Origin of the sequence: Pseudomonas sp. NFIX49, assembly GCF_900115915.1 — a bacterium.
GTDB classification, from domain to species: domain Bacteria; phylum Pseudomonadota; class Gammaproteobacteria; order Pseudomonadales; family Pseudomonadaceae; genus Aquipseudomonas; species Aquipseudomonas pharyngis.
The window spans coordinates 114441-169646 of the sequence record NZ_FOYE01000008.1 but is presented as its reverse complement, the minus strand read 5'-3'; the positions used below and the strand labels follow the sequence as shown (position 1 = coordinate 169646).

Annotated in this window: 55 protein-coding genes and 4 tRNA genes (2 of these 59 running past the window's edge); 32 read left to right on the top strand and 27 right to left on the bottom strand. The window is 60.4% G+C overall.

Annotation, left to right across the window (positions count from 1 at the left end; translation table 11 throughout):
* From BMZ46_RS22925 to BMZ46_RS22910, 4 genes are all read right to left on the bottom strand, one after another.
* Positions 1-45 carry the beginning of a TonB-dependent receptor gene (locus tag BMZ46_RS22925; RefSeq protein ID WP_074689097.1) on the bottom strand. The gene continues 2661 nt to the left of window position 1, outside the view, so only the first 45 of its 2706 coding nucleotides appear in the window; the start codon lies at positions 43-45; the stop codon falls past the left edge of the window.
* Positions 46-253: 208 nt separating this feature from the next.
* A complete protein-coding gene (locus BMZ46_RS22920; protein WP_074689095.1) occupies positions 254-655 on the bottom strand; it encodes an ExbD/TolR family protein in 402 nt (133 codons plus the stop codon).
* Complete coding sequence (locus tag BMZ46_RS22915; RefSeq protein ID WP_074689093.1) at positions 655-1359, bottom strand: MotA/TolQ/ExbB proton channel family protein; 705 nt, start codon at positions 1357-1359, stop codon at positions 655-657. Before BMZ46_RS22915 ends, BMZ46_RS22920 begins: the two co-directional genes overlap by 1 nt.
* 49 nt (positions 1360-1408) lie before the next feature.
* Positions 1409-2245, bottom strand: coding sequence for a TonB family protein (locus BMZ46_RS22910; protein WP_074689091.1), 837 nt, complete (start codon positions 2243-2245; stop codon positions 1409-1411).
* Between the two features lie 1090 nt (positions 2246-3335).
* Between BMZ46_RS22910 and BMZ46_RS22905 the strand changes: the two genes are divergently transcribed.
* Positions 3336-3959 (top strand): glutathione S-transferase N-terminal domain-containing protein, encoded by a 624-nt coding sequence (locus BMZ46_RS22905; RefSeq protein ID WP_074689089.1) that lies wholly within the window; start codon positions 3336-3338, stop codon positions 3957-3959.
* Positions 3960-4107: 148 nt separating this feature from the next.
* On the opposite strand, the gene BMZ46_RS22900 is transcribed toward BMZ46_RS22905, so the two are convergent.
* Positions 4108-4548: a CBS domain-containing protein gene (locus BMZ46_RS22900; RefSeq protein ID WP_011335068.1), complete on the bottom strand. Its 441-nt coding sequence runs from the start codon at positions 4546-4548 to the stop codon at positions 4108-4110.
* Positions 4549-4737: 189 nt separating this feature from the next.
* On the opposite strand from BMZ46_RS22900, the gene BMZ46_RS22895 reads away from it, so the two are divergent.
* A complete protein-coding gene (locus tag BMZ46_RS22895) occupies positions 4738-7098 on the top strand; it encodes a DNA polymerase II (RefSeq protein WP_170844905.1) in 2361 nt (786 codons plus the stop codon).
* Here the strand turns inward: BMZ46_RS22895 and BMZ46_RS22890 are convergent.
* The 3 genes from BMZ46_RS22890 to BMZ46_RS22880 form a co-directional block, all read right to left on the bottom strand.
* Entirely contained in the window at positions 7063-7533 is a 471-nt protein-coding gene (locus BMZ46_RS22890) for a DUF1810 domain-containing protein (protein WP_039767655.1), read from the bottom strand. The two genes, BMZ46_RS22895 and BMZ46_RS22890, sit on opposite strands and share 36 nt — an antisense overlap.
* A 29-nt stretch (positions 7534-7562) precedes the next feature.
* Positions 7563-8384: an aldo/keto reductase gene (locus BMZ46_RS22885; RefSeq protein ID WP_074689084.1), complete on the bottom strand. Its 822-nt coding sequence runs from the start codon at positions 8382-8384 to the stop codon at positions 7563-7565.
* 90 nt (positions 8385-8474) lie between these two features.
* Entirely contained in the window at positions 8475-9623 is a 1149-nt protein-coding gene (locus tag BMZ46_RS22880; protein WP_074689082.1) for an aldose epimerase family protein, read from the bottom strand.
* Between the two features lie 248 nt (positions 9624-9871).
* Here BMZ46_RS22880 and BMZ46_RS22875 point away from each other — a divergent pair, with 248 nt between their 5' ends.
* The 3 genes from BMZ46_RS22875 (at position 9872) to BMZ46_RS22865 (ending at position 12280) form a co-directional block, all read left to right on the top strand.
* A complete protein-coding gene (locus tag BMZ46_RS22875; RefSeq protein WP_074689316.1) occupies positions 9872-10621 on the top strand; it encodes a hypothetical protein in 750 nt (249 codons plus the stop codon).
* Between the two features lie 96 nt (positions 10622-10717).
* Positions 10718-11503, top strand: a complete 786-nt coding sequence (locus tag BMZ46_RS22870; RefSeq protein ID WP_074689080.1) for a sulfite exporter TauE/SafE family protein — start codon at positions 10718-10720, stop codon at positions 11501-11503.
* Positions 11504-11713: 210 nt separating this feature from the next.
* Positions 11714-12280, top strand: coding sequence for a DUF4174 domain-containing protein (locus BMZ46_RS22865; RefSeq protein ID WP_074689078.1), 567 nt, complete (start codon positions 11714-11716; stop codon positions 12278-12280).
* Positions 12281-12353: 73 nt separating this feature from the next.
* On the opposite strand, the gene ampC is transcribed toward BMZ46_RS22865, so the two are convergent.
* Complete coding sequence (gene ampC, locus BMZ46_RS22860; protein ID WP_074689076.1) at positions 12354-13520, bottom strand: class C beta-lactamase; 1167 nt, start codon at positions 13518-13520, stop codon at positions 12354-12356.
* Positions 13521-13680: 160 nt separating this feature from the next.
* Here ampC and BMZ46_RS22855 point away from each other — a divergent pair, with 160 nt between their 5' ends.
* Positions 13681-14556 carry a LysR family transcriptional regulator gene (locus BMZ46_RS22855; protein WP_074689074.1) on the top strand — a complete coding sequence of 292 codons (876 nt, stop codon included), beginning with the start codon at positions 13681-13683 and terminating at the stop codon, positions 14554-14556.
* On the opposite strand, the gene gudD is transcribed toward BMZ46_RS22855, so the two are convergent.
* Positions 14553-15896 carry a glucarate dehydratase gene (gudD, locus tag BMZ46_RS22850; protein ID WP_074689072.1) on the bottom strand — a complete coding sequence of 448 codons (1344 nt, stop codon included), beginning with the start codon at positions 15894-15896 and terminating at the stop codon, positions 14553-14555. The genes BMZ46_RS22855 and gudD overlap by 4 nt on opposite strands.
* Positions 15897-15920: 24 nt before the next feature.
* On the bottom strand, positions 15921-17267 hold the full coding sequence (locus BMZ46_RS22845; RefSeq protein ID WP_011335053.1) for an MFS transporter: 1347 nt from the start codon (positions 17265-17267) through the stop codon (positions 15921-15923).
* A 365-nt stretch (positions 17268-17632) separates the two neighbouring features.
* Between BMZ46_RS22845 and BMZ46_RS22835 the strand changes: the two genes are divergently transcribed.
* Positions 17633-18346 (top strand): FadR/GntR family transcriptional regulator, encoded by a 714-nt coding sequence (locus BMZ46_RS22835; protein ID WP_074689068.1) that lies wholly within the window; start codon positions 17633-17635, stop codon positions 18344-18346.
* Between the two features lie 94 nt (positions 18347-18440).
* Positions 18441-18671 (top strand): hypothetical protein, encoded by a 231-nt coding sequence (locus BMZ46_RS22830; protein ID WP_039767638.1) that lies wholly within the window; start codon positions 18441-18443, stop codon positions 18669-18671.
* A gap of 38 nt (positions 18672-18709) precedes the next feature.
* On the opposite strand, the gene yegQ is transcribed toward BMZ46_RS22830, so the two are convergent.
* On the bottom strand, positions 18710-20038 hold the full coding sequence (gene yegQ, locus BMZ46_RS22825) for a prephenate-dependent tRNA uridine(34) hydroxylase TrhP (RefSeq protein WP_074689066.1): 1329 nt from the start codon (positions 20036-20038) through the stop codon (positions 18710-18712).
* Between the two features lie 156 nt (positions 20039-20194).
* Here yegQ and BMZ46_RS22820 point away from each other — a divergent pair, with 156 nt between their 5' ends.
* Positions 20195-21256: an AI-2E family transporter gene (locus tag BMZ46_RS22820; RefSeq protein ID WP_074689064.1), complete on the top strand. Its 1062-nt coding sequence runs from the start codon at positions 20195-20197 to the stop codon at positions 21254-21256.
* Here BMZ46_RS22820 and BMZ46_RS22815 read toward each other — a convergent pair.
* The 3 genes from BMZ46_RS22815 to BMZ46_RS22805 all read right to left on the bottom strand — a co-directional run bounded on the left by BMZ46_RS22815 (position 21253) and on the right by BMZ46_RS22805 (position 22327).
* Positions 21253-21435: a hypothetical protein gene (locus tag BMZ46_RS22815; protein WP_007951581.1), complete on the bottom strand. Its 183-nt coding sequence runs from the start codon at positions 21433-21435 to the stop codon at positions 21253-21255. The two genes, BMZ46_RS22820 and BMZ46_RS22815, sit on opposite strands and share 4 nt — an antisense overlap.
* A gap of 102 nt (positions 21436-21537) precedes the next feature.
* Complete coding sequence (locus BMZ46_RS22810) at positions 21538-21732, bottom strand: hypothetical protein (RefSeq protein ID WP_007951579.1); 195 nt, start codon at positions 21730-21732, stop codon at positions 21538-21540.
* A gap of 244 nt (positions 21733-21976) precedes the next feature.
* Positions 21977-22327 (bottom strand): hypothetical protein, encoded by a 351-nt coding sequence (locus BMZ46_RS22805; protein ID WP_007951578.1) that lies wholly within the window; start codon positions 22325-22327, stop codon positions 21977-21979.
* A 254-nt stretch (positions 22328-22581) separates the two neighbouring features.
* Here BMZ46_RS22805 and BMZ46_RS22800 point away from each other — a divergent pair, with 254 nt between their 5' ends.
* Positions 22582-23400, top strand: a complete 819-nt coding sequence (locus tag BMZ46_RS22800) for a shikimate 5-dehydrogenase (protein ID WP_074689062.1) — start codon at positions 22582-22584, stop codon at positions 23398-23400.
* A 96-nt stretch (positions 23401-23496) separates the two neighbouring features.
* Positions 23497-24015, top strand: coding sequence for a cupin domain-containing protein (locus BMZ46_RS22795; RefSeq protein WP_074689060.1), 519 nt, complete (start codon positions 23497-23499; stop codon positions 24013-24015).
* 17 nt (positions 24016-24032) lie between these two features.
* Here the strand turns inward: BMZ46_RS22795 and BMZ46_RS22790 are convergent, their stop codons facing one another.
* A complete protein-coding gene (locus tag BMZ46_RS22790) occupies positions 24033-24683 on the bottom strand; it encodes a YceH family protein (RefSeq protein ID WP_074689058.1) in 651 nt (216 codons plus the stop codon).
* 126 nt (positions 24684-24809) lie between these two features.
* Between BMZ46_RS22790 and BMZ46_RS22785 the strand changes: the two genes are divergently transcribed.
* Positions 24810-25319, top strand: a complete 510-nt coding sequence (locus BMZ46_RS22785) for a DUF1993 domain-containing protein (RefSeq protein WP_007951572.1) — start codon at positions 24810-24812, stop codon at positions 25317-25319.
* 65 nt (positions 25320-25384) lie between these two features.
* Here BMZ46_RS22785 and sstT read toward each other — a convergent pair whose 3' ends face one another.
* Positions 25385-26617 carry a serine/threonine transporter SstT gene (sstT, locus tag BMZ46_RS22780; RefSeq protein ID WP_064600897.1) on the bottom strand — a complete coding sequence of 411 codons (1233 nt, stop codon included), beginning with the start codon at positions 26615-26617 and terminating at the stop codon, positions 25385-25387.
* Between the two features lie 336 nt (positions 26618-26953).
* On the opposite strand from sstT, the gene BMZ46_RS22775 reads away from it, so the two are divergent.
* The gene (locus BMZ46_RS22775) at positions 26954-28114 is read left to right on the top strand and encodes an MFS transporter (protein ID WP_007951570.1); all 1161 of its coding nucleotides are present in this window, start codon (positions 26954-26956) and stop codon (positions 28112-28114) included.
* Here the strand turns inward: BMZ46_RS22775 and nhaR are convergent.
* Complete coding sequence (nhaR, locus tag BMZ46_RS22770; RefSeq protein ID WP_007951569.1) at positions 28111-29010, bottom strand: transcriptional activator NhaR; 900 nt, start codon at positions 29008-29010, stop codon at positions 28111-28113. The two genes, BMZ46_RS22775 and nhaR, sit on opposite strands and share 4 nt — an antisense overlap.
* A gap of 146 nt (positions 29011-29156) precedes the next feature.
* Here nhaR and BMZ46_RS22765 point away from each other — a divergent pair, with 146 nt between their 5' ends.
* Both BMZ46_RS22765 and BMZ46_RS22760 read left to right on the top strand, forming a co-directional pair.
* Positions 29157-29396 carry a hypothetical protein gene (locus BMZ46_RS22765; RefSeq protein ID WP_039767627.1) on the top strand — a complete coding sequence of 80 codons (240 nt, stop codon included), beginning with the start codon at positions 29157-29159 and terminating at the stop codon, positions 29394-29396.
* Between the two features lie 29 nt (positions 29397-29425).
* Positions 29426-30175, top strand: coding sequence for a TerC family protein (locus BMZ46_RS22760; protein ID WP_039767626.1), 750 nt, complete (start codon positions 29426-29428; stop codon positions 30173-30175).
* A 74-nt stretch (positions 30176-30249) separates the two neighbouring features.
* Here the strand turns inward: BMZ46_RS22760 and BMZ46_RS29410 are convergent, their stop codons facing one another.
* Positions 30250-30417 carry a hypothetical protein gene (locus BMZ46_RS29410; RefSeq protein ID WP_007951566.1) on the bottom strand — a complete coding sequence of 56 codons (168 nt, stop codon included), beginning with the start codon at positions 30415-30417 and terminating at the stop codon, positions 30250-30252.
* Positions 30418-30648: 231 nt separating this feature from the next.
* On the opposite strand from BMZ46_RS29410, the gene BMZ46_RS22755 reads away from it, so the two are divergent.
* The 3 genes from BMZ46_RS22755 to BMZ46_RS22745 all read left to right on the top strand — a co-directional run bounded on the left by BMZ46_RS22755 (position 30649) and on the right by BMZ46_RS22745 (position 31839).
* Positions 30649-31320: a peptidase C39 family protein gene (locus tag BMZ46_RS22755; RefSeq protein WP_039767624.1), complete on the top strand. Its 672-nt coding sequence runs from the start codon at positions 30649-30651 to the stop codon at positions 31318-31320.
* 93 nt (positions 31321-31413) lie between these two features.
* The gene (locus BMZ46_RS22750) at positions 31414-31620 is read left to right on the top strand and encodes a DUF6021 family protein (RefSeq protein ID WP_039767621.1); all 207 of its coding nucleotides are present in this window, start codon (positions 31414-31416) and stop codon (positions 31618-31620) included.
* A 12-nt stretch (positions 31621-31632) separates the two neighbouring features.
* Positions 31633-31839 (top strand): hypothetical protein, encoded by a 207-nt coding sequence (locus BMZ46_RS22745; protein WP_039767620.1) that lies wholly within the window; start codon positions 31633-31635, stop codon positions 31837-31839.
* 52 nt (positions 31840-31891) lie between these two features.
* Here the strand turns inward: BMZ46_RS22745 and pbpG are convergent, their stop codons facing one another.
* Both pbpG and folD read right to left on the bottom strand, forming a co-directional pair.
* The gene (gene pbpG, locus BMZ46_RS22740) at positions 31892-32830 is read right to left on the bottom strand and encodes a D-alanyl-D-alanine endopeptidase (RefSeq protein WP_011335039.1); all 939 of its coding nucleotides are present in this window, start codon (positions 32828-32830) and stop codon (positions 31892-31894) included.
* Positions 32831-33059: 229 nt separating this feature from the next.
* Complete coding sequence (gene folD, locus BMZ46_RS22735; protein WP_011335038.1) at positions 33060-33914, bottom strand: bifunctional methylenetetrahydrofolate dehydrogenase/methenyltetrahydrofolate cyclohydrolase FolD; 855 nt, start codon at positions 33912-33914, stop codon at positions 33060-33062.
* 274 nt (positions 33915-34188) lie between these two features.
* On the opposite strand from folD, the gene BMZ46_RS22730 reads away from it, so the two are divergent.
* The 10 genes from BMZ46_RS22730 to BMZ46_RS22685 all read left to right on the top strand — a co-directional run bounded on the left by BMZ46_RS22730 (position 34189) and on the right by BMZ46_RS22685 (position 43585).
* Positions 34189-34265 (top strand) — tRNA-Arg (locus tag BMZ46_RS22730).
* 32 nt (positions 34266-34297) lie between these two features.
* A tRNA-His gene (locus tag BMZ46_RS22725) sits at positions 34298-34373 on the top strand.
* Between the two features lie 57 nt (positions 34374-34430).
* Positions 34431-34515, top strand: a tRNA-Leu gene (locus BMZ46_RS22720).
* Between the two features lie 76 nt (positions 34516-34591).
* Positions 34592-34667 (top strand) — tRNA-His (locus BMZ46_RS22715).
* Between the two features lie 399 nt (positions 34668-35066).
* The gene (tig, locus tag BMZ46_RS22710) at positions 35067-36377 is read left to right on the top strand and encodes a trigger factor (protein WP_074689056.1); all 1311 of its coding nucleotides are present in this window, start codon (positions 35067-35069) and stop codon (positions 36375-36377) included.
* A gap of 92 nt (positions 36378-36469) precedes the next feature.
* On the top strand, positions 36470-37105 hold the full coding sequence (gene clpP, locus BMZ46_RS22705; RefSeq protein ID WP_007951559.1) for an ATP-dependent Clp endopeptidase proteolytic subunit ClpP: 636 nt from the start codon (positions 36470-36472) through the stop codon (positions 37103-37105).
* Between the two features lie 113 nt (positions 37106-37218).
* Positions 37219-38502, top strand: a complete 1284-nt coding sequence (gene clpX / locus BMZ46_RS22700; RefSeq protein ID WP_007951558.1) for an ATP-dependent Clp protease ATP-binding subunit ClpX — start codon at positions 37219-37221, stop codon at positions 38500-38502.
* A gap of 162 nt (positions 38503-38664) precedes the next feature.
* The gene (gene lon, locus BMZ46_RS22695) at positions 38665-41061 is read left to right on the top strand and encodes an endopeptidase La (protein ID WP_039767614.1); all 2397 of its coding nucleotides are present in this window, start codon (positions 38665-38667) and stop codon (positions 41059-41061) included.
* A 148-nt stretch (positions 41062-41209) separates the two neighbouring features.
* On the top strand, positions 41210-41482 hold the full coding sequence (locus BMZ46_RS22690; RefSeq protein WP_002552737.1) for an HU family DNA-binding protein: 273 nt from the start codon (positions 41210-41212) through the stop codon (positions 41480-41482).
* A gap of 231 nt (positions 41483-41713) precedes the next feature.
* On the top strand, positions 41714-43585 hold the full coding sequence (locus BMZ46_RS22685; protein WP_074689054.1) for a SurA N-terminal domain-containing protein: 1872 nt from the start codon (positions 41714-41716) through the stop codon (positions 43583-43585).
* 60 nt (positions 43586-43645) lie between these two features.
* Here BMZ46_RS22685 and BMZ46_RS22680 read toward each other — a convergent pair whose 3' ends face one another.
* Positions 43646-44851 (bottom strand): MFS transporter, encoded by a 1206-nt coding sequence (locus tag BMZ46_RS22680; protein WP_074689052.1) that lies wholly within the window; start codon positions 44849-44851, stop codon positions 43646-43648.
* A 122-nt stretch (positions 44852-44973) separates the two neighbouring features.
* Between BMZ46_RS22680 and BMZ46_RS22675 the strand changes: the two genes are divergently transcribed.
* Both BMZ46_RS22675 and BMZ46_RS22670 read left to right on the top strand, forming a co-directional pair.
* Complete coding sequence (locus BMZ46_RS22675) at positions 44974-45873, top strand: LysR family transcriptional regulator (RefSeq protein ID WP_074689049.1); 900 nt, start codon at positions 44974-44976, stop codon at positions 45871-45873.
* 92 nt (positions 45874-45965) lie between these two features.
* A complete protein-coding gene (locus BMZ46_RS22670; RefSeq protein WP_039767568.1) occupies positions 45966-46823 on the top strand; it encodes a DUF2242 domain-containing protein in 858 nt (285 codons plus the stop codon).
* A gap of 320 nt (positions 46824-47143) precedes the next feature.
* Here BMZ46_RS22670 and BMZ46_RS22665 read toward each other — a convergent pair whose 3' ends face one another.
* Both BMZ46_RS22665 and BMZ46_RS22660 read right to left on the bottom strand, forming a co-directional pair.
* A complete protein-coding gene (locus tag BMZ46_RS22665) occupies positions 47144-48184 on the bottom strand; it encodes an AraC family transcriptional regulator (RefSeq protein WP_074689047.1) in 1041 nt (346 codons plus the stop codon).
* Between the two features lie 3 nt (positions 48185-48187).
* Complete coding sequence (locus BMZ46_RS22660; RefSeq protein WP_074689314.1) at positions 48188-49318, bottom strand: nitrilase-related carbon-nitrogen hydrolase; 1131 nt, start codon at positions 49316-49318, stop codon at positions 48188-48190.
* Between the two features lie 205 nt (positions 49319-49523).
* Between BMZ46_RS22660 and BMZ46_RS22655 the strand changes: the two genes are divergently transcribed.
* Entirely contained in the window at positions 49524-51563 is a 2040-nt protein-coding gene (locus tag BMZ46_RS22655) for an oxidoreductase (protein ID WP_074689045.1), read from the top strand.
* 41 nt (positions 51564-51604) lie between these two features.
* A complete protein-coding gene (locus BMZ46_RS22650) occupies positions 51605-52513 on the top strand; it encodes a 1-aminocyclopropane-1-carboxylate deaminase/D-cysteine desulfhydrase (protein ID WP_074689043.1) in 909 nt (302 codons plus the stop codon).
* Here the strand turns inward: BMZ46_RS22650 and BMZ46_RS22645 are convergent.
* From BMZ46_RS22645 to BMZ46_RS22635, 3 genes are all read right to left on the bottom strand, one after another.
* The gene (locus BMZ46_RS22645) at positions 52510-53064 is read right to left on the bottom strand and encodes a cytochrome b (RefSeq protein ID WP_039767559.1); all 555 of its coding nucleotides are present in this window, start codon (positions 53062-53064) and stop codon (positions 52510-52512) included. The genes BMZ46_RS22650 and BMZ46_RS22645 overlap by 4 nt on opposite strands.
* A 195-nt stretch (positions 53065-53259) precedes the next feature.
* Positions 53260-54087 (bottom strand): phosphonoacetaldehyde hydrolase, encoded by an 828-nt coding sequence (phnX, locus tag BMZ46_RS22640; RefSeq protein ID WP_074689041.1) that lies wholly within the window; start codon positions 54085-54087, stop codon positions 53260-53262.
* A gap of 57 nt (positions 54088-54144) precedes the next feature.
* On the bottom strand, positions 54145-55206 hold the 3' portion of the coding sequence (locus tag BMZ46_RS22635) for a 2-aminoethylphosphonate--pyruvate transaminase (RefSeq protein WP_074689039.1). The gene runs 48 nt beyond the window's last position; only the last 1062 of its 1110 coding nucleotides appear in the window; its start codon lies beyond the right edge, outside the window; its stop codon occupies positions 54145-54147.

Below are 55206 nucleotides of genomic sequence, written 5' to 3'. Positions count from 1 at the left end.
CGCCACCAAGGGTTTGAGCGTGAAGCGTGGAGTGTTCATCAGCATGGTTGTTTCCGACTTTGTTAGACGTTTATCGAAATGGCCTTGTGAGCCCTCTTTGCACGGAGCACGGTGGTGCCGCGCCGCGAAAACCACTTTCTTCAAGCAAGCCGATCCCCTCCGAAGACGCGCTGCGTTTTTTCGGTCGGCCGATTGCGACGGGATTCAACGAACGGTGTCGGGCGCGTCCCTCACAGCGCGCCCGGCACCGCCGTCAGCGGGTGGTCATCACCGATATCTTGGTGATGCCCGAGCGCTCGATGGACGCCATGGCTTTGGCGACCTGGCCGTAATTCACGGTGGAGTCGGCCTGCAGCTGCACGCGTACGTCGGCATCTTTGGCCTTGACCTCCTTGAGGCTGGCCTCCAGTGATTCCGGCGCCAGCTCGGTCTTGGCCAGGAAGAACTTGCCGTCCTGATCGACGCTGACCACCACCGGATCCTTCTTTTCGGCGGGAGCGACGGCGTCGGTTTTTGGCAGGTTGACCTTGATCGCGTTGGTCATCAGCGGCGCGGTGACGATGAACACCACCAGCAGCACGAGCATCACGTCCACCAGCGGCGTGACGTTCATTTCACTGAGCACTTCATCGCTGTCTTGAGTGGAAAAGGACATCAGCTGGCCTCCCGCACGGCGGCCGTGGATTGGGCGATGGCCTGGCGGCTGATGGAAAACGCACTGCGCGAGGCGAGGGCGTCGAAGTCGTGGGCGAAGTCATCCATGTCTGCCGATGCCAGTTTCAGGCGCCGCAGGAAGAAGTTGTAAATCAGTACCGCCGGTACCGCGACGGCAATCCCCACACCGGTGGCGATCAGCGCGTGGCCGATCGGCCCGGCCACGGTTTCCAGGCTGGCCGAACCGCTGGCGCCGATGCTTTGCAGGGCTTCCATGATTCCCCACACGGTGCCGAACAGACCAATGAACGGCGCGGTGCTGCCGATACTGGCGAGGATCGCCTGGCCGTTTTCCAGCGAGCGACGTTCCTTCTGGATCTGCTGGCGCAGGTTGCGTTCCAGGCGGTCGGCACGGTTGATGGTGTGCGCCAGTTGCTGGGTGGTGCGCGGGGATTCTTCCACCAGCAAGGCTTCAAAACCGCTGCTGGCGATCCGCGCCAGCGAGCCCGGATACTGGCTGGCGTGTTCGGCGGCGGTGAGCAGATCCGGCGCGCCCCAGAAGGCTTTGCTGAACTGCTTGTTCTGGGTTTTCTGGCGCAAGTATTGCGCCGACTTGACCAGCAGGATCGCCCAGCTGACCACGGAAAACAGCACCAGTCCCCAGAGCACGCCGGGGACAATCATCGAAGACAGAGAATCGTTCATGGCTACACCTCGCTTGCGTTAATCGGTTGTGAGTTCGGTTGTCGTGCCGTCATTGCGGCAATTTGAAATCGATGGTCTGGGTGGCGAAGCCGTCGATCGGTGTGTCGCCGCGCTTGGCCGGGATGAACTTCCAGGCCTTTACCGCCGCGACCGCCGCGTCATCCAGTTGCGGCTTGCCGCTGGATTTGGTCACCGTCACCGAGCCGGCGCGACCGTTGGCCAGCACCTGAATCCGCAGCACCACGCTGCCTTCCCAGTTGCGCCGCAGGGCCAGCGACGGGTATTCCGGCGGCGGGTTGCCGAGGCTGGCGAGGCCGGAAATCGCCGCCGACTCTTTCACCGGTCCCGGCGCCGCCGCAGGTGCCGGTGGCGCGCTCGGGGTGGCCGGGGCGGCAGGCGCTGCCGGTTGTGCAGGGGCGGGCGGTGCTTTCGGTGGCTCGGCCTTTTTCACCGGTTTGGGTTTCTCGACCGGCTTCGGTTTTTCGATCGGCTTGGGTTTCTCCACCGGTTTGGGCGGCGGCTTGACCGCGTCTTCGTCTTCCACCGGCTGTTCCGGTTCGGGAGGAGGCGGTGGTGGGGGCGGCGGCTCCGGTGTCGGCGGGGCCGGCGGGGCCGGCGGGGCCGGCGGTGTCGGGCTGGTCAGCTCGACGGTCATTTCCGGAATTTCCGGCGGCGTGGGCAGCGGCTCGGCCCGCGCCTGCTGGAAAAACCACCAGGCGCCGCCGTGTATCAACGCCGACACTGCCACCAGCAACAGCATCTGCTGTTTGTTCAGGCCGCCGGGCTGCGAAGTGTTGGCCTTAAACACGGGCCGGCCCGCAACCGACGGGAGCGGCGCTTCCCGCAAGGGCCCCGGCGGACTTCTGTGCTTTACCGCATCGTTCATTAAAGCTCCCTCGGGTGGATGAAGGGCAATAAGGTGCCGTTCGAACAACAGGGCGTTGTTCGAGTGAGTGGTCGCAACTTTCATACAGGTGTGCAGAAGCCGATAGTTGAACTATCTATTGAACAGGGCTTGTGCAGCTTATTGCTTCAGTAATGTCGACTTCGATGGTTCATTGATCCGGTCCGTGGCTGTTCTTTTATAAGTGAGTGTGCAATTGAGTGGCGAACATCATTCGTGCCCTCATGGTTGATGCAATAGCAACCGCTGTGCCAAAGAGTGACCAAATGTGTATCGGTTATTTCATGGGTGATACGTATGTCGCATTTATATAAGTTTCATTAACCAGGCCGGTTTTCCTGGGCGCATAACCTCCCGATGGCCCTGTTTACAGGGCTTTTTTCAGGGCGAGACAGCTCTGGCGCGGTATCGCGCTGTTCAGCGAGATAGAGCGGCTGTTCTCGTGTCGGCCAGGGCGCGTGATGGTGCGTGGCGGACTGATTTGGTGCGGGTCAGGGTTTTAGCGGGTCACAGGCGATGTTCCTTGTTCTTGTTTAAGTAAAGTCGGTCGTTCCGCATGAACGATGTAATGACTGGAAGTGCAGTTTTGGTGCGCTTCGAGCATCAACTCCGAACAGCAAAAGTTGTACGGGTGTGCTGTCTGAAAGTTATTGTCGAACAATCTGTTCTGGCATTCATTAATGCAGCGCGCACGCAATGACTGCTTGCGTGCTATTTAAAAAATAAATAGTGCGGGTGTTCAGGTAATAAAAGGAATGCACGGACTGTTCGGCGGGCGAACGCGGCGCAGGTAAACGGGCACGGAGAGAAGAGGGTGGCGCAGCAGATGAAGATTCACGCGGTGAACTCCTTGTTGCCAGCTCGGATACGCGAACTTTTGGTTCGGTATCGCACCTTACAAGAACGCGGATAGCGTTCGCTGATTGCTCTTGGTGCGGGATGGGCACCGCCAGCGCTGTTTTGCGAAATCAGGGATTCGCAAGCTGCCGATGAATGCGCAATCCGTGCCAAATTCGATACAACGGCTATAAATAGGGCCAGGCGGGATGCCTTTCGCAGTGGAGGAGGGGATATGTATCAGCTCTACGGACACCGCAACTCAGGAGCAGCGGCCATCGAGGCGGCGCTCGAGCTGTGCCAGGTGGCTTACCGCTTCATCGATATCGAGGCCAGTGCGGAAGCGGCGCAGGAGCTGGCGCGGCTCAATCCGCTCAAACAGATCCCGACCCTGCAACTGCCGGACGGCAGTGTCATCACCGAAAGTGCGGCGATCCTGATTCATCTGGGCCAAAGCTTTGCGCAATCCGGCCTGCTGCCGGCCAACGGCGCTGACCGCGATCAGGTGATTCGGGGCCTGGTGTACATCGTCAGCAATTGTTATGCGGCCATCGGGATCATTGATTACCCGGAACGCTGGCTGGTGATGCCGGACGAGGCCTCGCGACAGAATCTGATGGCGGGTGCGCGGGAACGACTGCACTGGAGCTGGGAGGTGTTTGCCGATCAGTTCTCGGCCGAGCTGTACCTGGACGATGAAACACCGGGCGCACTGGATGTGTTGGCGGCGGTGGTCACGCGCTGGGCCGGTGCCCGCGAACACCTGCGCCAGGCCCGACCCGGTTTCCATGCGTGGCTGCACCGAATCGACCGGCACCCGGTGCTGGCGCCGGTCTTTGCGCGGCATTGGCCCGGTTAAGAAATCGAATCAGATGGTGATCGTTGATTGTTCCCACGCTCCGCGTGGGAATGCAGCCCGGGACGCTCCGCGTCCCAAAGCGTGACGCAGAGCGTCACAAGAGGCGTTCCCACGCAGAGCGTGGGAACGATCAACGATCAAACAGGAACTATTCACCGCGAATGTACTGCTCCAGCTGTTTGATCAGTTCGGCCTGTTCGGCAATCGCTTCCTTGACCAGGTCGCCGATCGACAGCAGGCCGATCAGCTTGCCGTTCTCCACCACCGGCAAGTGACGCAGGCGTTTGTCGGACATGATGCCAAGGCAAGTGTCGACGGTCTGGTGGGTGTCCACCGTGATCACGTTCGCCACCATGATGTCGCGCACCGGCGTGCCCACCGAGGAGCGTCCGTGCAGCACCAGTTTGCGTGCGTAATCGCGCTCGCTGATGATGCCCACCACGTTGTCGTCTTCCACCACGAGCAAGGCGCCGACGTTCTTCTCGGCCATTTTCATCAGCGCTTCGAGCACCATGTGATCGGGTTTGATCTGGTGCACTTCCTGATTTTTCGGATCTTTGAGCTTGAGCAGCTGGGCGACGGTTTTCATGGCGGTTACTCAGGTGTTGTCGTTGTTCTCCAAGCATCGTAGACGCAGGCGCGCAGGGCAAGGCCGCAAAACGGCAGATAACACGCAAAAAACGTCATTTGACCGGGTTTTTCATGGCGAGGCCTTTGTCACGGGTGGCGGCAATGCCGCGTAGAATGCCCGTCTGAATCAATTCCTGAGGTTGCAGTGGTGGATTTACAGCAGGGCTTCGTCCTGACCCGGCATTGGCGCGACACCCCGGCCGGCACCGAAGTCGAGTTCTGGCTGGCGACCGACGCCGGGCCGCGCCGTGTGCGCCTGCCGCATCAGCCGTCGGTGGCGTTCATCCCGGCGGCGCAGCGCGAGCAGGCCGAGCGGGTGCTGGCGGACGAAAAGAACGTCGAACTGCGTCCCCTGGCTTTGCAGGATTTCGAGCACCGCCCGGTGCTCGGGCTGTATTGCCAGCAGCACGGTCAGTTGATGCGCCTCGAAACCGCGCTCAACCGGCACAGTGTCGATGTCTTCGAAGCCGACGTGCGACCACCCGAGCGCTACCTGATGGAGCGCTTCATCACCGCGCCCGTCTGGTTCAGCGGCACGCCCGATGCCGACGGCGTGTTGCTCGACGCCCACCTCAAACCTTCACCTGACTATCGCCCGCAACTGCGGCTGGTCTCGCTGGATATCGAAACCACCGAGCAGGGCGAGTTGTATTCCATCGCCCTGGAAGGCTGCGGCGAGCGCCAGGTGTACATGCTCGGCGCACCGAACGGCGATCACAGCATCGTCGACTTCGACCTCGAGTACTGCGAATCGCGCACCCTGATCCTGAAGAAGCTCAACGACTGGTTCGCCTGCCACGACCCCGACGCGATCATCGGCTGGAATCTCGTGCAGTTCGACCTGCGCATCCTCCACGAACACGCCCGGCGCCTCGGCGTGCCGCTCAAGCTCGGGCGTGGCGGCGAGGAAATGCAGTGGCGCGAACACGGCAGCCGCAATCACTACTTCGCTGCAGCGGCGGGGCGGTTGATCATCGACGGCATCGAATCCCTGCGTTCGGCGACCTGGAGCTTTCCCTCGTTCAGCCTGGAAAACGTTGCCCAGACTTTGCTTGGCGAAGGCAAGTCCATCGACAATCCGTACCAGCGCATGGACGAGATCAACCGCATGTTCGCCGAGGACAAACCGGCGCTGGCCAAGTACAACCTCAAGGACTGCGAGCTGGTCACGCGGATCTTTGCCAAGACCGAGCTGCTGAAATTTTTGCTCGAGCGCGCCAGCGTCACCGGCCTGCCGGCGGATCGCAGCGGCGGCTCGGTGGCGGCGTTCACGCATTTGTACATGCCGTTGATGCACCGTCAGGGTTTTGTAGCGCCTAACCTCGGCACCAATCCTCCGCAGGCCAGCCCCGGCGGATTTGTCATGGACTCGCAACCGGGGCTGTACGAATCGGTGCTGGTGCTCGACTACAAGAGCCTTTATCCGTCGATCATCCGCACCTTTCTGATCGATCCGGTGGGATTGATCGAAGGCTTGCAGCATCCCGATGACAGCGACTCGGTGCCAGGTTTTCGCGGCGCTCGTTTCTCTCGCACCCGGCATTGCCTGCCGTCCATCGTCGCCCGGGTCGCCGAGGGCCGCGAGACCGCCAAGCGCGAACACAATGCGCCGTTGTCCCAGGCGCTGAAGATCATCATGAACGCCTTTTACGGCGTGCTCGGTTCCAGCGGTTGCCGGTTTTTCGATACGCGGCTGGCGTCATCGATCACCCTGCGCGGCCACGAAATCATGCTGCGTACCCGGCAGTTGATCGAAGCCCAGGGCCACGCGGTGATCTATGGCGATACCGACTCGACCTTCGTCTGGCTGCGTCGCCCCCATGGTCAGGAAGAGGCGGCGACCATCGGCCGGGCGCTGGTTGCGCACGTCAACGACTGGTGGCGCGAGCATGTGCGTGAGCAATACGGGCTGGAAAGCGCCCTCGAATTGCAGTTCGAGACCCACTACAAGCGCTTCCTGATGCCGACCATCCGTGGCGCCGAGGAGGGCAGCAAAAAGCGCTATGCCGGCCTAGTGACCCGCGCCGACGGTAGCGAGGAAATGGTCTACAAAGGCCTGGAAACCGTGCGCACCGACTGGTCGCTGCTGGCCCGGCAATTCCAGCAGGAACTGTACGAGCGGATCTTCCAGCGCAAGCCGTATCAGGATTACGTGCGCGAGTATGTGCGCAAGACGTTGGCCGGCGAGTTCGACGAGCGACTGGTCTACCGCAAGCGCCTGCGCCGCACCCTCGACGATTACGAACGCAACGTGCCGCCCCACGTGCGCGCCGCGCGGCTGGCCGATGATTACAACGCGCAACACGGTCGCCCGCGCCAGTATCAGAATGGCGGCTGGATCAGCTACGTCATCACCCTGGCCGGCCCCGAGCCGCTGGAAGTGCGCCGCGCGGCCATCGACTACGACCACTACATCACCCGCCAGTTGCAACCGGTGGCGGATGCGATCCTGCCGTTTGTCGACGACGATTTCTCAACCCTGATCGGGGGACAACTGGGCCTGTTTTGAGTCCAGCAGTTGCAGGGTCCACTCGTCCTGAATGCCGTGGAAGAAACGCTCCAGCGCCTGATGCCAAGGGCTGTCGTCGACAGCGAACTGGGCGAACAGGGTCATTGATGAGTGGAATTTCAGGTCGTCCGGATGGCCAAATATCTCGGCAATCGAACGCTGCTGCACGTTCAGCACCAGCTGCGTGCAGGTCCGCAGCCGGGCGCCGAGCAGATCATGGGCCAGATAGGCCTTGGCCTCACCGGCCGAGCCAATTGCGAAGCGCCGCGACATCTCGCTGCCGCCGAGCCCGGCGAACTGCGGGAACACAAACCACATCCAGTGGCTGCGCTTGCGGCCCTCGCCGAGCTCGCGCTGGACCCGTTCGAACACCGGGTCCTGGGCGAGCACGAAGCGTTGCAGGTTGAATGGATCGTCCTGATCAGTGCTTCTCATGGCGAAGCCCTCTGTCAGTCGGCGGTGGCTCAGACCATGGCCAGCCGCTGCTTGCGTTTTGGCGCGTGAAACGCCTGGTCCAGCGCCGCCAGATCCCCGGCATCGAGTTGCAGTTGCGCGGCTTGTGCATTGAGCTGCACGTGTTCCGGGCGCACGGCCTTGGGAATCGCGATCAGCCCATCCTGACGCAGAATCCACGCCAGCGAAACCTGTGCCGGGGTCACGCCGTGACGAGCGGCAATCTGTTTCAACACCGGCTCGGCGAGCATCGCGCCGCCCTGGCCGATCGGGCAGTACGCCATCAGCGGCATGCGCTGTTGCTGGCACCACGGCAACAAGTCGAATTCGATGCCGCGTTCTTCCAGGTTGTACAGCACCTGATTGGTGGCGCAGGCCGAATGCGACAGTTCCTCGAGATCATCGACGTCGAAATTCGACACGCCCCAGCGACCGATCTTGCCGTCCTCGCGCAGACGTTCGAAGGCCTCGACGGTTTCTTCCAGCGGATATTGGCCGCGCCAATGCAGCAGGTAGAGATCGATGTAATCGGTATCGAGCCGGCGCAGACTGCGCTCGCAGGCCTGGGGAATGCCCTTGCGACTGGCGTTGTGCGGGTAGACCTTGCTCACCAGGAACACTTGATCGCGCAGGCCGGCAATGGCTTCGCCGACGACGGTTTCGGCACCGCCTTCCCCGTACATTTCCGCAGTGTCGATCAGGGTCATCCCCAGTTCGATGCCACTGCGCAGGGCCGCCACTTCACGCTTGTGCGCCGAACGGTCTTCGCCCATGCGCCAGGTGCCCTGGCCAATCACCGGCACCTGCACGCCAGCCAATTCGAGGGTACGCATTCAAACCTCCTTTCTGAAACGGTCGATACCTTGGGTGGGCAGCAGAATAGCCCACGGGTTCCGTCCGGTTCCAGAAAGGAGGTCAGGTGCTTACCTGGCGGAGAACTTCAACACCACGCTCTGGGTGTAGGTCTGGCCGGGATCGAGCCGGGTGCTCGGGAAGTTCGGCTGATTCGGCGAATCCGGGTAGTGCTGAGTCTCCAGGGTAAACGCGCCCCAGTGCGGATAGACCTTGCCACCCTTGCCCTTGACCGTGCCGTCGAGGAAGTTGCTGGTGTAGAACTGCACGCCTGGTTCGTTGGTGAACAGCTGCAAGTGGCGACCGGATTGCGGGTCGCTGACTTCGGCGGCGAGTTTGCTGACGTCACCCTTGGTGTCCAGCGCCCAGTTGAAATCGAAGCCGCCTTGTTTCTCCTCAGCGAATTTCAACTGCGGATGGTCGGCCTTGATGTGCTGGCCGATGGCGGTCGGTTTGGTGAAGTCCATCGGTGTGCCGGCCACGGGCGCCAGTTCGCCGGTCGGGATCAGCTTGGCGGTGACCGGGGTGTAGTGACTGGCGTGCAGGGTGGCGACTTGCTTGAGGATGTCGCCATTGCCGGCGCCGGCGAGGTTGAAGTAGCTGTGGTTGGTCAGGTTGAGCACAGTGGGTTTGTCGGTGCTGGCCTTGTAGTCGATGCGCAGTTCGTTGTTGTCGGTGAGGCGGTAGGTCACTTCGGTGGTGAGGTTGCCGGGGAAACCCATTTCACCATCCGCCGACAGATAGGTCAGGGTCACGCCGACCGAATCCTTGTCCTTGGTTTCCTTCGCCTTCCAGACCTTTTTGTCGAAGCCCTGAGTGCCGCCGTGCAAGGCGTTGGTCTTGTCGTTCTGCGGCACCTGGTAGCGTTTGCCGTCGAGCTCGAACGCACCGTCGGCCAGGCGATTGCCGAAACGGCCGATGGTTGCGCCGAAGTACGCGGTGCCTTTCTGATAACCCTGCACATCATCGAAACCGAGGACGATGTCGTCGAGCTTGCCGTGCTTGTCCGGCACTTGCAGCGTCTGCAAGGTCGCGCCGTAGGTGATGACCGTGGCTTGCATGCCGTGGCTGTTGCGCAGGATGTATTGCTCGACCGGCGTGCCGTCATTGGTTTTGCCGAAGGCTTTGTGTTCGCTGGACAGGCCGGCGGCCTGGGCGGAGAGGGTGGCGATCATCAGGGACAGTCCGAGGCCGCAGAGTGAGTGTCGGGATTGAAGCATGGGTTGACCTTCCTTTTTGTTGTTGTTTTGAAAAATCGGTAAATAGTCATGCTAATTAACGGGTGAGTGGGAATTTATAGCGGATTAAACGGTTAATGCAAAAATAAAGTCGGACTAAATTGATTAAGCCAACGGCGCCGAAGGTCGGGAATCCACGCCGGCACTGCACTTTTGCGAAATCCCCGGCTCTATCCATGGCCAGGGTGCGGTGACTTCCGCCGCACAGGAACGTGTCCGTCAAAGAATTCATGCCGAGAGTTTTGCACCCCATCGCTGCATTCATTCATCGCCCGTGCCTGCTGCTGGCCTTTTTGTCGACGCTGCTGCTCGGCGGTTGCAGCCATCAGGACGGCAACAATTTCATCACCCAGATGCGCGAGGGCAGGCCTCAGGAATTTCTCCAGACCAGTGTCGACCGCATGGCAACTCTGGCGATGCGTGACAACCTCGACAGCCTCTATCGCTTGATGGGCAAGCTGTATTTGCGTAACCCGGAGGAACTGCGCAAATCCGGTTTTCTCGACATTCGCACGGCGGTCAAACAGGTGCGGCTGGCCATCGAGCAACAGCAACCTTTGCCGACTCTCGGCGGCAAGAAAGATCTGGCGGCACTGAGCTATGCCATGAGCCCGGAATTCCTCGGCGACCGGGTCGGCGCGTTCATCTATGCGATCGGCAGCATGCTGGTCACCGCCCACGGCAATCGCACCGAGTTCTACATGACCGATGCGATCAACCCGACCTTCGTCAACAACGCCGCGCGCAATATCGAGAAAGCCACGTGGATCCTCGCCCAGCGGCAGAACAAGGATGGCCAGCCGCTGCTGTTTTCCAACGAGATTTCCGAAGAGGGCAGCAATCTGAGCTTCGCCACGGAGTTCGGCAAAGTCGTGGCGCGTCTGGATCTGCTGACCCAGATGCTCGACGAGCGCTACCGGCGCATTGGCCTGAATTACGCCCAGAGCCTGTTGTTTTTGAATTTTTTGCCCGTGCAGTGAAATGGCATAACGATAGATCCGATCGATATAGGGCGTTATAAGAAAACTGGTTATGCTGCGGGCCGGATTTTTCCTGTGGTTTGTCTGGACGTCTTAATGGAATTGGCAAATTTCGGCCTGGTGATTGCCGGGCTGGTGGTGGGGTTCATCGTCGGCATGACCGGTGTCGGCGGCGGTTCGTTGATGACGCCGATCCTGCTGTGGTTCGGCATCAATCCGGCCACGGCGGTGGGCACGGATCTGCTGTACGCGGCCATCACCAAATCCAGTGGCGTGCTGGTGCACAGGAAGAACAAGAACATCGACTGGGCCATCACCGGCTGGCTGACCCTGGGCAGTGTTCCGGCGGTGGCGATGACCTTGTGGTTCCTCAGCACCCTGCACACCGCGCCGGATGCGATGAACGCCATCATCAAGCAAGCGCTGGGTTTCGTGCTGTTCGCCACGGCGCTGGCGATTCTGTTCAAGAAGCGCCTGCTGGAATTCGCCCACAAGCGCGCCGGCGGCAACTACAACCCCAGCGGCGCGCGCCTGAATGGCATGACCGTGATCACCGGTCTGATCCTCGGCACCATGGTCGCCCTGACCTCCATCGGCGCCGGCGCCCTTGGCACCGTCGCACTGTTCATCCTCTATCCGCTGCTGCCGACCCGCCGCCTGGTCGGCACCGAAATCGCCCACGCCGTTCCGCTGACCCTGGTCGCCGGCCTCGGCCACGCGAGCATGGGCAACATGGACTGGGGCGTGCTGGGCTTTCTGCTGGTCGGCTCGCTGCCGGGCATCTGGCTCGGCAGCCACCTGACCGGCCGCGTCTCCGAAGAACTGCTGCGCCCGTGCCTGGCGACGATGCTGGTGTTGATCGGTTACAAGCTGGCGTTCTGATCGGCGAGCATCCATGACCCCGAAGGCTCGAGCGTCAGGCTGGCGGGGCATGAAAGGTAAACAAATGGGCGCAGGGTCGCGCCCATCCGGTTGCGCAAAACCGGTGCTGACCTAAGCTTTGGGCAAGGCGAAACACTTTTGCCGGGCAGCCTCCGGAACAATCGCCGCGATGCGCAATCATTAGAGCGTGGATATCAAAAGGAGATGCGCATGCTCATCAGGTCACTGACCCTGACACTCTTGCTGGCGATCGCCGGCCCCCTGTTCGCCGCCGACGGCGATTCCCCTCTGGACGTCGACAAGGGCATTAACCGCCCATTGATCGTGATCGCTTCCAGCACGGTCGATTCTTATTGGGTCAGCCTGAAAAAAGCGCTGGACGACCCGGCCAACAAACAAGGCATCGCCGACCGCAAGATCAAGGTTTACACCATCCTTAGCATGAGCGGTCAGGTCGATGGCAAAAGCCTTGAGCAGCAGCAAACCATGGCGCTGCTGCGCTCGCTGAAGCTGGGTGCGGGGGCGTATCCGAAGGTCTTCCTGGTGGGCAAGGATGGCGAGACCAAACTGACGGCTTCGGGGGATGAAGCGGCGGCGGTCGATTTGAAGAAGATTTTCGAAACCATCGATGCAATGCCAGCCGCCGAGAAAGAAGCTACTTCCACCGTGGTGACTGCCCCGGCTGCTGCAGAACCCGCACCGGCCAAAGGCGCAAAAGGGACCAAACCGGCGAAGCCAACCAAACCGGCCAAGCCGCCGGAAATGCCGGATGATTGATGTTTTGATTCAGGGCTGATCAGAAACGAAAAAACGGGCGACCTTCTCAGGTCGCCCGTTTTTTATGGCGTGATTACCGGGCCAACTCACCCAGAATCCTGTGCGCAATCTTCACCCGCTCTCCATTCGGGTAATTGCGGTTCGCCAGAATCACGATCCCGACTTTCTTCGACGGCACGAACGCGACATACGCGCCGTAGCCAGCGGTGGAGCCGGTCTTGTTCAGCAGCACGTTCGCCGGTTCAGGCTGTGGCGGATTCAGCCATTTGACCTTGTGCGGTTCCATGGCCATTGGCGTCGAGTTGCCGTCCAGCAGGCGATCGAGGCTGATCGGGTAGGTGTAGCGTTCCCAGCCCAGGCCCTGGGTCATGTCGCCGACGGTGTAGTAGCCGGTGTGGGTGAGGGCGATGGCTTTTTGCAGAGGTGTTTCGAGTTTGTCGGTGTCGAGGTTGGCCTGGACGTATTGCAGCAGGTCGGCGGCGCTGGTTTTCACGCCGTAGGCTTCGGAGTCGAGGGCGCCGGGGCTGACTCGAACCGGTTTGTTGTTCTTGTCATAGCCTTGGGCGTAGAGCTTTTGTTCAGACGCCGGCACCGACAGGAAGGTGTGCTTGAGCCCGAGTTTCGGCAGCAGGGTTTCGGTCATGACCTGATTGAAAGGCTGGCCGAGGCTTTTTGCGGCCAGATAACCGAACAGACCAATGCTTGGATTGGAATACAGGCGCTGGCTGCCGGCCGCAAAGGTCGGTTTCCACTGTTGGTAATAGCCGAGCATCTTGTCGGCAGAATCCGCGGCATCCGGGAATTGCAGCGGCAGGCCCCCGGCAGTGTAGGTGCCCAGTTGCAGCAGACTGACGTGGTCGAAGGCGCTGCCCTTCAGCTCGGGCCAGTGCTGGCTGGCCTTGTCGGAGAATTGCAGTTTGCCGCTGGCCTGGGCGTAGGCGGCGAGGGTCGCGGTGAAGGTTTTGCTCACCGAACCGATTTCGAACAGGGTGTTTTCACTTACCGCTTGCCCGGTGCTTTTGTCGGCGACACCGTAATTAAAGTAATGCGCCTTGCCATCGACTGTCACGGCCACGGCGAGACCTGCGATGTCCTGTTGCTGCATGACCGGGGTCACGGTGGCCTTGACCAGCGCCTGCAACTGATCGTCGGTTGGCGGGGCGGCCAGGCAGGCGGCGGCGCTGAAGAAAAGTCCGAAAGCGCTGTAGGACTTGAGTTTATTCAGGTTGATCGAAGACATGCTTGAACCACTCTCCATGAGTGTTGATGGTGTTATCCCGCTACACTGCGAGCGTTTTCCGTCGGGCCGGCTGATCGGCGCCGCCAAATCTAGGCAGTCCGGCGTCTTTCGACAAACGATGAAAACTCGGACGAGCCATTAGAAAAATTTGGGACTTGGCATGATTCGACCTCAATTGCCCTTGAATGCGTTACGTGCCTTCGAAGCCTCTGCGCGTCACTTGAGCTTTACGCGCGCCGCCGTGGAGTTGTGCGTGACCCAGGCGGCCGTCAGCCATCAAGTGAAAATCCTGGAGGCGCAACTCGGCGTGATCCTGTTCAAACGCCTGCCCCGTGGGCTGATGCTGACCGGCGAGGGCGAAACCCTGCTGCCGGTGCTGACCACGTCGTTCGATCATATCGCGCAGATGCTCGAGCGTCTGGCGGGTGGGCAATATCGGGAAATGCTCACGGTCGGCGCGGTGGGCACCTTCGCGGTGGGCTGGTTGTTGCCGAGGCTGGCGGACTTTCAGGCGAAACATCCGCTCATAGATTTGCGACTGTCGACCAACAACAACCGGGTGGACGTCGCCGCCGAAGGGCTGGATTACGCGATCCGCTTCGGTGCCGGGGCGTGGCACGGCATCGAGGCGACCCGTTTGCTGGAGGCACCGTTGTCGGTGCTGTGCGTGCCGGAAATCGCCCGACAGTTGCACGCGCCGGGGGATCTTCTGCAGCAGCGTTTGTTGCGCTCCTATCGCACCGATGAGTGGCCGGAGTGGTTTCATGCGGCCGGTCTGGCGACCCATGCTGCGCCGCCCCAGAGCATCGTGTTCGACTCGTCGCTGGCGATGATGGAAGCGGCGTTGCAGGGCGGCGGGGTGGCACTGGCGCCGCCGTTGATGTTTGCCCGACAACTGGCGGCGGACCTGATCCGCCAACCCTTTGCCATCGAAATCACCACCGGCAGCTATTGGCTGACGCGCTTGCAGTCACGGCCGGAGACGTCGGCGATGGCTGCGTTCAGACACTGGTTGCTGGAGGCTGCGCAGGCCTAGCGCACCAGGCACGGCTTCTTGTTATCGAACGTCCAGCCCGGAATCAGAAACTGCATCGCCACGCTGTCATCCCGCGCGCCGAGCCCCATGCCTTTATAGAGTTCGTGGGCCTTGGCCACCTGATCCATGTCCAGCTCCACACCGAGCCCAGGCTTCTTCGGAACCTGCACGCAGCCGTCGACGATTTGCAGCGGTGCCTTGGTCAGGCGCTGGCCGTCCTGCCAGATCCAGTGGGTGTCGATGGCGGTGATGTCGCCCGGCGCGGCGGCCGCGACGTGGGTGAACATCGCCAGGGAAATGTCGAAGTGGTTGTTGGAGTGCGAGCCCCAGGTCAGGCCCCATTCGTGGCACATCTGCGCCACGCGCACCGAACCCTGCATGGTCCAGAAATGCGGGTCGGCCAGCGGGATGTCCACCGATTGCAACTGAATCGCATGGCCCATCTCGCGCCAGTCGGTGGCGATCATGTTGGTGGCGGTTTTCAGCCCGGTGGCGCGGCGGAATTCGGCCATCACTTCACGGCCCGAGTAACCGTTTTCCGCACCGCACGGGTCTTCGGCGTAGGCCAGCACATGATGCTGGTCGCGGCACAGACGGATCGCTTCTTTCAGTGACCACGCGCCGTTCGGATCGAGGGTAATGCGGGCGTCAGGGAAGCGCTCGGCCAGTGCGGTCACTGCTTCGATTTCCGCATCACCGCTGAGCACGCCGCCCTTGAGCTTGAAGTCCTTGAAACCATAACGCGCGTGCGCAGCCTCGGCCAGACGCACCACGGCGTCGGCGGTCATGGCTTTCTCGTGACGCACGCGGAACCAGTCGTTGTCGGCATCCGGTTCGCTGCGGTAGGCGAGGTCGGTTTCCCGGCGATCGCCCACGTAGAACAGGTAGCCAAGCATCTTCACTTCATCACGTTGCTGACCTTCGCCGAGCAATGCCGCCACCGGCACGTCGAGGTGCTGGCCGAGCAGGTCGAGCAGGGCGGCTTCGAGCCCGGTGACGGCGTGAATGGTGATGCGCAGGTCGAAGGTCTGCAGGCCACGGCCGCCGGCATCACGGTCAGCGAACGTCTGGCGAACCTGGTTGAGGATCTTCTGATACGTGCCGATCGGGCTGCCGACCACCAGGTTGCGGGCGTCTTCGAGGGTCTGGCGGATGCGTTCGCCGCCGGGCACTTCGCCGACGCCGGTGTGGCCGGCGTTGTCCTTGAGAATGACGATGTTGCGGGTGAAAAAAGGCCCGTGGGCGCCGCTCAGGTTGAGCAGCATGCCGTCGTGGCCGGCCACCGGGATGACTTGCATCTCGGTGATGATTGGAGCTTTGGCGATGTCGTGTGCGGTCATTTGGCGTTGTCCTTTCAAGCGGATTCAGGCGTGTTTCGGCGCGGCATCGGCCACGGCGACGTCAGGTGCGGATTTAGGTGTCATGCGGGCGGCAAACACAATGATCGCGGCGATGATCGAGGTCGCGGCCAGGCCATAGAGGCCGCCCTGGATCGAACCGGTGTGTTGCTCCAGCAAGCCGAAGGTGGTGGGAGCGACGAAACCGCCGAGGTTGCCCACTGAGTTGATCAACGCGATCACGGCGGCGGCGATCCGTGCGTCGAGATAAGCCTGCGGAATCGGCCAGAACAGCGACGACGCGGATTTGAAACCCAGTGCGGCAAAGCAGATCGCAACGAAAGCGAAGATCGGCCCGCCGGTGGTGGACATGAACATCCCCGCCGCGGCGATCAACAGCGCCGTGGCGACCCACGCCTGCTGGTGTTTCCATTTGGCCGAGAACGAGGCGAATGCATACATGCCGATGATCGACAGCAGCCACGGAATCGAGTTGAACAGGCCGACCTGGAAATCGCTCATCTCGCCCATTTTCTTGATGATGCTCGGCAGCCAGAACGTCGCGGCGTAGATGGTCAATTGAATGAAGAAGTAGATCAGGCAGAACAGGATGATCTGGCGATCCTTGAGCAGTTTGCCCAGCGACGGCCGGATCGGGGTCGCAGCTTCGCGTGCCTTCTGTTCATCGTCGATGGCTTTGACCAGCGCATCCTGCTCGGCGCGGGTCAGCCACTTGGCGTCGTGGGGCTTGGCGTCGAGCCAGAACCAGACGAATACGCACAGGCCAACCGAGAACATCCCTTCAATGAAATACATCCACTGCCAGCCGTGCATGCCCAGACCTTCGATCTGCAACAGCAGACCGGACAACGGGCCGGAAATCAGCGAGGCCACGGCCGAACCGCTCAAGAAAATCGCAATCGCCTTGCCGCGCTCGGCCCCCGGCAACCAGCGGGTGAAGTAGTAGATCACCCCGGGAAAGAACCCGGCCTCGGCCACGCCGAGCAGGAAGCGCAGAATGTAGAAGTGGGTTTCGTTCTGGATGAACGCCATGCCGGCGGCCACCAGCCCCCAGGTGAGCATGATGCGGGTCAGCCAGATTCGCGCGCCGACCTTTTGCAGCAACATGTTGGAAGGGACTTCGAACAGCGCGTAACCGATGAAGAACAGACCGGCACCGAAACCGTAGGCCGCGGCACCGATGCCGAGGTCGTGTTCCATGTGGGTACGGACGAAACCGATGTTCACCCGGTCAATGTAATTGACGATGAACATGATGACGAACAGCGGCAGGACGTGGCGTTTGACTTTGGCAATGGCGGAGGACAGCACCGAATCGGCGCCCTCGTTCATCCCGGCGATGGATGATTTCACTTGGTTTTCTCCCACTCGTTATTTTTATGCGGGGTGTGGCTGGTGTTGCGTTGTTGATAGACATCATACAACTAGATTTTTTTGTCCTACAAGCGGGAGTGCTCAATCAAATTTGTCTACGGGAAAGGGTTTTTATGCTTTTTCAGATTTTATGCGCCGTGTTTATTGGCTTTTGTAGGGGTTTTGGCACGCGTAGTAGAGCGTTTTTGTTCCAGTGCAAGTGGGGCGACTGCTCGGCGCAGTGGAAGATTTTCTAGCTAAAATTGAGTGTTGTCATACAAGTTAGATCCCGGAATTCATAGGAGCTCATACAAGTCATTGCCGCCAGTGCTACGATCGGTTTGCCCCGATCACCGGAACCGACCATGCAAGACGACCTCGACGCCCCCGCCCGTAAACGCGCGCACAACCTGGCCCACGACCTGGTGGAAAAACTGACCCAGAGCATCCTGCTCGGTCAGATGCTGCCCGGTGACAAGTTGCCGTCGGAAAACTCGATCGTTCAGGAACACGGCGTCAGCCGCACCGTCGTGCGTGAGGCAATTTCCAAATTGCAGGCGTCAGGGCTGGTGGAGACGCGGCACGGTATCGGCACCTTCGTGATCGAACGTGCGCCGGAGCAGGGGCTACGGCTGAATGTCGACACAGCGCTGGGCGTGCGCAGCATTCTCGAATTGCGCATGGGCCTGGAGACGCAAGCGGCGGCGCTGGCCGCGCAGCGTCGCACCGAGCAACAACTGGTGCAGATGCGTCAGGCGCTGGACGACTATCAGCGTCTATTGGCCAACAACGACAGTTGCGTCGAGGCCGACCGGCGCTTCCACTTGCTGATTGCCGAAGCCACCGGCAATGTCTGCTTCACCGAAATCATGCAGCACCTGGGCAGCGCGATGATCCCGCGCACCCGGGTCAACGCGGCCGAGCGCGGCGCGGTGGATTTGAGCAAGCTCGGGCAACTGGCGAATCTGGAGCATGAGGCGATCCTCAACGCCATCAAACGTCAGGACGCGGACGCGGCGCGCGCGGCGATGTGGCTGCACCTGACCAACAGCCGTGACCGGTTTTCCGCCACGAGCTGAATGCCGCTGGTCTGTTCGATAGCACGCCCGGTGCGGCGGCACTTCCAACGAGTACGACCCGGATATTCCGGGCCTCATTCATTGAGGTGCAATCATGGCTGACGATACGCTGTTTCAGGGAGGCACGGCTCCAACCGACCCTACCCGCAAAGTCCCCGGTACGGATGAGCCGACGCTGGCCGATCACGAGATGCCGCCGGGCGTCATGCCCGGGCGCGACCCGTTGAGCGATGCCGACCGGCCAGAAGACTGGAAGGATCCGACGTCCGATGAAGACATACCGCCGGCTGATGAGCCGACACCGCTGTCCGATGACAGGCGCTGAACAAAACCCGGCTGATTGGCCGGGTTTTTTTGCTGCTTCTAAACAGCGCCGAGATCGCGCATCAACAACCCGAACCGCAAATCCACCGCATCCGGAATCGGCAGATACACCGTGTGCCCGTCCCCCAGCGCCACGTCGATGGCTTCACCTTTCAGGTTCTGCAATTCATGCAGATCAAAGTGGAAATTGCCCTTGGGCGTCATCAGTTCCAGGTGATCGCCCAGTGCAAAACGGTTCTTAACCTTGACCTCGGCCAGACGATCCCGACGTTCGCCGGTCAACTCGCCCACAAACTGCTGACGCTCCGACACCGAGCTGCCGTTCTGATAGTTCTGGTATTCGTCATGCACATGCCGGCGCAGGAAGCCTTCGGTGTAGCCGCGCTGGGCGAGGGATTCCAGATCGGTCATCAGGCTGCGGTCGAATTCGCGGCCGGCCACCGCGTCGTCGATGGCCCGGCGATAGACCTGGGTGGTGCGCGCGCAATAGAAGTGCGATTTGGTCCGGCCTTCGATCTTCAGTGAGTGCACGCCCATGCGGGTCAGGCGCTCGACGTGCTGCACCGCGCGCAGGTCCTTGGCGTTCATGATGTAGGTGCCGTGCTCGTCTTCGAAGGCCGGCATCAGCTCGCCGGGCCGGTTGGCTTCCTGCAACAGGAACACCTGATCGGTGGGGGCGCCGAGGCCGAGGGTCGGTTGCGGTTCGAAGGTCTGCACGATTTCGCCGAGCTGGTTTTCGCTGGCCTCCTGCGCCGAGTATTTCCAGCGGCAGGCGTTGGTGCAGGTGCCCTGATTGGCGTCGCGTTTGTTCATGTAACCCGAGAGCAGGCAGCGGCCGGAATAGGCCATGCACAGCGCGCCGTGGACGAACACTTCCAGTTCCATGCCGGGCACTTGCTCGCGGATTTCGCCGATCTCTTCCAGCGACAATTCACGGGACAGGATGATCCGACTCAAGCCCTGCTGTTGCCAGAATTCGACACTCGCCCAGTTCACCGTGTTGGCCTGCACCGAGAGGTGGATCGGCATCTGCGGGAAGTGGCGGCGCACCAGCATGATCAGGCCGGGGTCGGACATGATCAGCGCGTCCGGCGCCATCTCGATCACTGGCGCCAGGTCCTTGAGGAAGGTCTTCAGTTTGGCGTTGTGCGGCGCGATGTTGACCACCACGTAGAAACGCTTGCCCTGGGCCTGGGCTTCACGAATGCCGAGCGCGAGGTTGGCATGATCGAACTCGTTGTTGCGCACCCGCAGGCTGTAGCGTGGCTGGCCGGCGTACACCGCATCGGCGCCGTAGGCGAAGGCGTAACGCATGTTTTTCAGGGTGCCGGCGGGGGCGAGCAGTTCAGGGGTGAAGGAGGTCGTCATGGCGGCGTCGGTCGCAAAAGCGCGGCAGGGTAGAGCAGTTGCGCCGAGGGTTTATTGATCTGGATCTATGCTCAATGAAGAAACAGGGCACTCGCGCTGACACTGGCTGACTAAACGGGACGGGCGCGGGTGGCGCCTGACTGACCTGGACCGGACATGAACCAAAAGAGTCTGCAATTCAAATCCCTCACCGTGCTGCTGTTTCTGGTGACGGTCGCCTTCATCTGGATCCTGCTGCCGTTCTATGGTGCGGTGTTCTGGGCGGTGATCCTCGGCATCCTGTTCGCACCGATGCAGCGCCAGTTGCAACTGAAATTCGGCTGGCAACGCAACCTCACATCACTGTGTACCTTGAGCATCTGCCTGGTGATTGCGATCTTGCCGGTGATCGTCCTCAGTGTGCTGCTGGTGCAGGAAGGGGCGACGCTTTACGACAATATCGAAAGCGGCAAGCTCGATATCGGCGCCTATCTGGCGCAGTTCAAGCACAGCCTGCCACCGTACTTTCAGCATCTGCTCGACCGTTTCGGCATGGGCGAGCTCAATGCCCTGCGCGAGAAGATCGTCAAGACCGCCATGCAGGGCAGTCAGGCGCTGGCGAGCCAGGCGTTCAGTTTTGGCCAGGGCACGTTCGAGTTCGTGGTGAGTTTTTTCATCATGCTGTACTTGCTGTTTTTCTTCCTGCGCGACGGCGCCGAACTGGCGCGCAAGGTGCGCACAGCGATACCGCTGGAAGAGCATCACAAACGTCGCTTGCAGTTGAAGTTCAATCGCGTGGTACGCGCCACGGTGAAGGGCAATCTGCTGGTGGCGATCACGCAGGGTGCGCTGGGCGGGGCGATTTTCTGGTTTCTCGACATTCCCAGTGCGTTGCTCTGGGCGGTATTGATGGCGTTTCTGTCGTTGCTGCCGGCGGTGGGCGCGGGGATTGTCTGGGTGCCGGTCGCGATTTACTTCCTGCTCAGCGGGATGATCTGGCAGGGCGTGGTGCTGGGGCTGTTCGGGGTGTTCGTGATCGGTCTGGTAGACAACCTGCTGCGCCCGATTCTGGTGGGCAAGGACACCCGGATGCCGGACTACATGATCCTGATCTCGACCCTGGGCGGGCTGGCGGTGTTCGGGCTGAACGGCTTTGTGATCGGGCCGCTGATCGCGGCCCTGTTCATGTCGAGCTGGGCGTTGTTCATCGAGAGCAAACCGAAAGTGCAGCTGCCTTAAGCCTTGAACGGGCCGTTGAGCAATTGTTGCGACAGTGCCTGCGCCGCCGGCAAGGACGTGAGCGGGCCGCTGACCGGCTCGCCGTCGCGCACCAGATACCAGCAGGCGAGCAGCCCCAGCTCTCTGAGCGATGCGGGAACGGCGCTGCCGACAACGGACATGATTTGAACCTGAGCCATGAAAAGTACCTCCATCAATCTGTGGAGCTACCTTAGGGAATTGGCCGTTTCAGGGACAATCAACGCTTTCGATAGTGGTCATTGACGCCGCTGAGGGCTGGCTCAATCCACCACTTGATCGAGCATGTGCACGATCTCGTGTTCGTTGAGAAAACCCTTGCGCACCAGGTTTTCCGCCAGCAACGAGAGAAATTTCGCCGTGCGGTGGCCTTCCAGGTGCTTGAGTTCGGTCAGGGCGTTGTAGACCTTGCTCGAGGTGCATAAACCGACGATGCGGTGCGGATTCTGTGTAGGCATTCAAGTCGTCCTTGTTGTTATCAACCTGTTGTTTGCGGACGGATTCAGAGTGCGGTTCCGTCATGACAAATAGATGACCGTTTGTGTTTTGCCCTTAACGGTCGAGTCCATCATGCCGACTTTAGCGGTTCAAACTGTCCTCACAGCGACCTTGGCGAGATTTTTTCAGACCCTGGCCGACGAACGGTCGGCTTTCCCGAAGGCAATAAAAAGCCCCGCGATCAGGCGGGGCTCTGGGGACCGGTTACCAGCGCGGGCCACCGTAGTAGTGTGGCCGGCCGTAATAACCGCGCGGTGGGCCGTAATACACCGGGGCCGGTTGGACGTAGACCGGTTGCTGCACATAGACCGGGGCCGGCTGGTAATAAACCGGTGGCGGCGGTTGCTGGACATAGACCGGCGCCGGTTGAGCGTAAACAGGCTGCTGGACGTACACCGGCCGATCCTGGTTGATGAGCGCCGAGCCGATGATGGCCGAGCCGACGATCGCACCAAATACCGCCGGGCCCTGCCAGCCACCGCCGTGGGCTTCTGCCTGACCCGTGATCGCGAATGCACCAATCAACAAGGCCACGATGGGGAGTTTACGAATCATGATAATTCCTCGGTTCTTCGACCCGGCGTCCGAACCTGCAACAGGCCCGGAATGGCGCGGGGATACTTCTAAGACAGCAACATTTTGAAAAACAGCACGGCCGCCAGGTAAATTTTGTGTAAGGTCTGTACCGGTTTGTTTACCGAGCTTGCGGCATCGACCGTGATGCCCGGAACAGACCGCCTTATGATCGTTCAGAACCCGATGGCCTGGCTAATCCCGTCCATCCGAAAGTGCATACGAAGGAGCCTCCCATGCAGATGAACCCCAATAAAGACACCCAATTGTGCATGTCCCTGTCTGGGCGTCCCGGGAATTTCGGTCTGCGGTTTCATAACCATTTGTATGAACAACTGGGCCTGAATTTCTACTACAAGGCCTTCAGCAGCCAGGATCTGCCCGGTGCGGTCGGCGGGATCCGCGCGCTGGGGATTCGCGGTTGCGGGGTATCGATGCCGTTCAAGGAAGCCTGCATTGCGCTGGTTGATGAACTGGACGCCTCGGCGGCGGCGATCCAGTCGATCAACACCATCGTCAACACCAACGGTCATCTCAAGGCCTACAACACCGATTACATCGCCATCGCTCAGTTGCTGGAAACCCACGCGGTGCCGAAGGACTCGACTTTCGCCCTGCGCGGCAGCGGCGGCATGGCCAAGGCTGTGGCCAGTGCCTTGCGCGATGGCGGTTACAAGAACGGTTTGATCGTCGCCCGCAATGAGCGCGCCGGTCGTGCGCTGGCGGACTCGCTGGGGTATCGCTGGCAGGCGGAACTGGGCGACGAGCGCCCGCAGATGCTGATCAACGTGACCCCGGTGGGGATGGACGGTGGGCCAGAAGCAGGTCAGCTGTCTTTTGAGATGGATGTGATCAAGTCTGCCGACACCGTGTTCGATGTGGTGGCGATCCCCTCGGAAACCCCGCTGATCGTGCGCGGTCGTGCCGAAGGCAAAAAGGTGATCACCGGGCTGGAAGTGATCGCGATCCAGGCGCTGGAGCAGTTCGTGCTGTACACCGGCGTGCGGCCGACGGTTGAGCAGTTCGATGCGGCGGTGGCGTTTGCCCGTAGTTGATGGAGCCTGAGCAACGGCGAACCCACCCGGATTTGCCGTTGCCTATACTGCCGGATCAGCAAGCACAGACTTGCCTACACAAAAGCCGAGGTTTGCATGCATCCGCCCATTCTCAACCTGAATGACGTCGAACTCGAACCGCTTCCCGAATCATTGGCCCCCGAAGGCGAAACCGCTGGGCGTTATCAGCAACGCTTCGCCCGGGTCGGCCAGCAACTGGGTGCGCAGAAACTCGGTTATCGGCTGTATGCGTTGCCGCCAGGCATGCGCGGCAGTCCGTTTCACAGTCATCGGGTCAATGAGGAAATGTTTTACGTGGTGGCCGGGGAAGGGGAAGTGCGCCTCGGTGCCGAACGTTTCCCGATCCGTGCCGGTGATGTGATCGCCTGCCCACCGGGCGGCCCGGAAGCGGCGCACCAGATCATCAACACCAGTGCTGCGGAACTGCGCTATCTGGCGGTCAGCACTCAGCAGCAACCGGAAATCTGCGAGTACCCGGACTCGAACAAATACGCGGTGATGGACAACTTCAGCATCGATGCCGAGGGCAACGCCTCAGGATTCGTGGCGGTGGCGCGGCAGGCGGACGGGGTGGATTACTGGGACGGCGAATAACACCGTCCCCGGTGCACTTATTCTTCGAGACGGGCCAGACGCTCTTCCAGCGCCGCAATCCGCGCTTCCAGCTCTTCGATGCGCTCCAGTGACACGCCGCTGGCAGCGCCGCGATCGCTCGGGTTCTGCCGCGCGGCGATAATCGCCTCAATGTCCGCCGGATCGCCCAGCGCGTGGGTGTAACGATCTTCACGCTGACCGGGCTGACGCGGAATCAACACCGCCAGCTCCCGGGCGATCAGGCGTTCCAGCTGATGCACCACTTGTTCGGCGTCTTCAAACTCATGCATTCGACCGCTGCGGGTCAGCAGTTCGTTGACGGTCTGCGGGCCGCGCAGGAACATCAACCCGGTCAGGACCAATTGCGCCGGCACCAGCTCCAGTGCCTTGTCGACCTTATGCTCCCAGCGGTCGGCGCGACTGCCCATCACCAGTCTGGCGAAACCGCGGCTTTCGAGGGCGCGCAGGCTCTGGCCGACCTGGCCCTGAGTCAGGTTCATCACTGGCTCCCGGCTGGTTTTCTGGTTGCAGGCCAGCACCAGTGCGTTGAGGGTCAACGGGTAGGTTTCCGGGCTGGTGGCCTGTTTCTCGATCAACGAGCCCAGAATGCGGATTTCCGTGGCGTTGAGCCGTGGTTCATCGGAGCGGGTTTGAAATTCTGTGGTCATCGCGCGTTCCCTCTGCAGTCGAAGGCGCCTAGCCTAATCCTTGCTGGATAAAAGACAAGCCGCGCCGCCATGCGAGCATGGCTATAATCGCCCCCACGATTCACCCAGCCACCACGTGAGACAGCCATGACCATTTCCCTATACGCCGCATCCGTCCCGGTTTTCCAACAAATGCTCAACGCCGTGAGCGATGTGCTGAAAAAGGCTGAAGCCCACGCCACCGAGAAAAACATCGACCCGAACGCCTTCCTGCAAGCGCGTCTGTACCCGGACATGTTCCCGCTGGTGCGTCAGGTGCAGATCGCCGTGGACTTCGCCAAAGGCGTTTCCTCGCGTCTGGCCGAAATCGAAATTCCGAAATATGACGACACCGAAACCACCTTCGCCGAGCTGCAAGCGCTGATCGCCAAGGTTCTGGCCTTCATCGGCGAGATCAAGCCAGAGCAGATCAATGGCAAGGAAGGCATCGAGATCGTGACCCGTCCGGGCACCCCGAAAGAGAAGCGCTTCAGCGGCCAGGCTTATCTGCTGAGTTACGGCCTGCCGCAGTTCTTCTTCCACGTCACCACCACCTACGCACTGCTGCGTCACAACGGTGTGGAAGTGGGCAAGCGCGATTACATGGGCGCGTTCTAAAACGTTCTGCAACAAAAAGCCCGCCAAGGTTTGCGCCTTGGCGGGCTTTTTATTGCGCTGGTTTTTTACGCCGGGCGCTGGGCTTTCTGCTCTTCGCCCAGGCACGCGGCGGCGGTGAACAGCACGTCGGTGGAGGAGTTCAGCGCCGTTTCGGCCGAATCCTGCAGCACGCCGATGATGAAACCGACCGCGACCACCTGCATGGCGATTTCGCTCGGAATGCCGAACAGGCTGCACGCCAGCGGGATCAACAGCAGCGAACCACCGGCCACGCCCGAGGCACCGCAGGCGCAGATCGCAGCGACGACGCTGAGCAGGATCGCGGTCGGGATGTCCACGGCGATACCCAAGGTGTGCACGGCGGCGAGGGTCAGCACGGTGATGGTGATCGCCGCGCCGGCCATGTTGATGGTGGCGCCGAGCGGGATCGATACCGAATAGGTGTCTTCATGCAGGCCCAGGCGCTTGCTCAGTTCCAGATTGACCGGAATGTTCGCCGCCGAGCTGCGGGTGAAAAACGCAGTGATGCCGCTTTCACGCAGGCACTGGAGCGTCAGCGGGTACGGGTTGCGGCGCAGCTTCCAGAACACGATCAGCGGGTTCATCACCAGCGCCACGAACAGCATGCAGCCGAGCAGTACCGCCAGCAGGTGCGCATAACCGATCAATGCGCCAAACCCGGAGGTGGCCAGGGTCGACGCTACCAGACCGAAAATGCCCAGCGGTGCGAAGCGAATCACGACCCGGACAATCAGCGTCACGCCATTGGACAGATCGCCCAGCACTTCGCGGGTGGTGTCGCCGGCGTGCCGGATCGCCACGCCCATGCCGATGGCCCAGGCCAGAATGCCGATGAAGTTGGCGTTCATCAGTGCGCTCACCGGGTTGTCGACCACGCTCAGCAACAGGCTTTGCAGCACTTCACTGATGCCGCCCGGCGCGCTTACGGCGATGTTGTCAGTGGACAGCACCAGATGCGACGGGAACATCATGCTGGCAATCACCGCGACCACGGCAGCGGCGAAGGTGCCCAGCAGATACAGGAACAGAATCGGCCGGATGTGGGTTTCCTGGCCGTGCTTGTGGTTGGCGATCGAGGCCATGACCAGCACGAACACCAGGATCGGCGCCACGGCTTTCAGCGCCGAGACGAACACTTTGCCGATGAAGGCCGTGCCTTTGGCCGCTTCCGGCGCGAACAGCGCGAGGGCGATGCCGGCAATCAGGCCGATCAGGATCTGGGTGACCAGGCTGAGGCTTTTAAGACGTTGCAATAGAGAAGGGGATGAAGCGGTCATGAACGGCATCTCTGTTTTTATAGGGTGCAAGGTTGCGTGATCCGGGCGATTGATCGGGGGCAGGCCACGGACACAAACCGAAAGGACTGACGCGCCAGACACGCCGTTAAACGGGTGGCTGAACAGGGTGTACGTTTTGCAGGGCGCGGACTTTATCACAGCGTCGTCCGGATCCTTCAGACCTGTGACGATCTGCCACCCGATCCCTCGGTAACTTAGACAGGTTTGTGCAAGTCACCCGGGAAACACTCTGTTAAGATTGCGCATCCTTATTTTCAAGTTCTGCCAGCGGGCCTTCGGGTCAGCGCTGGTGTCGTCGTTTTGCTGGAGTTCCTCATGCTGTTGCCCATCCTTCTGTTGTCCGCCGCCGGGTTTACGGTGCTGACCACGGAGTTCGTCATCGTCGGCCTGCTGCCGGCGATTGCCCGCGATCTTGCTGTCACCATTCCGCAGGCCGGGCTGCTGGTGACTCTGTTCGCGTTCACCGTGGCGATGTTCGGTCCATTCTTGACCGCCTATTTCGCCCGCTTCGAGCGCCGCAAACTGTTCATCACCATCCTGATCATGTTCGGCCTGGCCAATACCGTGGCGGCATTGGCGCCGAACATCTGGGTCATGGCCATCGCCCGGCTGATCCCGGCGCTGGGGTTGCCGGTGTTCTGGGCGCTGGCCAGTGAAACGGCGGTGGATATCGTCGGCCCGGACTTCGCCGGTCGCGCCATCGCCAAGATCGGCTTCGGCATCGTCTGCGCCACCGTGTTCGGCATTCCGGTCGGCACGCTGATTTCCGATGCGTTCGGCTGGCGCAGTGCGTTCGCCATTCTGGCGGTGATCGCGTTCGCCAAGGCGCTGCTGCTGTTTGTCTATCTGCCGAAAACCAGCCTGCACCAGCATCAGGTCAGTTTCGCTTCGCAGTTCAAGATCCTGCGCAGCCCGCTGATGCTCGGCCATGTGTTGCTGTCGATCCTGGTGTTCAGCGGCATGTTCACCGCCTACACCTATCTGGCGGACATCCTCGAACGTCTGGCCGGCTTCAATGGCACCGTGGTCGGCTGGTGCCTGATGGGCTTTGGCGCGGTCGGTCTGATCGGCAACTCGCTGGGCGGTCGTGCGGTGGATCGCCATCCACTGATGGCTTCGGTGATGTTCTGCGCGTTCATGATTCCGGGGATGGTGGCGCTGGTACCGAACATTAATTCGTCGCTGGGTCTGGCGGCGGCGATGGGCATCTGGGGCGTGACGCAGGCGGCGCTGTTTCTGGTCAGTCACGTGCGCTTGATGAAAGCCGCACCGGAAGCGCCAGCCTTTGCCGCCTCGCTGAACATTGCCGGGGCCAACCTCGGGATTGGTTTGGGCGCGATCATTGGCGGTCGAGTGATCGACAGCGCCGGCCTGGGTTTTGTGGGTTTCGCCGCTGCCGGGTTCATTCTGCTGTCGATTTTCCTCGCCATGGTGCTGATGGTGCTCAAGCCGCGCGACGTCTGCGCGCCGGCTTAAAACGCTGTAAACAGCTCGCGTCGGGCACCTTCGGTAATCGCTTTGATGCCGGGGTGCTTGACCTTGCGCTCCACCGAGATCGCGTAAAACGACTCGCTCACCGCATCGGTCTGGCCGATCAACTCGACGCCGTACTGGCGCTTCACCTCATCGGCAATCACGCTTGGGCCGATGAAAATCCCGCTGCCGGACTGGCCGAACGCCTGCATCAGGGCGCTGTCATCGAACTCCCCGACAATCCTCGGCTGAATCTGTTGCTCTGCGAACCAGCGCTGTAAACGGCTGCGCACCACGGTTTCCGCGCCGGGGATCAACAGCGGCGCACCGTGCAGGCTGCGCGGGAAATCCTGACCGTATTGCGCTGCCAGTTCGGCGGTGGCGAAAAAACTGATCCCGCATTCGCCTAGCTTCTGGCTGTAGCCCTTGATGTCCAGGTGCGAGGGCATCGGGCTGTCGGAGATCACCAGGTCCAGACGCTGGATTGCCAGATCCGCCAGCAGGCGCTCGAGTTTGTCCTCGCGGCAGGTGATGCGCAGCGGTTCGCTCAATTCCATGGTCGGCGCGATCAGGCGATAGACGATGGATTTGGGCACCACGTCCGCCACGCCGACCCGGAACAGGATCTGCTGTTCGTTGGGCTGGGCGCGCAGCATCAGCTCCAGTTCACCGCCCAGCTGGAACATCTGCTCGGCGTAGGGCAGGGCCTGACGTCCGGCTTCGGTGAGCTCTAATTGCCGGCCGACTCGTTGAAACAGCTCGATGCCGTAGGTCTGTTCGAGCAGGGAAATCTGCCCGCTGATGGTTTGCGGCGTCAGGTTCAGTTGCTCGCAGGCGCGCACGATGCTGCCGGTCTTGGCCACCACCCAGAAGTAATGCAGTTGTCGGTAATTGAGCATGGGGTTCGATCCGTCAAATACAGTTCGTATAAATCGAAGTATAGCCGCTAAAAATACGAATTTTCCTGAAGTGTTTGTCTCCCTAGAATGCCCAGCCATCGACGGCCGGTCTGTACGGCGCTGTCTGTTCTATCGAGGGAAGCATCATGAAACTAAAAACTACGGCGTTACTGATCGCGTCTTTACTGGTACTGGCCGGTTGCGACCAGGCCGAAAAGAGCGCCCAGCAACTGATGGGGCAGGCGGCTGAAGCGGCCAAGCAAGCCATCGATGACACGCACAAAGCCGCCGAGCAGGCGCTCAGCGATGCCACCGGCAATCTGATCAGCAAGAAAGAACCGAAAGACGACGAAGAAAAATCCGAATCGTCCTCCCAGGAAATCTAAACCGTCTTACACAGAGTCAGGACTGACCCATGGAATACCTGTTAGAACTCGCTTCCAGCCCGACCGCATGGATTGCCTTGGCCACACTGGTGGTGATGGAAATCGTGCTCGGCATCGATAACCTGATCTTCATCTCGATCCTGACCAACAAGCTGCCCGAGCAGTACCGGCAGAAAGCCCGTCGTCTGGGGATCGGCATGGCGCTGATCATGCGTCTGGCCTTGTTGAGCACCATCGCGTTCATCGTTCAGCTGACCGCGCCGGTCATCGAGATCCTCGGCCACGCGTTCTCCTGGAAGGACATGATCCTGATCGCCGGCGGCCTGTTCCTGTTGTGGAAAGCCACCACGGAGATCCATCACAGCATGGACCCGGCACCGGAAGATCCGAAGACCGCGACGTCCAAGGTGACCTTGGGCTTCGCCGCCGCCATCGGGCAAATCCTGATGCTGGACATGGTGTTCTCGATCGACAGCATCATTACCGCTGTCGGCATGACCGAACACTTGCCGATCATGGTGATTGCGGTTGTTGTCTCGGTATTGGTGATGCTGTTTGCGGCTGATCCGCTGGCCAAGTTCATCAACGACAACCCGACGGTGGTCATGCTGGCTCTGGGCTTCCTGATCATGATCGGCATGACGCTGATCGCCGAAGGCTTCGGCGCCCACGTACCGAAAGGTTATGTGTATGCCGCCATGGCGTTCTCGGCTGCGATTGAAGTGCTGAACATGATGTCGCGCCGCGCCAAGCAGAAGAAACTGACTGCCGAAGCGTAATCGTTGGAAAAGCAAAGGCCGCCTGAACTCGCGAGAGTCCAGGCGGCCTTTTTGTTTGTATCGGTTACGGAAAGTCAGTGCGCGGTGGCGTGACGGGCGTCGTGTTTCTCGATCTTCCGGGTCGGTGCAGGTTGAACCGGGTGGTGATGGCGGCGGGAAATCCGCAGTACGCCCCACAACATGGCGGCGGCAACGGCCAGCCAGCCGGCAATCAGCATTACGATGGTCATGGTCAGGCTCATCTGCGCCTCCTCTTTGCCCTGCGTCGGGCTAACGCTCTTTGGCTCTTCTCTGAATGACAGTCTAGTCGCTGGTGTGTTTCAGGCTATTGACCAAAGGTCGGTGGTGATCAATCAGTTCGCTCTATGCAGCCGATGGATCTGCCGTTTTGGGCTATACCGCAGCGTGACGCCGTCCTATGATCCTCGACCAAGCCGGAACACGATGACCGGTAACTGATCAAGAGAGTGATGATGGTGCAGCTATTTTCCCGGATTCGCGCGGCGCTGCTGGTGGCCGGTTGCGTGACAGCATTGGTGGGGTGTGCGGGCAGTGTGGCGCCGGAGGTCAAGCGCCTGCCTGAACGGGTCGAGCTCAGTGGCACCTTCTATCGCGGTGAGGCCTATCAAAGCGGGCCGCAAGTGCTGGCCAGCCTGCTGTCGCAGCAGGGCATCGTGATCACGCCGGGTCTGCTGGAAAAGCCGCTGCACTTGCCGGGCGCCGAGGACAAGTTGCAACAGAATCTGCAGAGTCTGGCCCGTGAATACGGCATGGTCGTGTATCCGCTGGACAGCAATCTGCCGGCGCTGCTGACTCAGGTGGCGGCCGGGTATCCGGTGATGGTGCGTTTCAGCGAGGGTTCGGCGTTTTGGGCTGAGCCGCGTTACGCGATCCTGTCCGGCTACGATCGCTTGAAGCAGAAGGTGCTGCTGCGCGCCGGGATGAATCGCCGTGAATTGATGAGCTTCAGCTCGTTCGAGTCGGCCCTGGAAAAATCCGGCGGCTGGGCAGTGTTGATCCAGAAGCCGACGCAGATTCCGGCGGCGGTCGATCAACAGCGCTGGCTCAAGGCTGCCGACGCACTGGCGCAAGCCGGGCAGGAGCGGGAAGCGGCGCAGGCGAGGAAGGCGCTGGCGGCGCATTGAGGTTCCGTTCGTCGCCTGTCGGGCACCCTGATGGAGGATGCGCTTCTGAACTGTAGCGTCCCGTGTTTTTCGGGCCAGTATCAGGAGGCGAACATGGCAATTCCAACTTCACCCACTGGGCCGCATTCTTCCGAGCATGGCAGCGGCGACGACCTGGGCTTTGATCCGGACTCGCCTGATCTGGACGATCCGCAAGTCGATCCCATTGGCCCGGCGAAGGCGCCGAAGGATGTGCAGCCGGGCGACGATCCCAAGCGTCCGGCCAAGCCTTACGATCCCTTGGCTGATCTCAAGCCTTGAAGCGAGGTGCGTATGAGTACCGATTCGAGTTTCGACGACCACAAACCTGACAGTGTGCCCACCACGCCTGAGCCGGAAGTTGATCCGGTGCTGGATCCAGACAGCCCCATGCGGGATCCGCTGGCGCGTCCAGCGGTGGTCACGCCAGAGCATTCGCGCGACCCGAGTGCCGGTGACGGCATTCCCGATGACGACAAGATGCCGTTGCCAAACGACTGAGTGCATAAATGAAAAAGCCCCGACGATTCGGGGCTTTTTCATGGGGGACGGATTACTTGGACGCTTCGATCACGCCGCTCTGGCGACTCTTGAGGTTTTTGTCGGCCTTGTATTGCTGAGCCACGGCTGGGACGTTGGCACTCTTGCCGGTTTCCACCCAGCTGCGGATGCGGCTGGCATCGGCGAAGTGAGTGTATTTGCCGAACGCGTCGAGAATCACCAGGGCAACCGGACGGTTGGCCATGCGGGTCACCAGCACCAGACAGTGACCGGCAGGGTTGGTGAAACCGGTTTTGGTGATGCGGATATCCCAGTCGGCCTTGTTGACCAGGTGATCGGTGTTGCGGAAACCCAGGGTGTAATTGGGTTTACGGAACGAAACGGTCTTTTCCTTGGTGGTGGTCAGCTCGATGAGCAGCGGCTGTTTATGCGCAGCCACCAGCAACTTGCTCAGGTCGCGGGCGGTGGAGACGTTGCGCTCGGACAGGCCGGTGGGTTCGACAAAGTGCGTGCTGGTCATGCCCAGCGCCTTGGCCTTGGCGTTCATTGCGGCGATGAATGCCGCGTAACCACCCGGATAGTGGTGGGCCAGGCTGGCGGCGGCGCGGTTTTCCGAGGACATCAGGGCAATCAGCAGCATCTCCCGGCGGGGCAGTTCGCTGCGCAGCTTGACGCGGGAAAACACGCCTTTCATTTCCGGCGTGTGGCTGATGTCGACGTCAATCCATTCGTCCATGTTCTGGTGTGCTTCGACCACTACCAAACCGGTCATCAATTTGCTCACGGAAGCGATGGGCACCACCACGTCCGGGTTGCTGGAATAAATGACTTTGTTGGTCTGCAGATCCATCAGCAGGGCGCTGCCGGAGGCAATCTTCAATTGCGAGGCGTCTCGAGGGGCAGCGGTGGTTTCGGCGGCGTTGACCGTTGGCGTGAGGAGCGTGCCTGAAAATGCAAAAACCAGGCTCAGGATGGACAGACGAATATTCACGCGGGCGAACTCATGAAGGTTGGAAATGCCGTTCTTTGTAACGGCCTGTGTCGTAAAAACGACGCATTGTAGGAGTATGGTTGAAGAACTGTCGATGGTTGTCCGCCAGGCATGAAAAAGTCGTGAAAAGCCCTGTAAAAATAGGGGTTTCCGGCGAACGGTAAAGGTTTTTTCGAGGGCATGAAAAACCCCGCGCAAGGCGGGGTTCTCGGAGCGCGGAAAACGCGACTCAGGCGTGCAGGGTTTCTGCCGCGTAGAGCGTGTTCTCAAGCAGGCAGGCGCGGGTCATCGGGCCGACGCCGCCGGGTACCGGAGTAATCCAGCCGGCGCGGGGCAGGGCGGTCTCGTAGACCACATCACCCACCAGTTTGCCGTCTTCCTGGCGGTTGATGCCGACGTCGATCACGATCGCGCCTTCCTTGATCCACTCGCCCTTGACCAGGCCCGGCTTGCCGGCGGCCACGACCACCAGATCGGCGCGGCCGACGTGGCCGGCCAGATCCTTGGTGAAGCGGTGGGTAACGGTTACGGTGCAACCGGCCAGCAGCAGCTCCATCGCCATCGGACGACCGACGATGTTGGATGCGCCAACAACCACCGCGTCCATCCCGTACAGATCGGCACCGGTGCTTTCCAGCAGGGTCATGATGCCTTTCGGGGTGCACGGACGCAGCAGCGGAATGCGCTGGGCCAGACGACCGACGTTATAAGGATGGAAACCGTCGACATCCTTGTCCGGGCGGATGCGCTCCAGCAGTTTGGAAGCGTCCAGGTGCTCTGGCAGAGGAAGTTGAAGCAGAACGCCGTCGATTGCCGGATCGTCGTTCAGTCGATCGATCAGATCGGTCAGTGCTTCCTGAGTGGTTTCGGAAGGCAGGTCGTACGCTTGAGAGAGGAAGCCGACCTCTTCACAGTCTTTACGCTTGTGCGAGACATAAACCTGAGAGGCAGGATCGCTGCCGACCAGGATCACCGCGAGGCCTGGCGTGCGCAGACCTTGCTGGCGACGTTCGGCAACCCGTTGGGCGATCTGCTGGCGCAGGCTGGCGGCGATCGATTTGCCGTCGATTAGTTGTGCAGTCATTGCGCGTGATTAACCATCGAGAGGGGAAAAAAAGAGAACGCATTCTCGCATGTCAAACGGTGAGGGCAAAGGCGCTTGGTCAGCAAATTCCCCTAAGCCCTTTAATTAAATGAATTTTTTTTAAAAAGGATTTGACGACCTTCGGGTCGCTCTATACTATTCGTCGCACTTGTCGGGCACAGCCTAGCACTGGTTAAGAAGGTCGAGCTAAATCAACGTTTTGCGAGACTGGAAAGCACTTAGTTTGTAGTCCTCCAAGGGTACAGCTAACAAGGCGCCCGTAGCTCAGCTGGATAGAGCATCCGCCTTCTAAGCGGATGGTCGCAGGTTCGAGTCCTGCCGGGTGCGCCATTAGGCAGCATTGGCACAAGTAGCGCGATATGGTGGGCGTAGCTCAGTTGGTAGAGCACGGGATTGTGACTCCCGTTGTCGTGGGTTCGATCCCCATCGTCCACCCCATATTTCGAAAGGCGCCAGATGTAACAGTCTGGCGCCTTTGCTTTAAAAGCTTCATCTGCGGATGTGGTGGAATTGGTAGACACACTGGATTTAGGTTCCAGCGCCGCGAGGCGTAAGAGTTCGAGTCTCTTCATCCGCACCAATCAAAGCTTCATTCATGCCGTTGGCCGGGTGAAGTTCTACAAAGAAGTTGTTTGGCTTCTTTGACACGCAATATGGTGGGCGTAGCTCAGTTGGTAGAGCACGGGATTGTGACTCCCGTTGTCGTGGGTTCGATCCCCATCGTCCACCCCATATTCCGAAAGGCGCCAGATTTAACAGTCTGGCGCCTTTTTTGTTTTACGGTTTCGGATTTTCGCGGCTGCAGGTTTCGGGTCGCAGGGCAGGGTGCTTCGTCGTATTAATGTTGCTCGATGATGCTGCGCTGCCCGCCGTCCTTGCTTGCGAGGTCGGCTGTCAGGGAGATGATTCAACCGCCTCTATATATAGAAGAGGTTGGCGCAGAGCCCTGGCTTGAATTGGCTGTATTTGCTAACAGGGCGAGGCGCAACCGTTTGTCCCCGCCTTCAAATGGCCTGCTGTTTTTTACCCGTTTTCAGTAGGGTGACTTCTTGAGTTTGACCTACTAGAATGCTTGCCCTTGATTCTTGGGTCGGAAACGGCCGGCTAACGTCTGTGCAACGAGGAATATCCATGCAAGTTTCTGTTGAAAATACTACTGCTCTTGAGCGCCGCATGAGCATCACCGTGCCGGCTGAGCGCATCGAGACTCAGGTCAACAAGCGTCTGCAGCAGACTGCCAAAAAGGCCAAGATTGCTGGCTTCCGTGTTGGCAAGGTGCCAATGAGCGAAATCAAGCGCCGTTTCGGTGCTGATGCGCGCCAGGAAGCAATCGGCGACGTGATCCAGTCCTCCTTCTACGAAGCTGTGGTTGAGCAGAAGCTGAACCCGGCCGGTTCGCCATCGATCGAGCCAAAATCGCTCGAGGCTGGCAAGGACCTGGAATACGTAGCCGTATTCGAAGTGTTCCCTGAGTTCACCGTTGCCGGCTTCGAAGGCATCACCGTCGAGCGCCTGAGCGCTGACGTGGCTGACGCCGATCTGGACAAGATGCTGGACATCCTGCGCAAGCAGAACACCCGTTTCGAAGTGGCCGATCGCGCTGCCCAGAACGAAGACCAGCTGAACATCGATTTCGTTGGCAAGGTTGACGGCGAAGTGTTCGCTGGCGGTTCCGCCAAGGGCACTCAGCTGGTACTGGGTTCCGGTCGCATGATCCCTGGCTTCGAAGAAGGCCTGGTAGGCGCTAAAGCCGGCGAAGAGCGCGTTCTGAACCTGACCTTCCCAGAGGACTATCAGAACCTGGACCTGGCTGGCAAAACCGCCGAGTTCACCGTGACTGTAAACACCGTTTCCGAGCCAAAGCTGCCAGAGCTGAACGAAGAGTTCTTCGCTCAATTCGGCATCAAGGAAAGCGGCATCGACGGTTTCCGCACCGAAGTTCGCAAGAACATGGAGCGTGAACTGCGTCAGGCGATCAAATCCAAGGTCAAGAATCAGGTCATGGACGGTCTGCTGGCCACCAACCCGATCGAAGTGCCCAAGGCTCTGCTGTCCAACGAAGTTGACCGTCTGCGCGTGCAGGCTGTTCAGCAGTTCGGTGGCAACATCAAGCCAGACCAACTGCCGGCCGAGCTGTTCGAAGAACAAGCCAAGCGTCGCGTTGTCCTGGGTCTGATCGTGGCTGAAGTGGTCAAGCAGTTCGACCTGAAGCCAGACGAAGCCCGCGTTCGCGAAATGATTCAGGAAATGGCTTCGGCTTACCAAGAGCCTGAGCAGGTCGTGTCCTGGTACTACAAGAACGACCAGCAACTGAACGAAGTTCGTTCGGTTGTGCTGGAAGAACAAGTTGTGGATACTGTTCTGCAGAAAGCTAGCGTGACCGACAAATCGGTCTCTTACGAAGAAGCGGTCAAGCCGGTAGAAGCTCCAAAAGCCGACTGATTGTTTTTGCGTTAGAAGCACACACCATAAGCCAGCCTTCGAGCTGGCTTATGCGTATTCAAGACATGACTATTTGGGAGTGACTGCAGAGCATGTTCCGTAATTCCTATATTCAGCAGAACTCTGATATCCAGGCCGCCGGCGGCCTGGTCCCGATGGTTGTCGAGCAATCTGCTCGTGGCGAGCGCGCCTATGACATCTACTCGCGTCTTCTCAAGGAACGAGTGATCTTTCTGGTGGGTCCGGTAGAGGACTACATGGCCAACCTGATTTGCGCGCAATTGCTGTTCCTTGAAGCGGAAAACCCGGACAAGGACATCCATCTTTATATCAACTCCCCGGGCGGTTCGGTGACAGCGGGCATGTCGATCTACGACACCATGCAGTTCATCAAGCCAAACGTATCGACTACCTGTATCGGTCAGGCGTGCAGCATGGGCGCATTCCTGCTGACGGCCGGTGCACCTGGCAAGCGTTTCTGCCTGCCGAACTCGCGCGTGATGATTCACCAGCCACTGGGCGGTTTCCAGGGCCAGGCATCGGACATCGAAATCCATGCCAAGGAAATCCTCTTCATCCGCGAGCGTCTGAACACGCTGATGGCCAAGCACAGCGGCCGTACGCTTGAAGAAATCGAGCGCGACACCAACCGCGACAACTTCATGAGTGCAGAAGCTGCGAAGGAATACGGTCTGATCGACGAAGTGATCAACCAGCGCCCAGCTTAAAAATAAGCAGCTCAAAATAGGCTTGGTCGGCGCGTCTGATCAGCGGCGGGCTTGAAAAAGCCCGCAATAGCCTTCATCTTGTGTTGCAAGCCTATCGGATTTGGATCGAACGAATGACTGACACCCGCAACGGCGAGGACAACGGCAAGCTGCTCTATTGCTCCTTCTGTGGCAAAAGCCAGCATGAAGTACGCAAATTGATTGCCGGCCCCTCGGTCTTTATCTGCGACGAGTGCGTCGACCTGTGCAATGACATCATCCGTGAGGAGGTGCAGGAAGCACAGGCCGAAAGCAGCGCGCATAAATTGCCTTCGCCTAAAGAAATCAGCGGCATCCTTGATCAATATGTCATTGGTCAGGAACGTGCCAAGAAGGTTCTGGCAGTAGCGGTGTACAACCACTACAAGCGTCTGAACCAGCGTGACAAAAAGGCTGACGACGTCGAACTCGGCAAGAGCAACATCCTGCTGATCGGCCCGACAGGCTCCGGTAAAACCCTGCTGGCCGAAACCCTGGCCCGCTTGCTGAACGTTCCGTTCACCATCGCCGACGCAACCACCCTCACCGAGGCCGGTTATGTGGGTGAGGACGTCGAGAACATCATTCAGAAGCTGCTGCAGAAGTGCGATTACGACGTAGAGAAAGCCCAGATGGGTATTGTCTACATCGACGAAATCGACAAGATTTCGCGCAAGTCCGACAACCCGTCGATCACCCGGGACGTTTCCGGTGAAGGCGTGCAGCAGGCCTTGCTCAAACTGATCGAAGGCACGGTCGCTTCCGTTCCGCCGCAAGGTGGCCGCAAGCATCCGCAGCAGGAATTTCTTCAGGTTGATACCCGTAACATTCTGTTCATCTGCGGTGGTGCGTTCTCCGGTCTGGAGAAGGTCATTCAGAACCGTTCCACCAAGGGTGGTATCGGATTCAACGCAGAAGTGCGCAGCAAGGAAGAAGGCAAGAAAGTCGGTGAATCCCTGCGTGAAGTCGAGCCTGACGATCTGGTCAAGTTCGGTCTGATCCCGGAATTCGTCGGTCGTCTGCCGGTTCTTGCGACGCTGGACGAGCTGGATGAGGCTGCTTTGATGCAGATTCTCACCGAGCCGAAAAATGCCCTGACCAAACAGTATGCCAAGCTGTTCGAGATGGAAGGCGTGGATCTGGAATTCCGTTCCGACGCGCTGAAATCGGTCGCCAAGCGTGCCCTGGAGCGTAAAACCGGTGCCCGTGGCCTGCGTTCGATTCTCGAAGGTGTACTGCTCGACACGATGTATGAAATCCCCTCGCAGTCCGAGGTGAGCAAAGTCGTGATCGATGAAAGCGTGATCGAAGGCAAGTCCAAGCCACTGTATATCTACGAAAACAGTGAGCCGGCTGCCAAGGCGGCGCCGGACGCGTAAGCGCCCAGCCTGCCGGAACAAGGAAGGGGCCTTCGGGCCTCTTTTTTTTATGTCGTTTTTTACATCCGCTTTGCGCTTGTTTTTTTTCAAGGCAACCCCCATCTTGGTTTCAAGCTTAATTCCATCTGATTACGGCCATATGGCCGCCGTAGAGGCGAAATCATGAAGACCACCATCGAATTGCCTCTCCTGCCATTGCGTGATGTCGTTGTGTATCCGCACATGGTTATCCCGCTGTTCGTGGGGCGCGAGAAATCCATCGAAGCCCTCGAGGCCGCGATGACGGGTGACAAGCAGATCCTGCTGCTGGCCCAGAGAAACCCGGCTGACGACGATCCCGGTGAAGAAGCTCTCTATCGCGTAGGTACTATCGCCACCGTTCTGCAGCTGCTGAAGCTGCCGGACGGCACCGTCAAGGTTCTGGTCGAAGGCGAGCAGCGTGGCGCTGTCGAGCGCTTCAGCGAAGTCGATGGCCACTGCCGTGCCGAAGTGTCGCTGATCGACGAAGTCGACGCCGCCGAGCGCGAATCCGAAGTGTTTGTGCGCAGCCTGCTGTCGCAGTTCGAACAATATGTGCAGTTGGGCAAAAAAGTCCCGGCTGAAGTCCTGTCGTCTCTCAACAGCATCGACGAGCCTGGCCGCCTGGTAGACACCATGGCTGCGCACATGGCGCTGAAGATCGAGCAGAAGCAGGAAATCCTCGAAATCATCGATTTGTCGGCCCGGGTCGAGCACGTTCTGGCCTTGCTGGACGCCGAGATCGACCTGCTGCAAGTCGAAAAACGCATTCGTGGCCGCGTCAAAAAGCAAATGGAGCGCAGTCAGCGCGAGTACTACCTGAATGAGCAGATGAAGGCCATTCAGAAAGAACTCGGCGACAGCGACGAAGGCCACAACGAAATCGAAGACCTGAAGAAGCGCATCGACGCTGCCGGTCTGCCGAAAGACGCGCTGGCCAAGGCCACTGCCGAGCTGAACAAGCTCAAGCAAATGTCGCCGATGTCCGCTGAAGCCACCGTGGTGCGCTCGTACATCGACTGGCTGGTTCAAGTGCCGTGGAAGGCCCAGAGCAAGGTACGTCTGGACCTGGCCCGTGCCGAAGACATTCTCGACGCCGATCACTACGGCCTCGAAGAGGTCAAGGAACGCATCCTTGAATACCTCGCCGTGCAAAAGCGCGTGAAGAAAATCCGTGGCCCGGTGTTGTGCCTGGTCGGTCCTCCGGGCGTGGGTAAAACCTCGCTGGCCGAGTCGATCGCCCATGCCACCAACCGCAAATTCGTGCGTATGGCCCTCGGTGGCGTGCGTGACGAAGCGGAAATCCGTGGTCACCGTCGGACCTACATCGGTTCGATGCCAGGAAGATTGATTCAAAAGATGACAAAAGTGGGTGTCCGCAACCCGCTGTTCCTGCTCGATGAAATCGACAAAATGGGCAGCGACATGCGTGGCGACCCGGCGTCGGCATTGCTGGAAGTGCTTGATCCAGAACAGAACCACAACTTCAACGATCACTATCTGGAAGTCGATTACGACCTCTCGGATGTGATGTTCCTGTGCACCTCGAACTCGATGAACATTCCACCGGCGCTGCTGGACCGGATGGAAGTCATCCGTCTGCCGGGCTACACCGAAGACGAGAAGATCAACATTGCGGTCAAGTACCTGTCGCCCAAACAGGTTGCAGCCAACGGCCTGAAGAAGGGCGAGCTGGAATTCGACGAAGAAGCGATCCGCGACATCATCCGTTACTACACCCGCGAAGCCGGTGTGCGTGGCCTCGAGCGGCAGATTGCCAAGGTCTGCCGCAAGGCGGTCAAAGAGCACGCGCTGGAAAAACGCTTCTCGGTAAAAGTGACAGCTGATCTGCTGGAACATTTTCTCGGCGTTCGCAAGTTCCGCTACGGTCTGGCCGAGCAGCAGGATCAGATCGGACAAGTCACCGGCCTGGCCTGGACTCAGGTGGGCGGCGAACTGCTGACCATCGAAGCCGCTGTGGTGCCGGGCAAAGGTCAACTGATCAAGACCGGTTCGCTGGGTGACGTAATGGTCGAATCGATCACTGCGGCCCTGACCGTTGTGCGCAGCCGTGCCAAGAGTCTGGGCATCCCCCTGGACTTCCACGAGAAGCGCGACACGCACATCCACATGCCGGAAGGCGCTACGCCGAAAGACGGCCCGAGCGCTGGTGTAGGCATGTGTACCGCACTGGTGTCGGCTTTGACGGGTATTCCTGTGCGCGCCGATGTCGCCATGACCGGCGAGATCACCCTGCGTGGTCAAGTTCTCGCCATTGGCGGTCTGAAGGAAAAACTGCTGGCCGCTCACCGTGGCGGAATCAAGACAGTGATTATTCCGGAAGAGAACGTGCGTGATCTGAAGGAGATTCCTGACAATATCAAGCAGGATCTGCAGATCAAACCGGTTAAATGGATTGACGAAGTCCTGCAAATTGCGCTGCAATACGCGCCGGAGCCCTTGCCGGATGTGGCTCCGGAGATAGTTGCCAAGGACGAAAAACGTGAGTCTGACTCTAAGGAAAGAATTAGCACGCATTAATACGCTTTTGCCTGGGGGGCTTCCTTGACAGCTTTTTAGAGCCCTTGTTATAAAGCGGCTCTTAAGTGTCTGTAGGCCATTCAGCACTCGTTTTTGCTTTCACCAAAAAACTTAGAATCATACTCAAATAGATATAAGGGGACTTAGAGTGAACAAGTCGGAACTGATTGATGCTATCGCTGCATCCGCTGATATCCCGAAAGCTGCTGCTGGCCGTGCGCTGGACGCTGTAATCGAATCCGTCACTGGCGCTCTCAAGGCTGGCGACTCCGTTGTTCTGGTTGGTTTCGGTACTTTCTCCGTGACTGATCGTCCAGCTCGCATCGGTCGTAACCCACAGACCGGCAAGACTCTGGAAATCGCGGCAGCCAAAAAACCAGGTTTCAAAGCCGGTAAAGCCCTGAAAGAAGCCGTCAACTAAGTTTGATTCAGGTTTTTACCCATCCGGGTCGGGGTTATGCCTGACTTGGCAGCGGAGCGGTAGAGCAGGCGGTGGGAATAGCTGCCTGTCACACCGGGATCGAGGGTTCGAGCCCTGTCCGCTCCGCCAGTTACGAGAAGGCGCATCCTCGGATGCGCCTTTCTTCTATCCGGATTCTACCCACGCTCCACGGTTGCCTAATTTTGAAGTTCAACCGTTTCTGGGGGACGCATGCTGCAGAATATCAGGGACAATTCACAAGGCTGGATTGCCAAGACCATTATCGGGGTCATCGTTGCACTGATGGCTCTGACCGGTTTCGACGCCATTTTCCAGGCCACGACTCACAAGAATGAGGCGGCCAAGGTCAACGGTGAAGAAATCAGCCAGAACGAGCTGAGCCAGGCGGTGGATATGCAACGCCGTCAGCTGATGCAACAACTGGGCAAGGACTTCGACGCTTCCTTGCTGGACGAAAAAATGCTGCGCGAATCGGCCCTCAAGGGTCTGATCGATCGCAAGCTGCTGCTGCAAGGCGCGGAACAATCGAAATTCGCTTTCTCCGAAGCGGCCCTGGACCAAGTGATCCTGCAGACGCCTGAATTCCAGGTCGACGGCAAGTTCAGCTCCGACCGTTTCGATCAGGTGATCCGTCAACTGGGCTACAGCCGCATGCAGTTCCGCCAGATGCTGGCTCAGGAAATGCTGATCGGCCAACTGCGCGCCGGTGTGGCGGGCAGCGGTTTCGTGACCGATGCTCAGGTGCTGGCCTTCGCCCGTCTGGAAAAACAGACCCGCGACTTCGCCACGCTGAACATCAAGGCTGACCCTTCGGCCGTGAAGCTGACCGATGACGAGGTCAAGGCTTACTACGACGAGCACGCCAAGGAGTTCATGACCCCGGATCAAGTGGTCATCGATTACCTGGAGTTGAAGAAGGCATCGTTCTTCGATCAGGTCGCCGTAAAGGACGAAGACCTGCAGGCGGCGTATCAGAAAGAGATCGCCAACCTGTCGGAACAGCGTCGTGCGGCGCACATTTTGATCGAAGTCAACGACAAAACCACCGAAGCCCAGGCCAAGGCGAAGATCGAAGAAGTCCAGGCGCGTCTGGCCAAGGGCGAGAAATTCGAAGCGCTGGCCAAGGAGTTCTCGCAGGATCCGGGTTCGGCCAACAACGGCGGTGACCTCGGTTATGCCGGTCCTGGCGTTTACGATCCAGCCTTTGAGAAAGCCCTGTATTCGCTGAACAAGGATCAGGTTTCCGAGCCGGTTCGCACCGACTTCGGTTTCCATCTGATCAAGCTGCTGGGTGTCGAGGCGCCTGAAGTGCCGACTCTGGCCAGCCTGAAGGACAAGCTGACCCGCGAGCTGAAAACCCAGCAAGTCGAGCAGCGTTTCGTCGAGGCGACCAAGCAACTGGAAGACTCTTCGTTCGAAGCATCCGACCTGGCCCAGCCGGCGCAGGATCTGAAGCTGACCGTGCACACCTCCAAGCCGTTCGGCCGTGAAGGTGGCGAAGGCGTTGCAGCCAACCGTGCCGTGGTGACTGCCGCGTTCAGCACTGAGGTGCTGGAAGAGGGTGCCAACAGCACCGCCATCGAGCTGGATCCGGAAACCGTGATCGTGCTGCGCGCCAAGGAGCACCTCAAGCCGACTCAATTGCCGCTGGAAAGCGTGGCCGCTGCCATTCGCACCCAGTTGACCAAAGAGCACGCCAGCGCGGCTGCCAAAACCAAGGCGGAGCAACTGATCGCCAGTCTGCGTGATGGCAAGACCCCGCTGGACAAGGCGGTGGACGGTCAGAGCTGGAAAGTCACTGAAGCGGCGAACCGCGCTCAGGAAGGCGTTGATCCAGCGGTGCTGCAAGCGTTGTTCCGCATGCCGAAACCGGCCGCCAAGGACAAGCCGACCTTCACCAGCGTGACGCTGGCGGACGGTAGCCTGACCATCGTGCGCCTTAATGGCGTGAACGAAGCGGCGGCTCCGACCGATGAAGAGAAAGCGCAATATCGTCGCTTCCTCGCCTCGCGTGTGGGGCAGCAGGACTTCGCGGCGTATCGCAAGCAGCTGGAAGCCGAAGCCGACATCAAGCGTTTCTGATGCCTGGCTGAGCCGCAAGACCCGAGCCCCGGATGAAAATCCGGGGCTTTTTTGTGCGCGTTATCCGGCGTTCGGGAAACCATGGCTTCGGGCATTGACGGTCGCATAAAGGGTCAGCAGCAACAGACCCGCGACAATCCATGGGTAACTTCCGACGCCCAGGTTGTTCAGCAGCAGGCCTCCGACAAGTCCGCCACCGGCAATGCCGACATTCCACAGCGTCACCAGCATTGATTGCGCGGTGTCGGCAGCCTCCCTGGCGGTTTTCGCCAGGGCCGTCTGCAACAGCGAGGGCATCGCGCCGAATGCCAGCCCCCAGACGGCGGTGGCGGTGTAGACCACGCCCGGCCATTCGCGCCACAAGCCCAGTACGATCGCCGACAGCAGGAACAACAAGCCGCTGACCAATACCAGCTGACGCAGCCAGCGATCAATCAGGCTGCCGACGATCCATAGGCTCAGTACCGACGCCAAGCCAAACACCAACAACACTCGGTCGATTTCTCCGCCAAGCCCCGAAGGCTGCAGAAAGGGTGCGATATAGGTATACAACAGGTTGTGCGCGACGACGTAGGACAGGGTCACGAACAGCACGGATCGCACGCCCGGCAAGGTAAACACCTGACGCAGTGGCAGGCGTTTACCGGCGCGCTCACCGGCAAAGTCCGGCACTTGCCAGCGCACCCAGATCACCAGCAGCACGGTCAGCCCGGTCATGATCGCGAAGCTCAGGCGCCAGCCGACTGCCGTACCCAGCAGCGTCCCGGCCGGAATGCCCAGCGACAGCGCAAGCGGCGCCCCGAGCATGGCCACCGTAATCGCCCGGCCTTGTAAGTGGGGTGCCACCATCCGACTCGCGTACCCCGCCAGCAAAGCCCACAGCAGCCCGGCGAACACGCCTGCGATCAAACGTGCAATCAGTGTCAGCCAGTACAGCTCCGACAGCGCGGTGATGCTGTTGGCGATGGCAAACCCACCAATGGCCGCCAGCAGCAGCGGGCGTCGACGCCACCCTCGGGTGGCAATGGTGAGCGGAATCGCCGCCAGCATCGAACCGATCGCGTACAGCGTGACCAGTTGCCCGATCAGTGCCTGAGAAACATCGAGCCCTGCGCTCATCTGCGGCAGCAGGCCGGCAGGCATCGCCTCGGTCAACACGGTGATGAACCCGGCGGTGGCCAGTGCGAGCAGTGCGCCCAGCGGTAATCGTTCTGCGGGTTCGACGGTGCCGGCGAGCGTGGAGGAAGTGAGTGGCGCATCGTTCATGGGCGGGTTTCCATTTTGCCAAAGGAGACGAAGGCCATAGGGTAGGGCGCTGCACATTCGGGAAAAACAGGTTAGGGTTCCGAACATCTCGGACAAGAATGTCGTGAATCAGGGAGGGATGAATGGACAGCCTGGGCAGTATTTCAGTGTTTGTGCAGGTGGCGGAAACCCGCAGCTTTACCGAGGCCGGCCGCCTGCAGGGCGTGTCTTCGTCGGCGGTCGGCAAAAGCATTGCCCGACTGGAGGCACGACTCAATGTGCGGTTGTTTCACCGCACCACTCGCAGCATCACGCTGACCAGTGAAGGCGCGCTGTTTCTTGAACGTTGCCGCAAGATCCTCGCCGAAGTGGAGGCGGCGGAATTTGAACTGTGCGATGCCGCAGCGGCGCCTCACGGCAAGTTACGGGTCAGCCTGCCCCAGGTGCATGACCTGGTGATGCCGGTCATGAACGAGTTCATGGCGCTGTACCCGCAGATCGAACTGGATCTGGACCTGACCGATCGCATGGTTGATGTGGTTGAAGAAGGTTTCGACGCAGTGATTCGAACGGGGAAACCGCGAGACTCGCGACTGATGGCACGACCGTTGGGCGAGTTTCATATGGTGCTGGTGGCCTGCCCCGCGTACCTGCGCGAGCGCGGCGAACCGCTGACCCCGGCCGATCTGGCGGAGCACGCCTGCCTGCGCCATACGTTTCACGCCACCGGCAAACTGGAGCCCTGGCCGCTCAAACGCGAGGAGGGCGCGCCCGAACCGACCTTGCCGACACGCCTGGTCAGTACGTCGATCGAAGCCGTGCGGCATGCAGCGCTGGCGGGCATGGGCATCGCTTGTCTGCCGGACTTCATGATCTTCGAGGCGCAGCAGCAAGGCCGCCTGCAGCGCGTGCTGGATGAGCATCTGGAGCACGTCGGACAGTTCTGGGTGCTGTGGCCGTCGAGCCGGCATGCAACCGCCAAGTTGCGGGTGTTCATCGATCATTTATCGGCGCGACTTTTTCCTGCCACTGAAGGTCGATAGAGTTGTAACTGTTTTAAGACACTAATCCATACGCCGCGGGGCAGCGATCTGTTGCACAATACGCCCCGGACCGTTTTCCCTCAGGATGTTTAATGTTGAATTCTATTCCCGTGCGTTTCATCGGGTTGGCGTTGTTGCTGACCGCCGCTGCCGGCTGCTCCAAGGACAAGCCCATCTACGAGCATGAGAATTTCGACGACTCCGGCACCTTTTCGCGCAATTACCCGGTGACCGACACCGCCAGTTGCGAAGCGGCCCGCCGAGCGTTGCTCAGCCAGGGCTACATCATTACCAGCAATGACCCGAAACTGGTCAGTGGGCACAAGAGCTTCCAGCAGACCGGTGAAACCCACCTGGAGATCAGCTTCAACGTGGTATGCGCCGATGATGGCAGCGCCGGCCATCACGCCACCGTGTTCGCCAACGCCCTGCAGGACCGCTACGCGCTGAAGAAGACCAACAACTCGGCCAGCCTCGGGGTTGGCGTGTTGGGCTCGGTCTCGATGCCGATCGGCTCGTCTGACGATTCGATGGTCAAGGTGGCCAGCGAAACCGTGTCGTCGCAGAAGTTCTACGAGCGTTTCTTCACGCTGGTCGAGCTGTTCCTGCCGGCTGACGCGAAGAAGGCCGCGCACATCACCGAAAAACCGAAGACCGACCTGGGTGTGCCGGAGGCTAAAGCGGCACCGGCTCCGTTGGCTCCAGCCCCAGCGGCTGAACCGGCCCCAGCACCGGCCGCCGAGCCCGCTGCAGCACCGACGCCAGCGCCTGCAGAAGCGACCCCTGCCAGTTCCGAGCCGGTAGCGCCGCCAGCGGAAGCGGCGCCGATTACCCCGGCACCGGTTACCGAGCCTGCGCCCGCCACGGAAACCATCACGCCACCGGCCAATCCGACGGATATACCGCCGCCCTCCGAGCCGATCCCGGCCATGCCTGCCTCCGGGCAGTGAACTTCACGCCACGCCTCCGACCCCTGTCGGACGCGTGGCGTTTTGTTGTCTCCCTTGAGCTTCTTCCTGCAAGCCCCGTCGAAAAATTTCCCGCGATAAATTCCTGACCGCCTGCTACGTTTATTTCATGAAGGCCGTGTTTCATTTTTCCTTCACACGGGCACTTTATGCTCGAGGCACTGGTCATTTGTTCCAGGCCATTTCAAGCAAGTAGTAGGGGGATTACGCAATGGATGACTATCAAGAAGAACTGCTTGAATTCCAGGCCTTTGAGCTGGATTCACCAGAGCCTGCGGAAGACGCCACCGAGCTGTAAGGCGTCAGCCTGTCTTGCGGTGACTGCGGCGAAATTCGCCCGGTGTCTGGCCGTTCCAGCGCTTGAAGGCGCGCTGGAAAGCTTCGGCCGAGGCAAAGCCCAGCAGGTAGGCAATTTCACCGAATGCCAGTTCGGTGTCGCGGATGTAGGTCATTGCCAGATCACGGCGGGTGTCATTGAGGATCGCGCGAAACTGCGTGCCTTCCTCGGCCAGCTTTCGCCGTAACGTCCAGGTCGGCAGCTTCAGGCGTGCCGCCACTTCTTCCAGGTCGGGTTCCCGGCCACCATTGAGCAACGGCCCGAGCAATTGCGTGATGCGTTCGCGCAGGCTGCGGGTGCGGGTCAATTGCTCGAGTTCCCGTTCACACAGACCGAGCAAATGTTTCCAGGTGCTGGGGCAATGCTCCGGGTTGCGTTGGGCCAGGCTGGTGAGGCTCAGGCGCAGTTGATTGTGTTCAGCGCCGAACTGGATCGGGCATTCGCCGAGCACCGCATAGGCGTCGCGATAATCCGGGCTGTCGAATTCGATCTCGATCCGTTCGGCGCGCATGGGCTCGGGGCTGACGCTCGACAGCTGATGCAGCCAGCCGGCAATGATCGAATCCACCACAAAGCGGTTGTAGGCGTTGTACGGGCTGATCGAGTAGAAGCGCAGCCACGCACCGCTGGCGTCCTCGTGGAAACTCGACTGGCCACGATAGTTGGAGCCGTACAACGGTTCGAAGCGAGTCAGGCAGCGAGCGGCTTCGCGCACCGTCGGCGCCTGCGCGGCGGTCACACCGGCCAGCCCGGCCTGACTCAGGCGACTGAGCCGGCCCATGCGCAAACCCAATGCCGGATCGCCGGTCAGCTGGATCGCGCCATGCCCCAGGCGCATGTAGCGCGGGATCGACAGGCGGGCGCCGGCTTCGGCCAGTCGTGCGGTGTCCAAACCGTACTGTTCGAGCAATGGCAGCGGATCGACGTCATGGCTGCGCACGGCGTCGGCCAGGCTGTGGACGAAGCCCACCGACAGATCCCCGAGGCGCATCGGCAGCGGTTTCACGGGTTACAACCAGAGGTTCAGCAGGCGCGCGCCGCGGGCTTCGCTGTCGGCGAATTGCTGGCCGTTGCTGCTGAGGAAGCTTTGCCCGGAACTCGGTTTGTCCCAGAACTGCCCGCGCAGGAACACACTCATGCCGGCCAGTGCCTTGCTGGCCGGCGGTTGCGCGCTCAGGGTCAGTTGGTGCCAGGCCTGGCCTTCACTGACGGCTCCCGGTTTCAGGCTGACCGAGTCCGGCACGCTCAAGCCCTTGTAACCCTTCCACGGTTGATCCCAGACGCCATGACCGACGACGAACGCGGGCACCGCGATCAGCTGCGCGCCTTGCTCGTCGAGTTTGCGGTAGTTGTCCGGATACCAACTGTCGCTGCCGATCAACACGCCGAGGCGTCCGGCCGGGGTGTCGATCACATTGATTCGGGAAGCTGCGCGAGTGCCGGATGGTTCGTCCTGATCGAAGATCGGGCGCATCTGCCGCTGTGGCTGGCCGAGCGGGGCGCCATCGCGACCGAAGACCACCGTGCTGTTGTACAGCGCGCCACTGCCGGCCTTGAGTCGGCCGTTGGTGATATTCGGTTCAGGCAGCACGATCGAGCCGGCCACCAGGGTGACGTGGAATTCCTTGGCCAGGCCACCGAACAGTGCCTGATAGTCCTTGGCCATGTCCCGGGACTTCATGCGCAGGTGCGCGTCATCTAGACGGCTGCTGCCCTTGGCGGTGAGCCAGGCGCGAGCAAACTGCACCGGGTTGCTCGCCGCCAGCCAGTTCATTGCTTCGGCGAGGGTGGCGGCCTGGTACAGCTCATCTTTCTCGCCGCTGATCATCAGCCAGGTGCCGACATGCTCCGGCAGGATGACCACGGTTTTTTCATTCAACAGGCCTTGATCCTGCGCCTGCTGCAAATAGGCGGCGAGCTTGCGGTGCAGGCGTTCGGGGCTTTGGTAGTCGGTGGGGAACAGCTCGGGCTGGATGCCCAGCAGGTTGCCGCGATCGGCTGGGGTGCCCTGATCGACCGCGAGTTTGATCCGCAGGTCTGACAGGTAATGACCGGCCGGACGGTCAGCCGCCCACATGGCGTAGAAGGTGAGCGCGGCGATGAGCGCCATGGAAAAAGTCAGGTACAGAAGTTTGCGCATGAAATCCAACAGCAACCGGGTACAGGGTGTGCGGACAGGGTAGGGCGCCAGCCCCGGCTTGCCAAGGGGCGCTGCGCATTTGGATCAATAACTTGTCAGTTACGGTCATTGAGTGACAGCGATGCGACTCCTAATCTGTCGAGCATGACTGACGGGGGACGCAGAGCTCCCGCATTTTCCGTGATTGCTTGCTGTGGAGTTAACGATGACCGCCACTCAATACCCGCACCTGTTGGCCCCGCTGGACCTGGGATTCACCACGTTGCGCAACCGCACCCTGATGGGTTCGATGCACACCGGCCTTGAAGAGAAGCCGGGTGGTTTCGAACGCATGGCGGCGTATTTCGCCGAGCGTGCCCGCGGCGGCGTCGGCCTGATGGTCACCGGCGGCATCGGCCCGAACGACGAGGGCGGTGTGTATTCCGGCGCGGCCAAGCTGACCACCGAGGAAGAAGCGCTCAAGCACCGCATCGTCACCCGTGCCGTGCATGATGCGGGCGGCAAGATCTGCATGCAGATCCTCCACGCCGGCCGTTATGCCTACAGCCCGAAACAGGTCGCACCGAGCGCCATTCAGGCGCCGATCAACCCATTCAAGCCCAAAGAGCTGGACGAGGAAGGCATCGAGAAGCAGATCAGCGATTTCGTCACCTGTTCGGTACTGGCCCAGACCGCCGAGTACGATGGCGTGGAAATCATGGGCTCGGAAGGTTATTTCATTAACCAGTTCCTCGCCGCCCACACCAACCACCGCACCGACCGTTGGGGCGGCAGCTACGAAAACCGCATGCGCCTGCCGGTGGAAATCGTACGCCGCGTACGTGAAGCGGTCGGCCCGAACTTCATCATCATCTTCCGTCTGTCGATGCTCGATCTGGTGGAAGGCGGTAGCACATGGGAAGAAATCGTCACCCTGGCCAAAGCCATCGAGCAGGCCGGTGCGACCCTCATCAACACCGGCATCGGCTGGCACGAAGCGCGGATTCCGACCATCGCCACCAAAGTGCCGCGTGCGGCGTTCAGCAAGGTCACGGCCAAGCTGCGTGGCTCGGTGAAAATTCCGCTGATCACCACCAACCGCATCAACACCCCGGAAATTGCCGAGCAGATCCTTGCTGAAGGCGATGCCGACATGGTCTCGATGGCGCGGCCGTTCCTCGCCGATCCGGACTTCGTCAACAAGGCAGCTGAAGGCCGCGCCGACGAAATCAACACCTGCATTGGTTGCAACCAGGCCTGCCTCGATCACACCTTCGGCGGCAAGCTCACCAGTTGCCTGGTCAACCCGCGTGCCTGCCACGAGACCGAACTCAACTACCTGCCGGTCAAGCAGATCAAGAAGATCGCCGTGGTCGGTGCCGGTCCTGCCGGTCTGTCCGCCGCCACCGTGGCCGCCGAGCGTGGGCATCAAGTGACCTTGTTCGATTCGGCCAGCGAAATCGGTGGCCAGTTCAACGTCGCCAAACGTGTGCCGGGCAAGGAAGAGTTTTACGAAACCCTGCGTTACTTCAAACGTAAACTGCAGACCACCAACGTCGAGGTGTGCCTGAACACCCGCGTCGACGTGGCAAAACTGGTCGAGGGCGGTTACGACGAAGTCATTCTGGCGACCGGCATTGCGCCGCGTCTTCCGGCGATTCCGGGTGTCGAGAACGCCAAAGTGCTGAGCTACCTGGATGTGCTGCTCGAGCGCAAACCGGTCGGCAAGCGTGTGGCGGTGATCGGCGCCGGCGGTATCGGTTTCGACGTGTCGGAATTCCTCGTCCATGAAGGCGTGGCCACCAGTCAGGATCGCGCCGCTTTCTGGAAAGAGTGGGGCATCGACACGCATCTGGAAGCCCGTGGTGGCGTGGCCGGGATCAAGGCTGCACCGCACGCACCGGCGCGCGACGTGTTCCTGCTGCAACGCAAGAAATCCAAGGTCGGCGACGGTCTGGGCAAGACCACCGGCTGGATTCACCGCACCGGTCTGAAGAACAAGCAGGTGCAGATGCTCAACAGCGTCGAATACCTGAAAATCGACGACGAAGGCCTGCACATCCGCATCGGCGAAACCGGCGAGCCGCAAGTGCTGCCGGTGGACAACATCGTCATCTGCGCCGGCCAGGATCCGCTGCGCGAGCTGCACGACGGTCTGGTCGAAGCCGGGCAGAACGTGCACCTGATCGGCGGCGCCGATGTGGCGGCCGAGCTGGATGCCAAACGTGCGATCAATCAGGGCTCGCGTCTGGCCGCCGAGCTCTGATCCACCCTAGAATGCCGGCTCTTTGCACAGAGCCGGCCTTCATGTTTCTGCCTCCCACCGACTGGCTACCTCAAGCCCCCCTCGATCCCTTTCATCTGGACTGGCTCACCGCCGCCGGCATTGAAGTCGCGGTCCTGCGCCTGGACCGTATCGATCCGCTGATCAGCGGCAACAAGTGGTTCAAACTTGTCGAACATCTCAACGCCGCCGACCGTGCGGGTGCCGAAGGCATCATCAGCCTGGGCGGTGCGCACTCCAATCATCTGCATGCGCTGGCGGCTGCGGGCAAACGCCTGGGATTCACAACCGTCGGGTTATTGCGCGGGCATCCGCAGGACACGCCGACGGTCAGGGATCTGCAGGATTTCGGCATGCAACTGCACTGGCTTGGTTACGGCGGCTATCGGGCGCGACACGAGCCGGGGTTCTGGCAACCGTGGCTGGCGCAATATCCGACGCTGTATCCGGTGCCCGAAGGGGGCGGCGGTTTGCCGGGGGCGCTGGGGTGCGAGGCGCTGAAGGATCAGGTCAGTGAACAACTCGGCAAACTTGGCTGGGACGACTACCACGGTTGGTGGCTGGCCTGCGGCACGGGCACCACGCTCGCGGGATTGGTGTTGGCCGAGGCAGGACAACATGCGGTGTACGGCGCAATGGCCGTGCCCGATGATCACGGCGTCGGGGCCAATGTCGAGGCAGTTGTCGGTGAGATGGGAGGCTACGAGCTGATCGACGCCAGCCGTGGCGGTTTCGCCAAGGTCGATCCGGCGTTGCTTGAATTTATCGCGCAAACCGAACAGGCCAGCGGCATTCCCCTCGAACCGCTGTACACCGGCAAAGCCTTGCTGGCGCTCAAACAACAGATCGAGGCGGGTCGCTTTGCCCGGGGTTCACGCTTGATCTTCATCCACACCGGCGGCTTGCAGGGCCGGCGCGGATTCGACGGTTAACCCTGGCTGCGCTTGGGCATCATCCGCAGCAACGTGTTATCGCGCACCACGTAATGGTGATAGATCCCCGCCAGCGCATGCAGACCGATCAGCCAGTAGCCGATGGTGCTGATCAGCACATGCCAGTGCTCGACCTCTTTGGCGAACACCTTGTCTTCACTCACCAGCAACGGCAGGTCGAAACCGTAGAACATCACCTGATGACCTTCGGCGCTGGTGATCAGCCAGCCGAGGATCGGCATGCTGATCATGAACAGGTACAAGGCCCAGTGCATCAAGCGTGCGAGGGCGGTTTGCCACTGTGGCGAAGCCGGGAAGATTTTCGGCGCAGGGCCCAGGCTGCGGGCGAACAGGCGAAACCAGACCAGCACGAACACGGTCAGCCCGAGCATGTAATGCACTTCGCGGATCAGCGTGCGACCGCCACTGCCCTTGGGAAACAGCCCGCGCAGTTCCATGCTGGCGTACACCAGCACCAACAGCACCAGCATCAGCCAGTGCAACAGGATCGACACGGTGCTGTAACGGGATTCGGAATTTGTCCACGGCATACGGCGTTCCTCACGGTTCAGGGCTCAAGCGTGCCGTTCTGCGACGGCATGCCTTAACTGTAATCCCCTTTGGCGCGTTTGCCCGAGGCTAAAAAAGCTTTCACTGAGCTGAGTCAGCGATTTGACTGAAAACGCCCATGAAAAAACGCCAGTGTCGTGCAGACACTGGCGTTTTTTTTGCCGCGATGGATGCAATCAGCTGCTTTGCGGCATCTCGCCGTTGGCCAGGCGCTTGTTGATGTCGGCGATCACTTCCGGCAGATCGCTGATGGTGTCGATCATGTAGTGCGGGCGCGAGCCGTCGAACAGCGCGTGAATGCGCTTGCGCTCGCTGGCCAGCGCGTCGCTGCCCAGTGCGCGATAGCCTTCGTAATCCAGGCCCAGCGCGTTGCCGGAGCAGATCAGCGCCACGGTCCACATCCCGGCGCGACGGCCTTCGAGAATCCCCGGCACGGTGTCGTCGATCTTGACGCAGGCGGCGACATCGTCGATGCCTAGCGCAATCACGTTGGCCAGTGCTTGGGCCGGCCATGGGCGGCCGTTCGGCACTTCGTCGGTGGCGACGACGTGGTCGGCGATGTAGCCGTTGGTGGCGGCCAGTGCCACGACCTTGTCCATAACCTGCTTCGGATAACCGGAGCAGGAGCCGATCTTGATCCCTTGTTGACGCAGGTTGGCGATGGTCTCCAGTGCACCGGGAATCAGCGCCGAGTGCTCGGCGATTTTCTCGATCTGCAGCGGCATGAAGCGGTTGTAGATCGCGGTCACGTCATCGTCGGTCGGGGTGCGACCGAACACCTTGCGATAGCGCTCGGCAACCTGCGGCTGATCGCATAGGGTGCGGATGTGATCCCACTTGCCCATGCCCATCGGGCCACGGGCCTCTTCGATGGAGACCTGGACGTCGAACTCGGCGAAGGCTTCGACAAAGATCTGGGTCGGCGCGAAGGAACCGAAGTCGACCACGGTGCCGGCCCAGTCGAGGATGGCGGCTTGCAGCTGGGTTGGGTTGTTGTAGTTCATGTTGGTCAGAATCCTGTGTGGGCGATGCAATTCAAATAAGGGAGCGGGCCGGGTGAATCAGATGTCGAGCACTTCCATCTCGCGCAGCACTTCACCCACCGCCGCGACGGCTTCGCGCATCTGTGCCGGGGTGACGTGGCCGATGCAGCCGACGCGGAAGGTTTCGACCTGGGTCAGCTTGCCGGGGTAGAGGATGTAACCCTTGGCTTTGACCCGTTCGTAGAAGTCCTTGAACTGGTAGCGCGGATCTTTCGGTGCGTGGAAGGTCGCGATGATCGGCGCCTGAATCGCGGCAGGCAGGAAGCTGCGCAAGCCGAGTTTGCCCATCTCTTCCATCAATGCCTGGCAGTTGGCGGCGTAACGCGCATGCCGTGCCGGCAGGCCGCCTTCTTCGTTGTATTGCAGCAGCGCTTCGTGCAGCGCCGCGACTACGTGGGTTGGCGGGGTGAACCGCCACTGGCCGGTCTTCTTCATGTAGCTGTGCTGGTCGAACAGGTCCATCGCCAGCGAATGCGAATTGCCAGCGGCTGCGGCCAAAGATTCCTTGCGGGCAAACACGAAGCCCATGCCCGGTACGCCTTCCAGGCATTTGCCGGAGGCGGCGATCAGCGCATCGAACGGGATTTTTTGTGCATCCACCGGTAAGGCGCCGAAGGAACTCATGGCGTCGATGATCAGGCGTTTGCCGTGTTGTTCGACGACCTGAGCGATTTCCGGCAGCGGATTGAGAATACCGGTGCTGGTTTCGCAGTGGATCAGCGCGACGTGGGTAATGTCGCCGTCGGCGCGCAGCAGGCGGTCGACGTCGGCGGCGGTGGTCGGTTCGTCTTCAGCGGTTTCAAAGGTGCTGAACGAGCGGCCGAGCACTTCGCAGATTTTCGCCAGACGCTTGCCGTAGGCGCCGTTGATCAGCACCAGCACCTTGCCGTCGCGGGGGACGAGGGTGCCGATCGCGGCTTCGACGGCGAAGGTGCCGCTGCCCTGCAACGGTACGCAGTGGTGGCTGTCGGCGCCGTTGAGGATGGCCAGCAGTTGCTCGCACAGGCTGGCGGTCAATTGGTTGAAGCGGTCATCCCATGAACCCCAGTCGACCATCATCGCCTGGCGGGTGCGGGCCGA

Excerpts from the sequence above, each read along its gene's own strand:
- BMZ46_RS22920 (WP_074689095.1), bottom strand. The coding sequence starts at position 655 with ATGTCCTTTTCCACTCAAGACAGCGATGAAGTGCTCAGTGAAATGAAC.
- BMZ46_RS22915 (WP_074689093.1), bottom strand. The coding sequence starts at position 1,359 with ATGAACGATTCTCTGTCTTCGATGATTGTCCCCGGCGTGCTCTGGGGA.
- BMZ46_RS22910 (WP_074689091.1), bottom strand. The coding sequence starts at position 2,245 with ATGAACGATGCGGTAAAGCACAGAAGTCCGCCGGGGCCCTTGCGGGAA.
- BMZ46_RS22905 (WP_074689089.1), top strand. The coding sequence starts at position 3,336 with ATGTATCAGCTCTACGGACACCGCAACTCAGGAGCAGCGGCCATCGAG.
- BMZ46_RS22900 (WP_011335068.1), bottom strand. The coding sequence starts at position 4,548 with ATGAAAACCGTCGCCCAGCTGCTCAAGCTCAAAGATCCGAAAAATCAG.
- BMZ46_RS22890 (WP_039767655.1), bottom strand. The coding sequence starts at position 7,533 with ATGAGAAGCACTGATCAGGACGATCCATTCAACCTGCAACGCTTCGTG.
- BMZ46_RS22885 (WP_074689084.1), bottom strand. The coding sequence starts at position 8,384 with ATGCGTACCCTCGAATTGGCTGGCGTGCAGGTGCCGGTGATTGGCCAG.
- BMZ46_RS22880 (WP_074689082.1), bottom strand. The coding sequence starts at position 9,623 with ATGCTTCAATCCCGACACTCACTCTGCGGCCTCGGACTGTCCCTGATG.
- BMZ46_RS22875 (WP_074689316.1), top strand. The coding sequence starts at position 9,872 with ATGCCGAGAGTTTTGCACCCCATCGCTGCATTCATTCATCGCCCGTGC.
- BMZ46_RS22870 (WP_074689080.1), top strand. The coding sequence starts at position 10,718 with ATGGAATTGGCAAATTTCGGCCTGGTGATTGCCGGGCTGGTGGTGGGG.
- BMZ46_RS22865 (WP_074689078.1), top strand. The coding sequence starts at position 11,714 with ATGCTCATCAGGTCACTGACCCTGACACTCTTGCTGGCGATCGCCGGC.
- ampC (WP_074689076.1), bottom strand. The coding sequence starts at position 13,520 with ATGTCTTCGATCAACCTGAATAAACTCAAGTCCTACAGCGCTTTCGGA.
- BMZ46_RS22855 (WP_074689074.1), top strand. The coding sequence starts at position 13,681 with ATGATTCGACCTCAATTGCCCTTGAATGCGTTACGTGCCTTCGAAGCC.
- gudD (WP_074689072.1), bottom strand. The coding sequence starts at position 15,896 with ATGACCGCACACGACATCGCCAAAGCTCCAATCATCACCGAGATGCAA.
- BMZ46_RS22835 (WP_074689068.1), top strand. The coding sequence starts at position 17,633 with ATGCAAGACGACCTCGACGCCCCCGCCCGTAAACGCGCGCACAACCTG.
- BMZ46_RS22830 (WP_039767638.1), top strand. The coding sequence starts at position 18,441 with ATGGCTGACGATACGCTGTTTCAGGGAGGCACGGCTCCAACCGACCCT.
- yegQ (WP_074689066.1), bottom strand. The coding sequence starts at position 20,038 with ATGACGACCTCCTTCACCCCTGAACTGCTCGCCCCCGCCGGCACCCTG.
- BMZ46_RS22820 (WP_074689064.1), top strand. The coding sequence starts at position 20,195 with ATGAACCAAAAGAGTCTGCAATTCAAATCCCTCACCGTGCTGCTGTTT.
- BMZ46_RS22815 (WP_007951581.1), bottom strand. The coding sequence starts at position 21,435 with ATGGCTCAGGTTCAAATCATGTCCGTTGTCGGCAGCGCCGTTCCCGCA.
- BMZ46_RS22810 (WP_007951579.1), bottom strand. The coding sequence starts at position 21,732 with ATGCCTACACAGAATCCGCACCGCATCGTCGGTTTATGCACCTCGAGC.
- BMZ46_RS22805 (WP_007951578.1), bottom strand. The coding sequence starts at position 22,327 with ATGATTCGTAAACTCCCCATCGTGGCCTTGTTGATTGGTGCATTCGCG.
- BMZ46_RS22800 (WP_074689062.1), top strand. The coding sequence starts at position 22,582 with ATGCAGATGAACCCCAATAAAGACACCCAATTGTGCATGTCCCTGTCT.
- BMZ46_RS22795 (WP_074689060.1), top strand. The coding sequence starts at position 23,497 with ATGCATCCGCCCATTCTCAACCTGAATGACGTCGAACTCGAACCGCTT.
- BMZ46_RS22790 (WP_074689058.1), bottom strand. The coding sequence starts at position 24,683 with ATGACCACAGAATTTCAAACCCGCTCCGATGAACCACGGCTCAACGCC.
- BMZ46_RS22785 (WP_007951572.1), top strand. The coding sequence starts at position 24,810 with ATGACCATTTCCCTATACGCCGCATCCGTCCCGGTTTTCCAACAAATG.
- sstT (WP_064600897.1), bottom strand. The coding sequence starts at position 26,617 with ATGACCGCTTCATCCCCTTCTCTATTGCAACGTCTTAAAAGCCTCAGC.
- BMZ46_RS22775 (WP_007951570.1), top strand. The coding sequence starts at position 26,954 with ATGCTGTTGCCCATCCTTCTGTTGTCCGCCGCCGGGTTTACGGTGCTG.
- nhaR (WP_007951569.1), bottom strand. The coding sequence starts at position 29,010 with ATGCTCAATTACCGACAACTGCATTACTTCTGGGTGGTGGCCAAGACC.
- BMZ46_RS22765 (WP_039767627.1), top strand. The coding sequence starts at position 29,157 with ATGAAACTAAAAACTACGGCGTTACTGATCGCGTCTTTACTGGTACTG.
- BMZ46_RS22760 (WP_039767626.1), top strand. The coding sequence starts at position 29,426 with ATGGAATACCTGTTAGAACTCGCTTCCAGCCCGACCGCATGGATTGCC.
- BMZ46_RS29410 (WP_007951566.1), bottom strand. The coding sequence starts at position 30,417 with ATGAGCCTGACCATGACCATCGTAATGCTGATTGCCGGCTGGCTGGCC.
- BMZ46_RS22755 (WP_039767624.1), top strand. The coding sequence starts at position 30,649 with ATGGTGCAGCTATTTTCCCGGATTCGCGCGGCGCTGCTGGTGGCCGGT.
- BMZ46_RS22750 (WP_039767621.1), top strand. The coding sequence starts at position 31,414 with ATGGCAATTCCAACTTCACCCACTGGGCCGCATTCTTCCGAGCATGGC.
- BMZ46_RS22745 (WP_039767620.1), top strand. The coding sequence starts at position 31,633 with ATGAGTACCGATTCGAGTTTCGACGACCACAAACCTGACAGTGTGCCC.
- folD (WP_011335038.1), bottom strand. The coding sequence starts at position 33,914 with ATGACTGCACAACTAATCGACGGCAAATCGATCGCCGCCAGCCTGCGC.
- tig (WP_074689056.1), top strand. The coding sequence starts at position 35,067 with ATGCAAGTTTCTGTTGAAAATACTACTGCTCTTGAGCGCCGCATGAGC.
- clpP (WP_007951559.1), top strand. The coding sequence starts at position 36,470 with ATGTTCCGTAATTCCTATATTCAGCAGAACTCTGATATCCAGGCCGCC.
- clpX (WP_007951558.1), top strand. The coding sequence starts at position 37,219 with ATGACTGACACCCGCAACGGCGAGGACAACGGCAAGCTGCTCTATTGC.
- lon (WP_039767614.1), top strand. The coding sequence starts at position 38,665 with ATGAAGACCACCATCGAATTGCCTCTCCTGCCATTGCGTGATGTCGTT.
- BMZ46_RS22685 (WP_074689054.1), top strand. The coding sequence starts at position 41,714 with ATGCTGCAGAATATCAGGGACAATTCACAAGGCTGGATTGCCAAGACC.
- BMZ46_RS22680 (WP_074689052.1), bottom strand. The coding sequence starts at position 44,851 with ATGAACGATGCGCCACTCACTTCCTCCACGCTCGCCGGCACCGTCGAA.
- BMZ46_RS22675 (WP_074689049.1), top strand. The coding sequence starts at position 44,974 with ATGGACAGCCTGGGCAGTATTTCAGTGTTTGTGCAGGTGGCGGAAACC.
- BMZ46_RS22670 (WP_039767568.1), top strand. The coding sequence starts at position 45,966 with ATGTTGAATTCTATTCCCGTGCGTTTCATCGGGTTGGCGTTGTTGCTG.
- BMZ46_RS22660 (WP_074689314.1), bottom strand. The coding sequence starts at position 49,318 with ATGCGCAAACTTCTGTACCTGACTTTTTCCATGGCGCTCATCGCCGCG.
- BMZ46_RS22655 (WP_074689045.1), top strand. The coding sequence starts at position 49,524 with ATGACCGCCACTCAATACCCGCACCTGTTGGCCCCGCTGGACCTGGGA.
- BMZ46_RS22650 (WP_074689043.1), top strand. The coding sequence starts at position 51,605 with ATGTTTCTGCCTCCCACCGACTGGCTACCTCAAGCCCCCCTCGATCCC.
- BMZ46_RS22645 (WP_039767559.1), bottom strand. The coding sequence starts at position 53,064 with ATGCCGTGGACAAATTCCGAATCCCGTTACAGCACCGTGTCGATCCTG.
- phnX (WP_074689041.1), bottom strand. The coding sequence starts at position 54,087 with ATGAACTACAACAACCCAACCCAGCTGCAAGCCGCCATCCTCGACTGG.